Source organism: Gaiella sp., from assembly GCF_035710885.1.
In the GTDB taxonomy this organism is placed as follows: domain Bacteria; phylum Actinomycetota; class Thermoleophilia; order Gaiellales; family Gaiellaceae; genus Gaiella.
This window is the reverse complement of record NZ_DASTCS010000076.1, coordinates 113,440-170,516: the sequence shown is the minus strand read 5'-3', so window position 1 is coordinate 170,516 and position 57,077 is coordinate 113,440. Positions and strand designations below refer to the sequence as shown.

52 protein-coding genes (1 of these 52 running past the window's edge) are annotated in these 57,077 nt (G+C 70.8%); 21 read left to right on the top strand and 31 right to left on the bottom strand.

The window, feature by feature from the left end; translation table 11 throughout:
• Nucleotides 1–126: 126 nt before the first annotated feature.
• The 5 genes from VFO26_RS17705 (at nt 127) to VFO26_RS17685 (ending at nt 5,956) form a co-directional block, all read left to right on the top strand.
• Nucleotides 127–828: a GntR family transcriptional regulator gene (locus tag VFO26_RS17705; protein ID WP_325116413.1), complete on the top strand. Its 702-nt coding sequence runs from the start codon at nt 127–129 to the stop codon at nt 826–828.
• Between the two features lie 205 nt (nt 829–1,033).
• Nucleotides 1,034–2,320 carry an ABC transporter substrate-binding protein gene (locus VFO26_RS17700; protein WP_325116412.1) on the top strand — a complete coding sequence of 429 codons (1,287 nt, stop codon included), beginning with the start codon at nt 1,034–1,036 and terminating at the stop codon, nt 2,318–2,320.
• A 77-nt stretch (nt 2,321–2,397) separates the two neighbouring features.
• Nucleotides 2,398–4,362, top strand: a complete 1,965-nt coding sequence (locus VFO26_RS17695) for an ABC transporter permease (RefSeq protein ID WP_325116411.1) — start codon at nt 2,398–2,400, stop codon at nt 4,360–4,362.
• Nucleotides 4,359–5,156, top strand: coding sequence for an ABC transporter ATP-binding protein (locus VFO26_RS17690; RefSeq protein ID WP_325116410.1), 798 nt, complete (start codon nt 4,359–4,361; stop codon nt 5,154–5,156). The genes VFO26_RS17695 and VFO26_RS17690 overlap by 4 nt, the downstream gene beginning before the upstream one ends.
• Nucleotides 5,157–5,233: 77 nt before the next feature.
• On the top strand, nt 5,234–5,956 hold the full coding sequence (locus VFO26_RS17685) for an ABC transporter ATP-binding protein (RefSeq protein ID WP_325116409.1): 723 nt from the start codon (nt 5,234–5,236) through the stop codon (nt 5,954–5,956).
• A 57-nt stretch (nt 5,957–6,013) separates the two neighbouring features.
• On the opposite strand, the gene VFO26_RS17680 is transcribed toward VFO26_RS17685, so the two are convergent.
• Genes VFO26_RS17680 through VFO26_RS17670 form a run of 3 tightly spaced genes read right to left on the bottom strand, consistent with a single transcriptional unit; the run spans nt 6,014 to nt 9,551 of the window.
• Nucleotides 6,014–6,823: a xanthine dehydrogenase family protein subunit M gene (locus tag VFO26_RS17680; RefSeq protein ID WP_325116408.1), complete on the bottom strand. Its 810-nt coding sequence runs from the start codon at nt 6,821–6,823 to the stop codon at nt 6,014–6,016.
• Entirely contained in the window at nt 6,820–7,287 is a 468-nt protein-coding gene (locus VFO26_RS17675; protein ID WP_325116407.1) for a (2Fe-2S)-binding protein, read from the bottom strand. The genes VFO26_RS17680 and VFO26_RS17675 overlap by 4 nt, the downstream gene beginning before the upstream one ends.
• On the bottom strand, nt 7,284–9,551 hold the full coding sequence (locus VFO26_RS17670; RefSeq protein ID WP_325116405.1) for a xanthine dehydrogenase family protein molybdopterin-binding subunit: 2,268 nt from the start codon (nt 9,549–9,551) through the stop codon (nt 7,284–7,286). Before VFO26_RS17670 ends, VFO26_RS17675 begins: the two co-directional genes overlap by 4 nt.
• 250 nt (nt 9,552–9,801) lie before the next feature.
• Here VFO26_RS17670 and desA point away from each other — a divergent pair, with 250 nt between their 5' ends.
• A complete protein-coding gene (desA, locus tag VFO26_RS17665; protein ID WP_325116404.1) occupies nt 9,802–11,196 on the top strand; it encodes a syringate O-demethylase in 1,395 nt (464 codons plus the stop codon).
• Nucleotides 11,197–11,254: 58 nt separating this feature from the next.
• Here desA and VFO26_RS17660 read toward each other — a convergent pair whose 3' ends face one another.
• Genes VFO26_RS17660 through VFO26_RS17650 form a run of 3 tightly spaced genes read right to left on the bottom strand, consistent with a single transcriptional unit; the run spans nt 11,255 to nt 14,225 of the window.
• A complete protein-coding gene (locus tag VFO26_RS17660; RefSeq protein WP_325116403.1) occupies nt 11,255–12,235 on the bottom strand; it encodes an alpha-ketoacid dehydrogenase subunit beta in 981 nt (326 codons plus the stop codon).
• A gap of 13 nt (nt 12,236–12,248) precedes the next feature.
• Nucleotides 12,249–13,277, bottom strand: coding sequence for a thiamine pyrophosphate-dependent dehydrogenase E1 component subunit alpha (locus VFO26_RS17655; RefSeq protein WP_325116402.1), 1,029 nt, complete (start codon nt 13,275–13,277; stop codon nt 12,249–12,251).
• Nucleotides 13,278–13,295: 18 nt separating this feature from the next.
• Nucleotides 13,296–14,225: a sugar phosphate isomerase/epimerase family protein gene (locus VFO26_RS17650; protein ID WP_325116401.1), complete on the bottom strand. Its 930-nt coding sequence runs from the start codon at nt 14,223–14,225 to the stop codon at nt 13,296–13,298.
• A gap of 106 nt (nt 14,226–14,331) precedes the next feature.
• Between VFO26_RS17650 and VFO26_RS17645 the strand changes: the two genes are divergently transcribed.
• Nucleotides 14,332–15,909: a GMC family oxidoreductase gene (locus VFO26_RS17645; protein ID WP_325116400.1), complete on the top strand. Its 1,578-nt coding sequence runs from the start codon at nt 14,332–14,334 to the stop codon at nt 15,907–15,909.
• 157 nt (nt 15,910–16,066) lie between these two features.
• Here VFO26_RS17645 and VFO26_RS17640 read toward each other — a convergent pair whose 3' ends face one another.
• A complete protein-coding gene (locus VFO26_RS17640) occupies nt 16,067–17,701 on the bottom strand; it encodes an FAD-dependent monooxygenase (protein ID WP_325116399.1) in 1,635 nt (544 codons plus the stop codon).
• A 47-nt stretch (nt 17,702–17,748) separates the two neighbouring features.
• Entirely contained in the window at nt 17,749–18,429 is a 681-nt protein-coding gene (locus VFO26_RS17635; RefSeq protein WP_325116398.1) for a Type 1 glutamine amidotransferase-like domain-containing protein, read from the bottom strand.
• Nucleotides 18,430–18,617: 188 nt separating this feature from the next.
• Here VFO26_RS17635 and VFO26_RS17630 point away from each other — a divergent pair, with 188 nt between their 5' ends.
• Entirely contained in the window at nt 18,618–19,067 is a 450-nt protein-coding gene (locus tag VFO26_RS17630) for a hypothetical protein (RefSeq protein ID WP_325116397.1), read from the top strand.
• A 218-nt stretch (nt 19,068–19,285) separates the two neighbouring features.
• Here the strand turns inward: VFO26_RS17630 and VFO26_RS17625 are convergent, their stop codons facing one another.
• Complete coding sequence (locus VFO26_RS17625; RefSeq protein WP_325116396.1) at nt 19,286–21,271, bottom strand: acetoacetate--CoA ligase; 1,986 nt, start codon at nt 21,269–21,271, stop codon at nt 19,286–19,288.
• A gap of 189 nt (nt 21,272–21,460) precedes the next feature.
• On the opposite strand from VFO26_RS17625, the gene VFO26_RS17620 reads away from it, so the two are divergent.
• Nucleotides 21,461–21,616 (top strand): SDR family oxidoreductase, encoded by a 156-nt coding sequence (locus VFO26_RS17620; protein ID WP_325116395.1) that lies wholly within the window; start codon nt 21,461–21,463, stop codon nt 21,614–21,616.
• A gap of 3 nt (nt 21,617–21,619) precedes the next feature.
• Here VFO26_RS17620 and VFO26_RS17615 read toward each other — a convergent pair whose 3' ends face one another.
• From VFO26_RS17615 to VFO26_RS17600, 4 genes are read right to left on the bottom strand one after another with little or no spacing between them, the layout of a single operon-like run.
• On the bottom strand, nt 21,620–22,441 hold the full coding sequence (locus VFO26_RS17615) for an SDR family NAD(P)-dependent oxidoreductase (RefSeq protein WP_325116394.1): 822 nt from the start codon (nt 22,439–22,441) through the stop codon (nt 21,620–21,622).
• Nucleotides 22,438–23,460: an NAD(P)-dependent alcohol dehydrogenase gene (locus VFO26_RS17610; RefSeq protein ID WP_325116393.1), complete on the bottom strand. Its 1,023-nt coding sequence runs from the start codon at nt 23,458–23,460 to the stop codon at nt 22,438–22,440. The genes VFO26_RS17615 and VFO26_RS17610 overlap by 4 nt, the downstream gene beginning before the upstream one ends.
• Nucleotides 23,457–24,911 carry a GMC family oxidoreductase gene (locus VFO26_RS17605; protein ID WP_325116392.1) on the bottom strand — a complete coding sequence of 485 codons (1,455 nt, stop codon included), beginning with the start codon at nt 24,909–24,911 and terminating at the stop codon, nt 23,457–23,459. The genes VFO26_RS17610 and VFO26_RS17605 overlap by 4 nt, the downstream gene beginning before the upstream one ends.
• Nucleotides 24,908–25,285 (bottom strand): hypothetical protein, encoded by a 378-nt coding sequence (locus VFO26_RS17600; protein WP_325116391.1) that lies wholly within the window; start codon nt 25,283–25,285, stop codon nt 24,908–24,910. The genes VFO26_RS17605 and VFO26_RS17600 overlap by 4 nt, the downstream gene beginning before the upstream one ends.
• A gap of 149 nt (nt 25,286–25,434) precedes the next feature.
• Here VFO26_RS17600 and VFO26_RS17595 point away from each other — a divergent pair, with 149 nt between their 5' ends.
• On the top strand, nt 25,435–26,295 hold the full coding sequence (locus VFO26_RS17595) for an amidohydrolase family protein (protein WP_349259100.1): 861 nt from the start codon (nt 25,435–25,437) through the stop codon (nt 26,293–26,295).
• 53 nt (nt 26,296–26,348) lie between these two features.
• The gene (locus VFO26_RS17590) at nt 26,349–27,938 is read left to right on the top strand and encodes an FAD-binding oxidoreductase (protein ID WP_325116389.1); all 1,590 of its coding nucleotides are present in this window, start codon (nt 26,349–26,351) and stop codon (nt 27,936–27,938) included.
• A gap of 52 nt (nt 27,939–27,990) precedes the next feature.
• On the opposite strand, the gene VFO26_RS17585 is transcribed toward VFO26_RS17590, so the two are convergent.
• From VFO26_RS17585 to VFO26_RS17560, 6 genes are read right to left on the bottom strand one after another with little or no spacing between them, the layout of a single operon-like run.
• Nucleotides 27,991–28,953, bottom strand: coding sequence for an NADP-dependent oxidoreductase (locus tag VFO26_RS17585; protein ID WP_325116388.1), 963 nt, complete (start codon nt 28,951–28,953; stop codon nt 27,991–27,993).
• Nucleotides 28,950–29,759, bottom strand: a complete 810-nt coding sequence (locus VFO26_RS17580; protein WP_325116387.1) for an HAD-IIA family hydrolase — start codon at nt 29,757–29,759, stop codon at nt 28,950–28,952. The genes VFO26_RS17585 and VFO26_RS17580 overlap by 4 nt, the downstream gene beginning before the upstream one ends.
• Nucleotides 29,749–31,230 carry a hypothetical protein gene (locus tag VFO26_RS17575; RefSeq protein WP_325116386.1) on the bottom strand — a complete coding sequence of 494 codons (1,482 nt, stop codon included), beginning with the start codon at nt 31,228–31,230 and terminating at the stop codon, nt 29,749–29,751. The genes VFO26_RS17580 and VFO26_RS17575 overlap by 11 nt, the downstream gene beginning before the upstream one ends.
• Entirely contained in the window at nt 31,230–31,670 is a 441-nt protein-coding gene (locus tag VFO26_RS17570; protein ID WP_325116385.1) for an acetyl-CoA carboxylase biotin carboxyl carrier protein, read from the bottom strand. The genes VFO26_RS17575 and VFO26_RS17570 overlap by 1 nt, the downstream gene beginning before the upstream one ends.
• A gap of 5 nt (nt 31,671–31,675) precedes the next feature.
• Nucleotides 31,676–32,740, bottom strand: coding sequence for a PEP/pyruvate-binding domain-containing protein (locus tag VFO26_RS17565; protein WP_325116384.1), 1,065 nt, complete (start codon nt 32,738–32,740; stop codon nt 31,676–31,678).
• Nucleotides 32,737–34,557, bottom strand: coding sequence for a PEP-utilizing enzyme (locus tag VFO26_RS17560; RefSeq protein WP_325116383.1), 1,821 nt, complete (start codon nt 34,555–34,557; stop codon nt 32,737–32,739). The genes VFO26_RS17565 and VFO26_RS17560 overlap by 4 nt, the downstream gene beginning before the upstream one ends.
• A 161-nt stretch (nt 34,558–34,718) precedes the next feature.
• Here VFO26_RS17560 and VFO26_RS17555 point away from each other — a divergent pair, with 161 nt between their 5' ends.
• A complete protein-coding gene (locus VFO26_RS17555) occupies nt 34,719–35,399 on the top strand; it encodes an XRE family transcriptional regulator (protein ID WP_325116382.1) in 681 nt (226 codons plus the stop codon).
• A 77-nt stretch (nt 35,400–35,476) separates the two neighbouring features.
• Here the strand turns inward: VFO26_RS17555 and VFO26_RS17550 are convergent, their stop codons facing one another.
• Both VFO26_RS17550 and VFO26_RS17545 read right to left on the bottom strand, forming a co-directional pair.
• Nucleotides 35,477–36,178 (bottom strand): SDR family NAD(P)-dependent oxidoreductase, encoded by a 702-nt coding sequence (locus tag VFO26_RS17550; RefSeq protein WP_325116381.1) that lies wholly within the window; start codon nt 36,176–36,178, stop codon nt 35,477–35,479.
• Nucleotides 36,179–36,180: 2 nt separating this feature from the next.
• Nucleotides 36,181–37,551 carry an amidohydrolase family protein gene (locus VFO26_RS17545; protein ID WP_325116380.1) on the bottom strand — a complete coding sequence of 457 codons (1,371 nt, stop codon included), beginning with the start codon at nt 37,549–37,551 and terminating at the stop codon, nt 36,181–36,183.
• A gap of 239 nt (nt 37,552–37,790) precedes the next feature.
• On the opposite strand from VFO26_RS17545, the gene VFO26_RS17540 reads away from it, so the two are divergent.
• The 4 genes from VFO26_RS17540 to VFO26_RS17525 are packed head-to-tail and all read left to right on the top strand — an operon-like array spanning nt 37,791 to nt 42,668.
• A complete protein-coding gene (locus VFO26_RS17540) occupies nt 37,791–38,861 on the top strand; it encodes an ABC transporter permease (protein WP_325116379.1) in 1,071 nt (356 codons plus the stop codon).
• Nucleotides 38,862–38,880: 19 nt separating this feature from the next.
• Nucleotides 38,881–40,113, top strand: coding sequence for a substrate-binding domain-containing protein (locus VFO26_RS17535; RefSeq protein WP_325116378.1), 1,233 nt, complete (start codon nt 38,881–38,883; stop codon nt 40,111–40,113).
• Between the two features lie 24 nt (nt 40,114–40,137).
• The gene (locus tag VFO26_RS17530; RefSeq protein WP_325116377.1) at nt 40,138–41,658 is read left to right on the top strand and encodes a sugar ABC transporter ATP-binding protein; all 1,521 of its coding nucleotides are present in this window, start codon (nt 40,138–40,140) and stop codon (nt 41,656–41,658) included.
• A complete protein-coding gene (locus VFO26_RS17525; protein ID WP_325116376.1) occupies nt 41,655–42,668 on the top strand; it encodes an ABC transporter permease in 1,014 nt (337 codons plus the stop codon). The genes VFO26_RS17530 and VFO26_RS17525 overlap by 4 nt, the downstream gene beginning before the upstream one ends.
• Before the next feature lie 6 nt (nt 42,669–42,674).
• On the opposite strand, the gene VFO26_RS17520 is transcribed toward VFO26_RS17525, so the two are convergent.
• From VFO26_RS17520 to VFO26_RS17485, 8 genes are all read right to left on the bottom strand, one after another.
• Nucleotides 42,675–43,343, bottom strand: coding sequence for a helix-turn-helix domain-containing protein (locus tag VFO26_RS17520; RefSeq protein ID WP_325116375.1), 669 nt, complete (start codon nt 43,341–43,343; stop codon nt 42,675–42,677).
• A complete protein-coding gene (locus tag VFO26_RS17515; RefSeq protein ID WP_325116374.1) occupies nt 43,340–44,674 on the bottom strand; it encodes a transketolase C-terminal domain-containing protein in 1,335 nt (444 codons plus the stop codon). Before VFO26_RS17515 ends, VFO26_RS17520 begins: the two co-directional genes overlap by 4 nt.
• A complete protein-coding gene (locus VFO26_RS17510) occupies nt 44,671–45,660 on the bottom strand; it encodes a thiamine pyrophosphate-dependent dehydrogenase E1 component subunit alpha (protein WP_325116373.1) in 990 nt (329 codons plus the stop codon). Before VFO26_RS17510 ends, VFO26_RS17515 begins: the two co-directional genes overlap by 4 nt.
• Nucleotides 45,657–46,601 (bottom strand): cupin domain-containing protein, encoded by a 945-nt coding sequence (locus VFO26_RS17505; protein ID WP_325116372.1) that lies wholly within the window; start codon nt 46,599–46,601, stop codon nt 45,657–45,659. Before VFO26_RS17505 ends, VFO26_RS17510 begins: the two co-directional genes overlap by 4 nt.
• Nucleotides 46,598–47,965, bottom strand: a complete 1,368-nt coding sequence (locus VFO26_RS17500) for a Xaa-Pro peptidase family protein (RefSeq protein ID WP_325116371.1) — start codon at nt 47,963–47,965, stop codon at nt 46,598–46,600. Before VFO26_RS17500 ends, VFO26_RS17505 begins: the two co-directional genes overlap by 4 nt.
• A complete protein-coding gene (locus VFO26_RS17495; RefSeq protein ID WP_325116370.1) occupies nt 47,962–48,879 on the bottom strand; it encodes an NAD(P)-dependent oxidoreductase in 918 nt (305 codons plus the stop codon). Before VFO26_RS17495 ends, VFO26_RS17500 begins: the two co-directional genes overlap by 4 nt.
• A 179-nt stretch (nt 48,880–49,058) precedes the next feature.
• The gene (locus tag VFO26_RS17490) at nt 49,059–49,889 is read right to left on the bottom strand and encodes a class II fructose-bisphosphate aldolase (RefSeq protein ID WP_325116369.1); all 831 of its coding nucleotides are present in this window, start codon (nt 49,887–49,889) and stop codon (nt 49,059–49,061) included.
• On the bottom strand, nt 49,883–51,190 hold the full coding sequence (locus tag VFO26_RS17485) for a four-carbon acid sugar kinase family protein (protein ID WP_325116368.1): 1,308 nt from the start codon (nt 51,188–51,190) through the stop codon (nt 49,883–49,885). The genes VFO26_RS17490 and VFO26_RS17485 overlap by 7 nt, the downstream gene beginning before the upstream one ends.
• Before the next feature lie 61 nt (nt 51,191–51,251).
• On the opposite strand from VFO26_RS17485, the gene VFO26_RS17480 reads away from it, so the two are divergent.
• The 3 genes from VFO26_RS17480 to VFO26_RS17470 all read left to right on the top strand — a co-directional run bounded on the left by VFO26_RS17480 (nt 51,252) and on the right by VFO26_RS17470 (nt 53,759).
• Complete coding sequence (locus VFO26_RS17480; RefSeq protein ID WP_325116367.1) at nt 51,252–52,160, top strand: fumarylacetoacetate hydrolase family protein; 909 nt, start codon at nt 51,252–51,254, stop codon at nt 52,158–52,160.
• A 10-nt stretch (nt 52,161–52,170) separates the two neighbouring features.
• A complete protein-coding gene (locus VFO26_RS17475) occupies nt 52,171–52,947 on the top strand; it encodes an SDR family oxidoreductase (RefSeq protein WP_325116366.1) in 777 nt (258 codons plus the stop codon).
• Nucleotides 52,948–53,066: 119 nt separating this feature from the next.
• The gene (locus VFO26_RS17470) at nt 53,067–53,759 is read left to right on the top strand and encodes a hypothetical protein (RefSeq protein WP_325116365.1); all 693 of its coding nucleotides are present in this window, start codon (nt 53,067–53,069) and stop codon (nt 53,757–53,759) included.
• A gap of 15 nt (nt 53,760–53,774) precedes the next feature.
• Here VFO26_RS17470 and VFO26_RS17465 read toward each other — a convergent pair whose 3' ends face one another.
• Both VFO26_RS17465 and VFO26_RS17460 read right to left on the bottom strand, forming a co-directional pair.
• Complete coding sequence (locus VFO26_RS17465) at nt 53,775–54,212, bottom strand: VOC family protein (RefSeq protein ID WP_325116364.1); 438 nt, start codon at nt 54,210–54,212, stop codon at nt 53,775–53,777.
• Nucleotides 54,209–54,967 carry a FadR/GntR family transcriptional regulator gene (locus tag VFO26_RS17460; RefSeq protein ID WP_325116363.1) on the bottom strand — a complete coding sequence of 253 codons (759 nt, stop codon included), beginning with the start codon at nt 54,965–54,967 and terminating at the stop codon, nt 54,209–54,211. The genes VFO26_RS17465 and VFO26_RS17460 overlap by 4 nt, the downstream gene beginning before the upstream one ends.
• A 65-nt stretch (nt 54,968–55,032) precedes the next feature.
• On the opposite strand from VFO26_RS17460, the gene VFO26_RS17455 reads away from it, so the two are divergent.
• Nucleotides 55,033–56,244: a sn-glycerol-3-phosphate ABC transporter ATP-binding protein UgpC gene (locus VFO26_RS17455; RefSeq protein ID WP_325116362.1), complete on the top strand. Its 1,212-nt coding sequence runs from the start codon at nt 55,033–55,035 to the stop codon at nt 56,242–56,244.
• Nucleotides 56,245–56,405: 161 nt separating this feature from the next.
• A protein-coding gene (locus tag VFO26_RS17450) for an extracellular solute-binding protein (RefSeq protein ID WP_325116361.1) crosses the window boundary here: on the top strand, nt 56,406–57,077 show its 5' end (the start). It continues 927 nt past the right edge of the window; 672 of the gene's 1,599 nt are visible here — the first part of the coding sequence; it begins with the start codon at nt 56,406–56,408; the stop codon falls past the right edge of the window.

Sequence of the window (57,077 nt, the reverse complement as noted above, 5' to 3'; positions counted from 1 at the left end):
ATCGCGGATTGGGTGGCCATCGGATCTGGACGTCGCCCCCTTGTCGCCGCGAGATCTGCGAGCCGTGCCCGGTCGCTGCGACGCGAGGATCGTGAATCGCAACCTAGCGGAGAGTGAGCAGGATTGTTGACGATCTTCGCAACGTTCCGGCAGGATGCGGGAGACGTGTCGACGAATGCGAGCTACGAGTCCCTTCGGGCGGCGATCGTCAGCGGCGACATCGCCCCCGACGCCCGCCTCGTCGAGGCCGACATCAGCGCGACCTTCGGCATGTCGCGGGGTGCGGTGCGCACGGCGCTGATCCGGCTCGAGCAGGACGGCCTCGTCGTACGAGAGCCGCACCGAGGAGCGCGCGTGCGCAAGGTCTCGGACGAGGAGGCGGTCGAGATCCTCGAAGCCCGGGCGGTCCTCGAAGGGCTGGCCGTCCGCCAGACCGCCGAGCGAATCGACGACGAGGGCGCCGCCCGCGTGAAGGCGTGCCTCGCCCGCCACGGCGAGCTGCTCGAGGCCGGCGACCTGCTCGGCGCCTCGGACGCGAACGCCGACCTGCACGCCACCCTGCTCGAGCTGTCGGGGCACCGAACGGCCCTTCGCCTCATCCACGCCCTCAGCTCGCAGACCGTCCGCTACCAGTACCGCACGATCCTCATCCCCGGGCGCTCGGCGGCCTCCGTGGCGGAGCACCGGGCGATCGTGGACGCGGTCGTCGCCGGTCGACCGGACGAAGCCGAGGCGGCGATGCGGAGCCATCTCTTCAACGTGGCCGAGTCCGTGCGACGCGGGCTGCTCCCGGGGGGGATCGACAGGGCGAGCCGCGGTGTGCTCTGACGAGCCTCGCGGAGCAGTGCGTGCCGCCTCGAGGACGGGAGCGACCGACGAACGGTGTGGAACGTCCGCCGGGAATTGTTGACAACATTGGTGCTGATCTGGTTGATTCGAACCTGCGCGAGCCCGGGTGGCCATCCGAATCCCGATCCCGGTCGCGAGGACCATGTCTTGACGACCAGTTCACGTCTCACGTGGAAGGAGAGTCATGAATCGCTCAGCCCGTAGTGCCGCGCTCGCCGGTGCGGCGCTCGTCGCATTGGTGCTCGCGATCGCCGCCTCCGCGACGACGGCGAGGTCCGATCGCGCGACGGCGCCGACCGCCAGCGCCGCAGTGACGAACTACCTCACGTACGTCAAGGGGAAGCGCGGGAAGGCAAACCCCAGGCTGTCCAAGGTCTACATCGGCTGGGTGAACCAGCAGGGCGGCCAGGTCGTGATCGGCGGGCTCGCGACCGCCGGCGCGCAGCTGGCCGTGAGGTACGTCAACGATCAGCTCGGCGGCGTCGGCGGCCATCCGGTCGCGCTCGTCCAGTGCTTCATCAAGTCGAACGAGGAGGAAGGCACGACCTGCGGGCAGAAGCTCGTCAACGACAAGCGGATTGCCGTGATCGCGACGGGCGCCGTCGCCACGGGAGCCCAGTCGTTCCACGCGACGATCCGCGGCGCGAAGCCGGTCGTCACCGGTGTCGCCGTCACCCCGGTCGATGGAGCGCAGAGGAACGCCATCGTTCTCTTCGGCGACGCGGGGCACATCCTCCTGCCGTTCGGCACGTACGCGAGGAACGTCCTCAAGGCGAAGACAGCTGCGGTCGTCTATCCGCAGGCGACGGGCATCACGGAGGCGGCGCTGGTGATCGCGGCCGGCCTCAGGCAAGCAGGGATCTCGGTCAAGGCCGTCGGCTACACGCAGGGTCAGAGCGACCTGACCGCGCCGTTGACCGCCGCCGGAGCGACGACGGCGGACTTCGTCGCCCCGTACGGCTCGGCGGCGGACTGCGCGAACCAGGCGAACGCCCTCAAGCAGCTCGGCATCACCGACTCGCGCAAGATCATGACCGCGCCGCTCTGCCTCAGCCCACAGGTGAGCGCGGCGCTCGGCGACTGGCCGCTCTGGACGTACGCGATCGCGTCGTCGAACTACGGCGATCCGACCGACAAGGGCATGCCCGCCTATCAGCGGGTGATCAAGAGGTACAAGGCGGAGAAGAACGCGCCGGATCCGTGGCACATCGTCGCGTTCTCCGAGCTCCTGACGACCGTCAGGTTCCTCAACGAGGCAGCCGCGAACAACGTCAGCCGGATCACGCCGGCGCGGGTCCTGGCCCGGGCGAAGGTGTTCCGCGGCCCGCTCGCGCTCGGGTCGCCGAAGCTCCAGTGCGGCAAGTACAAGAACGCGCCGGGCATCTGCAACGACATGTTCCAGGCGTTCACCTACCAGGGCAAGTTCGCGTTCAAGCGGGCGTCCGGCTGGATCGGGCCGCCGGGCAAGTAGCAGTCGACGAGCGACGACCCTTCATCCGACGGGGCCGGTTCAACCCCGGCCCCGTCGGCTGATTCCCACGGGACGACGTGAGCGAGATACTCCTCTTCCTCCTGCTCGGCCTCGGGACCGGGGCCACGATCGCCGCCATCGCGGTCGGGGTCGTGATCACGTACCGGGGCTCCGGCTTCATCAACCTGGCCGCAGGCGCGATTGCCATGCTCGCGGGCTTCTCGTTCTGGGCGCTCCGGACCGGTGAACTCGGCTTCACGGTCGGCACTCCGCTCGCGGTCGCGCTCTCCTACGTCTTCGTCGTGCTCGTCACCGTGGTCATCGAGCTCGCGGTCTACCGGCCGCTCCGCACCGCCGCGCCGCTCGCCAAGCTCGTCGCCTCGCTCGGCGTCCTCCTGACAGCGCAGGCGGCGATGCTCCTCGCGTTCGGCACCTCGCAGCATCCCCAGCCGGCGATCATCCCGATCCGGGTCATCCGCATGCTCGATGCGGCCGTGCCGCTCTCCGCCTTCGTGCTCAGCGGCATGGTGGTGGGGATGACGCTCCTGCTCTGGGCGCTCTACCGCTGGACGCGCTTCGGGCTCGCCACGCGGGCGGCGTCGGAGAACGACGTCGCCGCCCGTCTCGCGGGCCTGTCGCCGAACGAGCTGTCGCTCGCGAACGCGATCCTCGCCGGCCTCGTGCTCGGCACCCTCGGGATCTTCGCCGGCTCGGTGGCGGCGCTCGACACGACCACGTTGCCGTTCCTCGTCGTGCCTGCTCTCGCCGCCGCCCTCTTCGCCCGGCTCACGTCGCTCACCATCGCGTGCGCGTGCGGGCTCGCGATCGGGATGGCCGAGTCGCTGATCGAGTACGCGTCGACGAAGACGTGGTTCCCGACCAGCGCGGGTGCGGCCTGGCCCGGCGTCAAGGAGCTGCTCGTCTTCGCGCTCATCGTGGCGGCGATGTTCCTGCGCGGCGCGTCGCTGCCGACGCGCGGCGAGCTGGTCGAGCAGCGCCTCCCCGACGTCCCCCGCCCGAAGCACGCGGGCAAGCTCGCGATCCCGTCGGCGCTCCTCTGCGCGATCGCGCTCGTCGTGCTGCCGTTCGACTTCCGCCAGGCGCTGACGAACTCGCTGATCGGGATCGTGATGGCACTCTCCCTGGTGGTCATCACCGGTTTCGTCGGTCAGATCTCGGTCGTCCAGCTCGCGCTCGCCGGCGTCGCCGGCTTCACCGTCTCGCATCTCGCCGTCGATGCAGGCATCGGCTTCCCGCTGGCGCCCCTCGCGGGCATCGCCGCTGCCGTGCTGCTCGGCCTCGTCACCGCGGTGTCGGCGCTGCGCGTGCGCGGCGTGGCCCTCGCGGTGGTGACGATCGCTGCCGCGGTGGCCGTCTTCAACTTCGGCTTCGTGAACTCCACCTGGGGCGGAGGGGCGACCGGCTCGCCGGTGCCCGATCCGAAGCTCTTCGGCATCAACCTCGGGCCGACGGCCTCGTTCCGCGGCCTCGACGGGAACCTGCCGAGCCCCGTGTTCGGCTGGGTGGCGCTTGCCGCCGCCGTCCTCCTCTCCCTCCTGGTCATCTCGGTCCGTCGTGGCATCCTGGGCCAGCGGATGCTGGCCGTCCGGTCAAACGAGCGCGCCGCGGCCGGGGCGGCGATCGACGTCCGCAACGTCAAGCTGATCGCCTTCGGCATCAGCGCGCTGATCGCGGGAGTGGCCGGCACGCTCTATGCGTACAACTTCGGCTCCGTGAGCGCCGACCGCTTCAGCGTCCCTCTCGCACTCAGCCTGATCGCCTTCGCCTACGCGGGTGGCATCACGCTGGTCTCCGGCGCGGTCTTCGCCGGGCTCATCGCCGCGCAGGGGATCATGCCGTACGCGCTCGACAAGTGGTTCGGCCTCTCCGGGAACTGGTTCCTGCTCTTCGGCGGCCTCGTGCTCATCTTCACGCTGATCCAGAATCCGGAGGGCGTGGCCGGCTCCTTCTACCGGACGTTGCAGGCGCGGGCGAAACGAAAGGCCGAGCTCGCGACGTCGGAGTCTGCCGAGGCCGCATGACGACCGTCCTCGCCACGACCGGCCTGTCGGTGCACTTCGGCGGCGTGCGCGCCGTCGACCAGGTCGACGTCGTCGTCGAGGAGGGTCAGCTGGTGGGGCTGATCGGACCGAACGGTGCCGGCAAGACGACGTTCGTCGACGCGATCACGGGCTTCGTGCGGTACACGGGGCACGCCGAGCTCGACGGCCGCGACCTCGAGGGGCTGCCGCCGCACGCCCGTGCCCGCCGCGGCCTCGCCCGCACATGGCAGAGCACCGAGCTGTTCGACGATCTCACGGTGCGCGAGAACCTCATGGTCGCCGCCGAGCGCCCTCCGTGGCTGTCACTCGCGGCCGAGCTCGTCGGCCGGCCCGCGGGCGACGACGCCGCGACGGACGAGGTGCTCGAGCTGCTCGAGCTCGGCTCGCTCGCCGACGCGATGCCGAGCGAGCTGACGCAGGGACAGCGCAAGCTCGTGGGCGTAGCCCGTGCGGTCGCCATGCAGCCGCGCCTCCTCTGCCTCGACGAGCCGGCGGCCGGCCTCGACACGCGCGAGAGCGGGGAGCTCGGCCGGCAGCTGCGGCAGATCGCGGATGCCGGCACCGCAACGCTCCTGATCGACCACGACATGGGATTGGTCCTCACGATCTGCGATCGCATCGTCGTGCTCGAGTTCGGGAAGGTGATCGCGTCCGGCCCGCCGGACGAGGTACGCCGCAACCCGCTCGTCGTCAAGGCGTACCTCGGCGGCGCGCAAGCGGTCGACCCGGGGACCGCATTCGAGGAGCGCCAGGCGGGCGAGGTCTCGGCGTGAGCGGCGTAGGCTCGACGGAGCCGCCCAGGAGCGGGGGTGCCGGCTTTGCCGGCGCCGGAGCGGGACGAGGCGCTCCGGTGCTGCAGATCGACGGCCTGACCGCCGGGTACGACAGCGCCCCCGTGATCCGCGGCCTCGACCTCGAGGTCGCTCCGGGCGAGGTCGTCGCGCTGCTCGGTGCCAACGGTGCCGGCAAGACGACCACGCTGCGCGCCGTGTCGGGTCTCGTGCATCCGCTCGAGGGGGCGATCCGTTTCGGCGGGACCGATCTGCGGCGCGTGTCGGCGAGCGGTCGCGCGCGCCTGGGCATCGCCCACGTCCCGGAGTCGCGCGGTCTCTTCTTCGGCCTCACGGTCTCCGAGCACCTGCGTCTGGGCTACCGCCGCGAGCGCCTCGACGCGGCAGTCGCGTACCGGTACTTCCCGGCCCTGGAGCCGCTTCGCGACCGCCGCTGCGGCTTGCTGTCCGGCGGCGAGCAGCAGATGCTCGCGGTGGGACGGGCGCTCGCGCGCCATCCCAAGCTTCTCCTCCTCGACGAGCTCAGCCTCGGCCTTGCGCCCGTGATCGTCGAGGGCCTGCTCCCGGTCGTCCGCGAGTACGCGGAGGAGAGCGGCTGCGGCGTCGTGCTCGTCGAGCAGCACATCGAGCTCGCGCTGACGATCGCCGATCGTGGCTACGTCCTCTCGCACGGCGAGCTGGCGCTCCACGGCGACGCCGAGCAGCTGCGGAGTAACCACGACCTGCTCATCTCGAGCTACTTCGGGGAGCACACCGAGCTGTTCGCGGGGAAGCGTCCCTGAGGCGCCACGCTGCTCGCGGAGGCGGTCATCGCCGCCGCGCCCCGCGAGCGGCTCGATCTAGACCTGCTCGAGCGCCCGCCGGACGAGCACCCGCGCGAGGTGCGCCCGGTACGCGGCGCTGCCGCTCACGTCGCTCGGCGGGTCGGTGCCCTCGGCGGCGCGTGCCGCCGCGTCCTCGGCGGAGGCCCCGCCCGCGAGCGCTTCCTCGACAGCGCGGGCGCGGAGCGGCGTCGGCCCCATGCTCGAGAGCCCCACCTGCACGCGTCCGTCGACGTGGGCTGCCGCCACGGCGACAGTGGCCCAGTCCTGCGCGCGGCGCGAGTGCTTCAGGTACACGCCCTCCCCGGCCTTCGGGACGCGGATCTCGACGAGCACCTCGTCGCGGGCGAGCGCGTTCTCGAACGGCCCCGTGAAGAACTCCGCCGCCGCGATCGTCCTTTCGCCAGCCGGCCCACGCGCGACGAGGTCGGCGTCGAGCGTGAGGAGCACGGTCGCGAGGTCGGATGCGGGGTCTGCGTGCGAGACCGAGCCCCCGATCGTCCCCCGGTGCCGGACCTGCGGATCGCCGACCTCGCCGGCCGCGCGGGCGAGCACGGCGCACGATCCGCCGAGCATCGCGTCGGCCTCGAGCGCCGCATGGCGCGTGAGCGCGCCGATCGCGATCCGGTCGCCGTCCTCGCGCACGTAGCGGAGATCGTCCAGCCGGCCGATGTCGACGAGCGCCGTGGGCCGCGCGATGCGGAGCTTCATGGCCGGGATCAGCGAGTGCCCGCCGGCGAGCAGCTTGGCGTCCTCGTCGGAGCCGAGGAGCTCGATCGCCTCCTCGACCGACCCCGCCCGGCGGTACTCGAGCGCGGCAGGGATCATGCTCCCGCCCTCGCCGCCGCCTCGACCGCGCGAACGATGTTGTGGTACCCGGTGCAGCGGCACAGGTTCCCTTCGAGCGCGTGCCTGATCTCGGCTTCGGACGGCCGCGGGTTGTCCTTCAGGAGGGAGACCGTCGCCATCACGAACCCCGGCGTGCAGTAGCCGCACTGGACACCGTGCTGCTCGTGGAACGCCTGCTGGACCGGATGGAGCTCGCCACCACCCCTTGCGAGGCCCTCGATCGTCGTCACCTCGCTGCCGTCGGCCTGCACCGCGAGCACGGTGCACGACTTCACGGACTCGCCGTCGAGGAGCACGGTGCACGCCCCGCACGAGGATGTGTCACAGCCGACGTTGGTTCCCGTGAGGCCGAGCTGCTCCCGCAGGAAGTACACGAGGAGCTGCCGCGCCTGGACCTCCGCCTCGCGGCCCTCCCCGTTGACCGTCAGCGCGATCCTCGTCATGCCGTCGCCTCCTGGAGGGCCTTCCAGACGTTCTCGCCGTTGCAGGGCAGGTCGACGTGGCGGACGCCGTAGGGCGCCAGCGCGTCGAGCACGGCGTTGTGAACCGCGGGCGTCGAGCCGACCGTCCCCGACTCGCCGATCCCCTTCACGCCGACGACATTGTTGGGCGTCGGGGTGACCATCTCGACGCGTTCCCAGGACGGGAGCTCCGCCGCGGAAGGGAACGCATAGCCGACGAACGTGCCGGTGAGCGGATACCCGTCCTCTCCGAACACGACCTCCTCGTAGAGCGCCTGGCCGACGCCGAACGCGATACCGCCGTGCACCTGGCCGTCGGCCACGAGCGGGTTGACGATCGTGCCGGCGTCGTCGACCGCGACGTGCCGCTTGACCTCCACCCTCCCGGTCTCCGTATCGACCTCGACCACCGAGAGGTGAATCCCGAACGGAAACGACGGCGGCGCCTGGAACTCGTGCGAGACCTTCAGCTCGCCGAGCCGGCCGTCCGCCGCGGCCCGGGACGCCAGGTCTGCCCAGCCGAGCGCCGGCTCCGGGGCTCCCGTGACGTGGAAGCGGCCCGTGTCGAGGTCGAGCACCATGTCCGCGGCGCTCGCCTCGAGGTAGTCGGCCGCCAGGGCCTTCGCCTGCTCGACGACCCCGTCCGCAGCGAGCCGTCCGGCGACCCCTCCGATCTGCGTCGACTTGGAGCCGAAGGTCCCGGCTCCGGTGGGCACCTCGTCGGTGTCGCCCTTGATCACCGTGACCAGCTCCACGGGAAGCCCCAGCCGCTCGGCGGCGAGCATCGCGAACGTCGTCTCGTGCCCCTGGCCGTGGGAGTGCGAGCCGGTGCGGAGGATGGCTTCGCCGTTGTCCGTGATCTCGACCTCTCCGAACTCGGCCTCCCCCACGGGGTTCGAGATCTCGACGTATGCGCCGAGGCCGATCCCGAGCTCGACGGGGCCGCCCTGCGCGCGACGCCGGCGCTGCTCCTCGCGCAACTCGTCGTATCCGGCCGAGCGGAGCAGGAGGTCGAGCGCGCCCTCGTAGTCGCCGGAGTCGTACGTGGCCCCGGTCGCGGTCGTGTACGGGAACGCGTCCTTGGGGACGAAGTTCCTGCGTCGGACCTCCGCCGGGTCGAGGCCGACCTCGGCCGCGAAGAGGTCGAGCGCCCGCTCCATCGCCTGCGCCGCCTCCGGCCGGCCGGCGCCGCGAATCGAGGTGGTCGGGGTCGTGTTCGTGACGACCGACCGGCCCTCCACCTCGACCCTCGGGATCTCGTACACCGCGCTCGCCATGAGGCAGGTCAGGTTCGGCAGGTACGCGCCGAGGATCGGATACGCGCCTGCGTCCGCGAGGACGTCGAGCCGGTAGGCGCGCACGTCGCCGTCGCGCGTTCCGCCGAGCGTGAACTCGAGCCGCTGCGCGCGACCGTGCAGCAGTCCGAGCATGTTCTCGGTCCGCGTCTCCGTCCAGCGGGCGGGCCGGCCGAGCTTGCGCGCGAGCCAGGCGACCAGGACGCCCTCGACCTCCAGCATCTTCGCCCCGAAGCCGCCGCCGAGGTCGGGGCTCACGACCCGGACCTGTCCGGGATCGAGCCCGAGCATCCCTGCGACGACCATCTTGCTCGTGTGCGGCGTCTGCGATGTCAGCCAGACCGTCAGTCGGCCGTCCTCGCCCAGCTCGGCGGCGGCGGAGCGCGGCTCGAGCGGGGCCGCCGCCATCCGCTGGCTCCAGACCGTGTCGGAGACGACCACCTCACAGCCGGAGAAGAGCTCCTCGTCGTGCTCCTCTGAGCCGGCACGTGCGGCGACGTTGGTTCCCTCGTCCGGGAAGAGCAGGGTCTCGTCCTCCGCCGCCTCCTCAACGGTCAGGACCACGGGCAGCGGGTCGTAGTCGATCGCGACGAGCTCGGCGGCGTCGATGCCCGCCGCTCGGTCGTCGCTGACCACGATCGCCACGATCTCTCCTGCGAAGCGGACGACGTCCTGGGCGACGAGCGGCCGCACCATCCCGGGATTGATGTTCCAGTACGGCGGCGGGCCGAACGGAGGCGCGTCGACGTCGGCGCCCGTGAGCACCTGGACGTCCGGGAGCGCCTCCGCTGCGGAGGTGTCGATCCCGTTCACGCGGGCGTGCGCGAGCGGCGAGCGGACGAACGTGACCCAGGCCGCGCGATGGAGCGGCATGTTCTCGATGTAGCGCCCCTCGCCCCGGAGGAACCGAGGGTCCTCCACTCTCAGGACACGATTGCCGAGGATGCTCATTCGGCGCGAGCCTAAACGACGTCCGGTCGACGAGACAACACGAGGAAGGACGCGGCTTCGAGCGACGCGCCACCCTCTTGATCGCCGCCGGAACCGCGCCCTTCGGCCTCAGCCTCTGTCGAGTTCTGCTTCACAGCGTGATTATCCCCCTTTACATCGGGCGTCGAGCGCGTAGTAGCCTCGGCTTGCCGGTCGAGAAGCGGGTCGGGCTCGCCCGGCGACCACTCGAGCTGGACAAGGGAGGACGAACGTGAGTCATCGGAGTCTCGAGGCAGTGCTCGCGGCGGCAGGGAGCCCCGTGGAGCTCCTGCGGAACTCGCAGGCCGGGCCCAACGTCTATCCGGGCGTCCCGGCCGAGTTCACGAACTGGCGCGACGAGCAGCGAGCCTGGCAGACGACCTGCGTCCTCTTCGATCAGTCGTTCCACATGAACGACCTGGGAATCTCGGGGCCCGACGCGTTGAGGCTCCTTTCCGAGCTCGCGGTCAACAGCTTCGAGGGCTTCGCCGTCGACCGGGCGAAGCACTTCGTGCCGTGCACTCCGGACGGGTTCGTGATCGGTGACGTGATCCTGTTTGCGCTGGCCGAGGATCGGTTCAACCTCGTCGGCCGCGCGCCCGCGCTGAACTGGGTGATGTACCACGCAGAGACCGGCGGCTACGACGTCGAGGTCGATCTGGACCTGAGGACGGCGCTCCGAACGGACGGGCGGCGGAGGTCCTACCGCTTCCAGGTGCAGGGACCGAACGCGATGGACCTGATCGAGAAGGTCCTCGGCCAGGCCGCCCCCGAGCTCAAGTTCTTCCACAAGACGAGGGTGACGATCGCAGGCCGGACCGTCAGCGCCCTGCGTCACGGGATGGTCGGCCAGCCCGGCTGGGAGCTGTTCGGACCATGGGACGAGCGGGAGCCGGTGCTCGAGACGCTCCTCGAGGCAGGTGAGGAGTTCGGCCTCCGGAGAGTCGGGGGCAGGGCGTACTCCTCCAACACGCTCGAGTCCGGCTGGATCCCCTCTCCGCTCCCCGCCGTGTACTCGGGCGAGCGGCTCGAGGCGTACCGCGAGTGGCTCCCGGCAACCGGGTACGAGGCCTCCGCGTCGATCGGCGGCAGCTTTCCCTCCGACGACATCGAGGACTACTACTTCACGCCGTGGGACCTCGGCTACGGCAACTACGTCAAGTTCGACCACGACTTCGTGGGGCGCGAGGCGCTCGAGCGGATCGCGGAGGACGAGCACCGTGTCAAGGTCACGCTCGCGCTCGACGACGAGGACGTGACCCGCACGATCGGGACGATGTTCCGGAAGACGGACCGGGCGAAGTTCATGGACTGGCCCTCCGCCGTGTACTGCATGCACCCCTTCGACCTGGTCACCGTGGACGCCGAACCCGTCGGCGTCTCGACCTGGATCGGCTACAGCGCCAACGAGGGCAAGATGCTGACCCTGGCCGTCCTGGACGCGGCGCAGGCAGAGCCCGGCACCGAGGTCGTCTTCCACTGGGGGGAGGAAGGCGGCGGCTCGACCAAGCCGACCGTCGAGGCCCACGTGCAGACCGAGATCCGGGCCATCGTCAGCCCCGCTCCGTACGTCGAGACCGTCCGCCGGGACTACGCACCCGGAGGCTGGCGAACCGCCCACGCCTGAAGGCTCCCTCCGGCGCGGACGCCGGCAGCGGCGCGGTCGGCTTCCGGTCGGCCGTGACTCAGGCGGGGACGGGCGAGAAGCCGACCGCCTGCTGCACGGCGGCTGCGATCTTCGTCTCGTCCGGGAGCAGGTACGCCTCCATCGGCTGGCTGTAGGGGATCGTCGCGTCGAGCGCGGTCACGAGGCCGATCGGGGCCTTCAGCGCGGAGAACCCCTCCGCTGCGACCTCCGCCGCGATCACCGCCGCAGCCGACGCGTGCCGGGTCGCCTGGTCGACGACGACGAGCCGCCCGGTCTTCTCCACCGACTGGACGATCGTCGCGGTGTCGAGCGGCGCCAGGGTGCGCGGATCGATGACCTCCGCCTCGATTCCCTCGCCCGCAAGCTGCTCGGCCGCCGCGAGCGCCTTCCCGACGGTCCAGCCGATGCCCACGATCGTGACGTCGCCGCCCTCGCGGACGACCGCCGCCTCTCCGAGCGGCACGACATGCTCGCCCTCGGGCACGTCGCCGTGCTCGAGCGTCAGCAGGTAGTTGTGGAAGAACACGACCGGGTTGTCGTCACGGATCGAGGCGGTCATCAGCCCCTTGGCGTCGGCGGGCGTCGACGGCACCACGACCTTCAGCCCGGGGACGCCGAGGAACATGCCGTAGATCGTCCCCGTGTGTTGTCCCGCCCAGCCCGCGGTGAACCCGTACCCCGCCTGGAGCACGATCGGCACCTTGACCTGGCCGCCGGTCATGCCGTGGAAGCGTGGCGCCTCGTTCACCACCTGGTTCATCGCGACGAGCATGAACTCCGCCATGTACAGCTGGACGACCGGCCGGTAGCCCGCGAAGGCCGCGCCGACCGCCATGCCGATCTCGGCCGTCTCGGAGATCGGCGTCACGCGGACACGGTCGCCGCCGAACGCCTTCACGAACGGGTCGTCCTCGCTGAGCGCCAGGTTCTGGCCGAAGTAGAGGATCGTCTCGTCGCGCTCCATCTCCTGGTGGACCGCCTCGCCGATCGCCTGGATGTAGGGAAGCTCGCGTGCCATGTCTTCGGTCCTCCTAGGCGTAGACGTAGTCGACGGCCTTCTCGGGCGCCGGGAACGAGCTGGAGAGCCCGAAGTCGACGGCCTCCTGCATCTCCTTCCGGGCCGCCTCGGCGATGGCGTCCGCGTCCTCGGCGGAGAGCACGCCGTCGGTCACGAGGCGCGCACGGAAGCGCGGAACCGGGTCGCCCCGCTTGGCGGCCTCGTACTCCTCGACGTTGCCGAAGATCGCGACCGCCTCGTGCTCGGGGTAGTGGAGCGGCACGCCGGGCGGCGCGATGATGTTGCCGTGGGCGCTCAGCCGGTAGACGCGCGACTCGACCAGCGTCGGCCCGTCGCCCGAGCGCGCGCGCTCCACGGCCGCGTGCATCGTCTGGTGGACGGCCACCGGGTCGCCGCCGTCCACGGTCACGCCCGGCATGCTGTGGGCCTTCGCCTTCACCGCGAGCGGCTCTCCCGCCGCCGCGTTCGCGTCCTCCTGCTCGACGGGCGTGTAGGCCTGGTAGTTGTTGTTCTCCATCACGAAGACGACCGGGAGCTTCCAGAGCGAGGCGATGTTGAGGGTCTCGTGGAACGCACCCTGCTTCGTCGCGCCGTCGCCGAAGAACGAGAGCACCACCTGGTTCTTCCCCCGGATCTGAGCCGCCCACGCGACACCCGCGGCGTGCGGGATGCCCTGTCCGACGATCCCGGAGGTGCCCAGGAACCCGCGGCCCACGTCGGTCAGGTGCATCGAGCCGCCGTAGCCCTTGCAGATCCCGGTCTCCTTGCCGTAGATCTCGGCCATCAGCGCCTTCGGGTCGGTGCCGAGCGCGAGCGGGTAGCCGTGGCAGCGATACGTCGCCGTGAGCTGGTCGTCCGGCCCGAGCGCGGCCAGCGAGCCGACGATCGAGGCCTCCGCGCCGTCGGCGAGGTGCGTGTGGCCGCGGATCACGCCCGGGTGCTCCTCGAACGTCCGCTTCACCCGTTCCTCGAACTCACGGATCCGCGCCATCTGCGTGTACATCCAGGTCAGCCGTTCCTTCGAGAGGCCGTTATCGGGCACCGAGGCTCTCCTTTCTCGCTATGGCGCCGGCGAAGCCGGCACCTCCGCTCCTTCGACGCCTCCGGCGAGCCGACGGGTGTCTCGTGAGAGCTCGAGCTGCGCCCTCGTCGTCTCGTAGGCCCGGTCGAAGATCTGCTCGATCGGGAGGTTGCGGAGCTCCTCGGAGAGGACCTCGACGCCCCACGGCCCCTGGTACCCGATCTCCCGGCACACGGCGACGTACTCGACGATCGGGAACTCGCCCTCGCCGGGAAGCCTGCGCCTGTTGATCACCTCGTCGAGCCGATCCTCCGCGTACTCGAACGGCCCGTCCGAGAGCTCGACCCAGGACAGGAACCGGGCCGGGAGGCGCCGAAGCTCCTCCGGCTCGAGCCGCAGCTTGCCCAGGTGCCAGGTGTCGAGCGCGAGGCCGCCGTTGGGCGCGTCAGCGCCCTCCACGACAGCGAGCGCCTTGTCGACGTCGTTCACGGTGACGTCGTAGGGCATGAACTCGTAGGCGACCGTCGCATCGGTGTGCCGGGCTGCGTCGGCACACAGCTCGCCGAACGCCTCGACGATCCGCGGCAGCTCGCACTCCGTGCCGACGATGTTCCCCACCTTGACGTGGTGGACCGGCAGGGCGCCGGCTGCCTCGAACAGCAGCGCGCGTCGCACGTCGGAGTCGCGCCGGCGCTCGTCGTGCGGGTCGAGGAACCAGTCCCCCAGGAACTCGAGCTCGAGCTGCTCCATGCCGTGGTCGTCCAGGACCTGACGCACCTCCCGGAGCGTCCGCTTCTCGAGCACGTGCTCGAGGTCGGCGTGCCAGAGCCCGATCCCCTTGAATCCGACCCGTGCGGCCTGCTCGCAACGCTCGCGCAGGTCGAAGAGGCTCCACTCCCGCCCGAAATGCACCTCGACCGGTCCGGAAGTCGTCCAGTAGAGGGCGATGAGGTCGTCGCTCGCGCCCATTCGAGGCGAGCCTAACCGGCGAGCGGACGTCTCGCCAACAATCTTGGTAACGGGATCGCGAGCCAATAAGCTCCGAGCCGTACCCCGAGTCAAGGAGTGCCCGATCGTGGCTGACTACGTGATCGTCGGAGCCGGCTCTGCCGGATGCGTGCTCGCCGCTCGCCTCAGCGAGGATCCGGACGTCTCGGTCCTCCTGCTGGAGGCAGGCGCGCCCGACACGGCGGCCGAGCTGCACGTCCCGGCGATGTTCCCCCTCGCGTTCAAGTCGAGCCTCGACTGGGACCTCTACGGCGAGCCGGAGCCCGGCCTCGGCGGGCGGCGGCTGTACTACCCGCGCGGCCGCGTGATCGGCGGCTCGAGCTCGATCAACGCGATGATCTACCTCCGCGGGAACCGCGCCGACTTCGACGAGTGGGCGGAGATGGGCTGCACCGGATGGTCGTACGACGAGGTGCTGCCCTACTTCAAGCGCTCGGAGGACAACGAGCGCGGCGAGAACGAGTTCCACGGTGTCGGCGGGCCGCTCGCGGTCTCGGACAGCCGGTCCATGAGCCCGCTCATCGACGCCCAGCTCGAGGCTGCGACGCAGGCCGGCTACGAGCTGATCGACGACCTGAACGTCGACCGGCCGGAGGGCGTCTCGCGCTTCCAGCTCACCCAGCGGAACGGCATGCGCTGCAGCGCTGCGGACGCGTTCCTGCACCCGGCGGAGGGACGCCCGAACCTCGAGGTGAGGTCAGGCGTCTTCGTGGAGCGGATCGTCTTCGAGGGCGAGTGCGCCGTGGGCGTCGAGCTCGCCCGTGACGGCGTGCGGGAGACCGTACGGGCGGAGCGCGAGGTGATCGTCTCCGCCGGCACGTACCAGTCCCCGGTGCTGCTGATGCTCTCGGGGATCGGCCCTGCCGATGACCTCGACGTGTTCGGGATCGCCGTGCGGGAGAACCTGCCGGTCGGGCACAACCTGCAGGACCACTGCATGGTCAACGTCAACTACCTCACGGACGAGCCGGGTCTCTTCGGAATCTTCACGCCCGAGAACTTCGGGCTCCTCGAGACAGAGGGCCGCGGCCCCCTCACCTCGAACTACCCGGAGGCCGGCGGCTTCTTCCGGACACGCTCGGACCTGCCGGCGCCGGACGTCGAGTTCCACTTCGCGGCCGCGCCCTTCTTCGACGAGGGCCTGACACCGCCGCCCGGCAACGGCTTCGCGTTCGGACCGGTGATCGTCAAGCCGACCTCGCGCGGCCGGGTCGGCCTGCGAACGCCGATGGCCGACTCCAAGCCGACGATCCTCTCCAACTTCCTCACGACCGACGAGGATCGGGCGAGCGTGCTCGAGGGCGTGCGGATCGCGCTCGAGATCGCCTCGCGGCCCGCGCTTCGCGCGATCCAGCGAGAGCCGCTGAGCGTCCCGGCCTCGGACTCCGAGGACGACATCTTCGACTGGGTCCGCCGCGCGAGCCAGACCGTGTACCACCCCACGTCGACCTGCGCGATGGGCGCCGTCGTCGACGCCGAGCTCCGCGTTCACGGCGTCGAGGGGCTTCGCGTGGTGGACGCCTCCGTGATGCCGAAGATCACCCGGGCGAACACGCACGCGGCGACGGTGATGATCGCGGAGAAGGCGGCGGACATGATCCTCGGGAAGGCGCCGCTCGCCCCGGCCACCGCTGCCGCGACCTGACCCGGCCCGACGATGGAGCGCAGGCCGCGAACAGGGTCGAGCGGGCGCAGGCCCCAGAACCCGGAGCTGAAGCCACGCCCCGGAAAACCGGGGCTGAAGCCACGCCCCGGAAACCGGGGCTGGAGCCACGCCCCTGAAACCAGAAGGGGCGGCGACGCTAGAGCTGGGCGCCGGAGACCACACCGCGGCCCAGCGCCGCGCCGAGCGCGTGGGCGAGCTCGCTCTCGGGGTGGGCGTGTGACGCTCTCGCTCGCCAGGCGATGAACCCGTCCGGCCGGACGAGCACGGCGCCTGCCGCGCCGGTCCCGTAGGACGTCTCGAGCCCGCCCGTCGTGTCGATCACGTCGTCCCCGACGCGATAGGCGTCGAGCGGCACTCCTGCCGACACCGCCGCCGCGCGTGAGGCGGCGCACCAGCTCTCGCCACCCGGCCCGGCGACAAGAGCGAAGTGGCGCCCGAAGAGGTCCAACGTCGACCGTTCGACGCCGTCGACGGTGATCGGGACGTGGGGCGCGCGGAACCCGGGACGGCCGGACGGCTTGCCGGGGTCCTCCCACATCGCGTCGTCGCCGTCCGCTCCGAGCACCACGGCGGCCGAGCGGTGACGGTAACCGAGCTCGATCGGGGCCTCCCCGACGATCGGCATCAGGTCGTCCTTGCCGAGCGAGGGATCGAGCCGTAGCACGTAGCGCGTGTAGGCCTGCTCTGTCGTGAATGCCCCGACCGGCTGGCGCTCGGCGTCGTAGGTGGCCAGCAGTGCTTCGTCCGCGCGGCCGTCCAGGACGTGCGCGAGCTTCCACGCCAGGTCGTACCCGTCCTGCACGCCGCAGTTGCCGCCGAACCCGCCGGTGGGGGGCATGACGTGCGCGGCGTCGCCGGCTATGAACACGCGGCCTTCCTGTAGCCGTGCGGCGTACTCGGCCGACGCCGACCAGCGCTGGACGTTCTCGATCTCGACCGGGATCTCCGGGTCGCCGAGCGCCTCGCGGACGTAGCGGATGCAACTCGGCGTGCTCATGTCCTCGCCGATCCGGACCGACCGCGTCCCGTCGTCGTCGACGGTCGAGTTCACGACGAGGAAGCCCGCCTGGAGATCGATCGAGAAACGGAAGAATCCCTGGAGGCGAGGGCCGAAGACGTAGACGACGCTCAGGTTGCGCTCGCCCATCAGCGCGCGCACGTCGGCCCTGAAGTAGATCGTGATGCTGTCCGAGAAGCTCCCGTGGCCGAGCTTCTGGATGCCGAGCCGCTCCCGGATCGGGCTGTGGGCGCCGTCCGCTGCGACGAGATAGGAGGCCCGCACGCTGCGTTCGGGCCCGGCGTCGCGCGGTCGGACGACGACGGTCACGCCCGAGTCGTCCTGCTCGACGGAGGCGGCTTCCGACGCGTACCGGATCTCCGCACCCAGACGTTCCGCGGCGCGGAGCAGGACGGGCTCGAGCCCGATCTGCGTGACGAAGACCCGCTTCGACGGGCTGAGGTCCTCCACCCCTTCGTTGATGAAGCGGAAGTACCAGTCGAGCTCCTTCCCGCCGAGGCTGTCGACGGACACGATCGCGCCGTTCTGGACGAACTCCCGCGCGGCCGCCTCCTCGATCTCCTCCTCCAGGCCGACAGCGCGATACGTCTCCATGGTGCGCTGGTTGACGAGCGCGGCCCGCGGGTGGATCGCGGTTCCGCGATGGCGCTCGAGGACGAGCGACGGGACGCCGTGATGTCCGAGGAAAACCGCTGTCGACAGCCCTACGAGGCTGCCGCCGACGATCAGGACGGGAACGTCTTCGTGGGCCATCTCCGCCTCCACCTGCTCGCTTGAGGCGTCAATCGTGGCACAAGGTCTCAGTGCCGGGGCGTGAGCAGCTTCCAGTGTCCCTCGGATACGACGTCGACGGTCCCGTCGACCACTTTGATGGCGGTCTCGTCGTTGATCGCGTACGCCGGACCCGACAAGCCGGCCGCCCAGCGTTCCGCGTTGGCCATCGTGTTGGACGGCAGGTCCTCGTTGTCCACGTGCGGAAAGATCGAGAAGTCGACGATTCCGAGTGTTTCGTCGCCGCCGGTGGGCGGCTTCCAGCCGACGAAGTCGGCCCCGATCCTGGGGGTCATCACCATGCTCCCGGCGCTCAGCCCCACCCAGACGGTCTCGTCCAGCGACGGCAGCAGGTCTGCCAGCCCGGACTGCCGCATCCAGTGGCACAGGTACAAGGCATCGCCGCCCGAGGCCAGCAGGACGTCGGTCTCCTGGACGAGGGGAACCCAGCGTTCTTCGTCGATGGTGGGGAGCGCGGTCAGCTCCAGCACTCCCAAGGACCTCCAGCCCAGCTCGCACATCGGGCAGCGGGGTTCTTGTCCACTGATGAACTGCCACACCTTCTCGCCGGGACCGACCCAGGGGTGCCCGTACATCGCAGTGGGGATGCAGAGGGCGCTGGACTCGCTGATCGGCTTGCCCAGCAGGTCGACCAGCGCGTCGTGGATGCTCGCGTTCTTGATGCCGGCGGACGTGAGAAGAAGCTTCAAGGTGCCTCCCGGATTCGTTGATGTAGGCGAGAGCGTTCTCGGGGCTTTGCGGGTCCGTACGCGAGACTGGCACGGCGGCGCAAACTCATCGGTTGCGGCCAGCTCCAGCGTCCTCTTCAGGGGACATTCCAGCCGGCGCAGGTGACTTCCCCGGCGCCCCCTCGAGCCAAGGTTCTACGATCGCTCGCGTGGCCGAGTTCGTCCCGCGCGACTTCGACGTCCCTCGGCTGCTCGAGACGCCGCAGTTCGTACTCGAGCCGCTCGACCCCGCGCACAACGACCAGGACTACGACGCGTGGACCTCGTCGCGGGAGCACATCCGTGCGACGCCCGGATGGGAGGACAGCAGCTGGCCGCGGGAGATGACGCCGGACGAGAACCGGGCAGACCTGCAGCGCCACGCCGACGACTTCCGCAACCGGACCGGGTTCACGTACACGGTGCTCGATCCGGTGAGCCGGGACGTGATCGGGTGCGTCTACATCTACCCGCAGCCCGACAGCGACCACGACGCCCGTGTGCTCTCCTGGGTGCGGGCGAGCCACGCGCAGCTGGACACGCCGCTCTGGCGCGTCGTGAGTAAGTGGCTCGGGTCCGACTGGCCGTTCCGGGGTGTCGAGTACGCGCCGCGCACCTAGATGATCGATGCCACGATCTCGCGCGCTCGGCTGCGCGGTCTGGCGCGTCTGGGCCGCTTCCGGGCGGGAAGGCCCGCGTGACGGGCCTTCCCGCCCCGTGCGCTTCGTGTGCCGAGCACCTCACCGATGCCACCAGCATCGCCGAGGCACGCGGCCCACGCGGCTGAAGCCACGCGAGGCCGGGAGCCACGCCTCAGGGGGTGGCCTCACCCCGGGCGTTACCCGACCGGCGCGCGGGTGCGGGCGAAGGCGGCGAACGGCTCGATCGAGGCCGGGTCGACGAGCGCGTCGCGCGCGGCGACTTCGGACACCTTCGCCCCGGTCAGGATGCGCTTGACCGGGACCTCGAGCTTCTTCCCCGTCAGCGTGCGCGGGATCGCGGGCACTGCCACGATCGTGTCCGGCGCGTGGCGTGGCGAGAGCGAGTTGCGCAGGGCGTCGTCGATGCGCGTCCGGAGCCCGTCGTCGAGCTCGACCCCGGGGCGGAGCACCACGAACAGGAGCAGCTCGTCCTCTTCCTCGAGGTGGACGACGAGGCTGTCCAGCACCTCGTCGTGCTCCTCGACGACCGAGTAGATCTCGCTCGAGCCGAGCCGGACTCCCCCGCGGTTGAGCGTCGCGTCGGAGCGGCCGGTGATCATCGAGCTTCCCCGCTCCGTGAACACGATCCAGTCGCCGAAGCGCCAGATACCCGGGTAGTGGTCGAAGTACGCGGCGCGATAGCGGGAGCCGTCGTCGTCGTTCCAGAACCCGACGGGCATCGACGGCATGGGCTGCCTGATCACGAGCTCGCCGAGCTCGCCGACGACCGGCTTGCCGTCGGGCCCGAACGCCTCGGCGTCGACGCCGAGCATGCGAGTCGACATCTCGCCCGCGTAGACGGGGAGCAGCGGGACACCCTGCACGATCCCCGTGCAGACGTCGGTGCCGCCGCTTCCGACGTTGACCATGACGTCCGGCCCGAACTGCTCGTAGAGCCATGCGTACCCCTCGAGCGGGAGCGGCGAGCCGGCCTCGCAGACCATCCGGACCGACGAGAGGTCGAAGAGGCGCCCCGGCTCCAGGCCCTCCTTGCGACAGGCCATCGTGAACGCCGGGCTGAGCCCGAAGAACGTCGGGCGCACCTTCTCCGCGAGCGCCCACTGGAAGGAGACGTCCGGGTAGACCGGATTGCCGTCGATCATCACGATCGACGCGCGGAGCAGGAGCACCGAGACCAGCGCGTTCCACATCATCCAGGCGGTCGTCGTGAACCACTGGAGCCGGTCACCGGGCTGCAGGTCCCAGCTGAAGCCGTGGTTCTTCAGGTGCTCGATCAGGATGCCGCCGTGACAGTGCACGATCGCCTTCGGCAACCCGGTCGTGCCGGAGGAGAAGAGGACGTAGAGCGGGTGCGCGAACGGCAGGGGGTCGAAGGCGAGCTCGCCCTGCTCGCGCAGGAGCTCGTCCCAGGAGACCGCGTCCGGGAGCGCGTCGTCGGGTCCGCCTGCGTAGGGGACGTGCACGAGGGCCTCGAGGCTCGGCAAGCCGGCTCGCACCGGCGCGACCTGCTCCCGACGATCGATGTGCTTGTCGCCCCAGCGGTAGCCGGCGACCGCGAGCAGCACCTTCGGCTCGAGCTGGCCGAGGCGGTCGAGCACGCTGCGCACGCCGAACTCCGGCGGGCAGGTCGCCCAGATCGCGCCCAGGCTCGCCGTCGCGAGGAACGCGACGAGCGTCTCGGGGATGTTGGGGAGGTAGGCGACGACGCGGTCGCCGGGCCCGACCCCGAGCCGCTGCAGGCCCGCACGCGCCCGCGCGACCTGCTCGCGCAGGTCGCCGAACGTGAGCTCGATCGGGTCGCGCGACTGCGAGTGCGCGACGACCGCGACGGAGTCGACGTCCTCGTCCCGCCCGACCATGTGCTCGGCGTAGTTCAACCGGGCGCCGGGAAACCACTCGGCGCCCGGCATCTCGCGCGACCCGAGAACCCGCTGGTACGGCTCGTGGGCGCGGATCTCGAAGAAGTCCCAGACCGCGGACCAGAACCCTTCGAGATCGGCGATCGACCAGCGCCGCAGCTCCTCGTAGTCGGAGAGGTCGAGACCGCGCTCGCTGCGCAGCCAGCCCATGAAGCGTCCCAGCAGGAAGCGCTCTCGCGCGTCCGCGGGCGGCGTCCACAGCACCTGGCCCTGCGTCAGCACCCGGCCATCGCCAACGGTCACGTGGCGATCCTAGACCCCGCGGGCGGCGGGGTTCGAGCCAACGACGGAGGAGGACGGGCATGGGAGTGCTGGAGGGGAGGGCCGCGATCGTCACCGGGTCGGCGCGGGGGATCGGGAGAGCGACGGCCGAGCTCCTCTGCTCCCACGGAGCCTGCGTCCTCGTGATTCCCGCTCGGCATCCCGGGGCAGATGCGCGAGGGCGCCGCGCGCGTCATCCCGCTGGGGCGCGGCGCGACCCCCGAGGAGGCGGCGGGGCCGATCCTCTTCCTCTGCTCGCCGTGGTCGAACTTCGTCCAGGGCCAGGTGCTCACCGTCAACGGCGGCCAGAGCACGGGGATGACGTAGCCCTCAGGCGGAGCCCGCGAGGACGAGCGTGCCGCCGTCGATCAGGTACGCGGCGCCCGTCATGAAGCTCGACGCGGGCGACGCGAGCAGCAGCACGAGCCCCTTCAGCTCCTCGGGCTCCGCCATGCGCCCGAGCGGGACGGTGGTCGCCCACATGCGCTCCTGCTCCGGATCGGGGTCGAGGGTCACGCCTCCTCCGATGCGCGTCCCCTTGAACGGCCCCGGGCAGATCGCGTTCACGAGCACGCCGTCCGGCGCGAGCTCGAGCGCGGCCTGCCGAACGACGTTGAGGACAGCTGCCTTGCTGGCGGTGTACCCGTAGCAGACGACCGGCTCGGGGCGCAGCCCCGCGTTCGACGACGTCACCACGATCCGGCCCGACCTCTGGCGCCTCATCACCGCCGCCGCGTGCTTGAGCGTGAAGAGGACGCCGTTCAGGTTCACGCCGAGCACCTTGTCCCAGTCCGAGCGCTCCACGGTGTCGAGGCGCTGCCCTCCCTCCACGGCGGGCCCCGGGACCGCCGCGATGCCCGCGTTCGCGAACACGACGTCGATCCCGCCCTCGGACGCGACGACGTCCTCGACGAGCCCCGCGACCTGCGCCTCGTCCGAGACGTCGACGACGAAGGAGCGCACGGTCCCTCCGCGCTCGGCAAGCTCGGTCGCGACGTCCGCGAGCCGCGCGTCGTCGACGTCGGCGAGGGTGACGTGAGCCCCGCAGTCGGCGAGCACCTCTGCCATCGCCAGGCCGAGCCCGCTCGCGGCGCCGGTGACGACCGCCCGCGTCCCCCGGACGTCGAAGATCCGCTCCTGGACACTGGTCAAGGCACCAGGACGGCGCGGCCCGTCACCTCTCCCTGGCGCAGCTTCTCGAGCACGTCGTTCACCTCCTCGAGTGGATGGCGCTCGCTCCGCAGCGTCACCGAGCCGCTCGCATGCAGCCGGAGAACCTCCCAGAGGTCGATCCAGTTGCCGACGAGGTTTCCGGTGACGACCGTCTCCCCGGTCACGAAGCCAACGGAGGGGTGCGACACGGTCCCGCCGTAGCCGACGATCGAGTAGATGCCCTGCCGCGCGAGCATTCCGAGCGCCGAGGAGTGCGTCTCGTCGGTGCCCACGAAGTCGACGACGACGTCGACGCCGGCTCCGTCGGTCAGCTCGCGTGCGGCACTCGCGACGTCCGCGTCCTCCCCGAGCACCTCGTCTGCGCCGAGCTCACGTGCCAGTGCGCGGCGGCGCTCGTCCGTGTCGATCGCGACCACCCTCGCGGCGCCGAGCACGCGGACGAGCTGCAGCCCGATGTGTCCGACCCCGCCGACGCCGATTACCGCGGCCGTGCTGCCCGGCTGGAGACGCGGTACGAGCTTCTTGACGGCGTGGTACGCGGTGATGCCGGCATCGGAGTGCGGCGCCACGTCCGCGGGCTCGACGCCCTCCGGCAGCGGGATGATCGAGCGCTCGTCGACGAGGACGTACTCCGCAAAGCCGCCGTCCCGCGTCAGCCCCGTGAACTCGTGGCGCTCGCAGAACACGTCCTGGCCGCGTCGGCAGGGAACGCAGAGCCCGCAGCTCCAGGCGGGATAGAGGAGGACCGGGTCGCCGACGGCGGCAGCCGTGACGCCGTCGCCGACCGAGTGCACCCAGCCCGCATTCTCGTGCCCGAGCACGACAGGCAGACGGACGCCCGCGGGCTCCATCAGGCCGTCGATCGCGTGGAGGTCGGTCGCGCAGACGCCCGCGCCGCCGATCCGGACGACGACGCTCCGTGGGCCGCTCGGCTCGGGCTCGGGGCGATCGACGAGCTCGAGCGGGCGGTGGTACTCGGCGAGGAGCGCCGCCCTCACGCGGGAACCGCCGTGGCCGCCCTCGGGCCGAGGTAGCCCCCCGGGTCGGCGTCGAGGTGCTCTGCGAGCCGTGTCGCCAGTGCCATGATCGTCAAGGACGGGTTCACCGACAGCGTGCGCGGGACGAGGGACGCGTCACCCACGAAGAGGCGCTTGACGTCGTGCGACTCGCCGTTCCGGTCGACCACCGACCGGGCTGGGTCGTCGCCCATCCGGCAGGTGCCCTGGACGTGGGTCGACGCGAGGCCGGTCCAGTAGACCTGCTTCGCTCCTGCGGCCTCGAGCACCTCCCTGCTGAACCGCAGCCCCGCGTCGACGCGCTCGAGCTCGTTCGGCCGGAGGTCGACGTCGAACCGCTCGGCGCCCGACTCGTCGACGACGACGGCGGAGTTGTTGTCGTCGTTCGCCAGCGAGAGCAGCCCGATCCAGCGCCGGAACCCGCGCACCGCCTCGACCAGGCGCGGGCCCCAGAGCGGCCCGCCGTCGTCGCAGAGCGTCGTCGCGAAGGAGATCGGGTCCTGGATCGTCGTCGCCTCGATCACGAAGCCGCCGTCCTCGTCGTGCTGGTGCTGCATGCAGTGCGCTGTGATCGGGTAGACCATGTGCGCGTCCTGCGGCTCGTCGAAGAGGCCGTACACGAGCCGGATGGGGTGGATCCCGAGATACCGCCCGATCGAGGCGTTCGGGACACCGGACCGGATCAGGAGCTGCGGGGTGTTGAGCGCGCCGGCGGCCACCACGACCGCGCCTGCGCGTGCCGTGTGCCGCTCGCCTGCACCGTCGACGTACTCGACCCCCGTCGCCACGGAGCCGTCGACCAGCACCCGCTCGACCTGGGCGTGCGCTCGCAGCTCGAGGATGCCGCGCGCGAGGGCGTCGGCGATGTACGTGTTCATGGTCGACTTGCCGGCGTTGGTCGGGCAGCCCTGGATGCAGGAGCCGCAGCTGGTGCAGTTCGCGTCCGTGTACGAGCTGACGGGCTCGAGCTCGGCGCCGAGGGCCCGGAAGCCGGCGTCCACGGTGAACACGCTCTTCTGCCAGTCGGCCCGCTCCCGCACGCCGAGCACACGCTCGACCCGGTCGTAGTACGGGCCGAGATCGGATGCGGCGAACGGCTCCTTCCCGTCGTTCGTCAGCCCCGTCGCCGGGTGCCACTTGGCGACGTCGCGCTCGTGCGCCCGCAGTGCGACCTTCGTGTTGATCGTCGTCGTCCCGCCGACGCAGCGCCCGGCGAGGAAGGCGACCATCTCACCGCGCGGCGCCGGGGCCAGTCGCAGCGGCCAGAAGAGATCGTGCGCCGCCTTCGCCTCCCAGCGCGTGAAGTCGGGAGCCCGCAGGTGCGGGCCGCACTCGAGCAGCAGGACGTCGCGCCCGCGGCCGGCGAGCTCCGCCGCGACGACGCCGCCGCCCGCTCCGGAGCCCACCACGACGACGTCGAACTCGGTCCTCACGCGATCCCCAGGTAGGACCAGTCCTTGTCGAGGCGCGTCGCGAGCGGCGAGTTGAAGTCGATCGCGGTCCACGCGCCGGGGCCTTCCTTTCCCGCGGCCACGAAGTCGCTGTAGTACGCCTCGATCGCGAGCGCGCGCACGAGGCCGAACTCCGGCGTGCGCTCGTGCCGGGCCAGCGCGTCGGCCCCCTGCGCCGCGGCGGGCGCGAGCGCGTCGATCGAGGCCAGCGCGCCGTCGCGGGCCTCGGGCGGCATGCCCGAGATCACGGCGTCGATGTAGACGGCGGGCCCGACGCGTCCCGAGCCGGGGACGATCAGCTCGCAGAGCATCTCGACCGCCTCGACGCGGCCCGCATCGAGAGTCCGGGGGGCCACCCGGCGACTCTAAGCGAGCCGCCCGGGACGCGTCAATCGCGGCCGGCGATCCGTGTGCTCCCGCGGCGTGAGATGATCGGCTGCGTGACCGATCCGGCCGACGGGGCGAGGACGCGGCGCGGTGACGGCGTCGAGGAGCGTGACCCGTGATCGACGTCGGGGCGGTCGTCGCGATCGACGTGCACGTCCACACCGAGCTCACGCGCGACGGGCACGATCCGATGCCGTCCGAGCTCCGGACGGCCGCGAGGGCGTACTTCCGAAGCGACCAACCGCTTCCGACCGTCGACGACGTCGCGACGCACTACCGGGAGCGGAGCATGGCCGCGGTCGTGTTCACCGTGGACTGGGAGTCCCGCAGCGGCATCGCGCCGATCCCGAACGAGGAGATCGCGGAGGCGGCCGCGGCCAACGCGGACGTGCTCGTGCCGTTCGCGAGCGTCGACCCGGCCCGACCCGACGCCGTCGAGCGGGCCCGGCGGCTGATCGCCGAGCACGGCGTCAAGGGGTTCAAGTTCCATCCCAACCTCCAGGCGTTCTTCCCGAACGACCGCAGCGCCTATCCGCTCTACGAGGCGATCGCGGAGGCCGGCCTGCCCGCGCTCTTCCACACGGGCCACAGCGGCATCGGCACCGGCGTCCCCGGGGGAGGCGGCTTCCGTCTCAAGTACTCGAACCCGATCTGCCTCGACGACGTCGCCGCCGACTTCCCCGAGCTGCAGATCGTGCTCGCGCACCCGTCGTTCCCCTGGCAGGACGAGGCGATCTCCGTCTGCCTGCACAAGCAGAACGTCTGGATCGACCTCTCCGGGTGGTCGCCGAGGTACTTCCCGCCGCAGCTCGTGCAGTACGCGAACTCGCAGCTCCGCACGAAAGTGCTCTTCGGCTCGGACTTTCCGTTGATCACGCCGGACCGGTGGCTTGCCGATTTCGCCGAGGCGCCGTTCAAGGACGAGGTCCGGCCCCTGATCCTCAAGGAGAACGCCGCGCGCCTTCTCGGCTTGAGCTGAACGCCGCGCTCCTCGTATGCTCGAGGCCGCCCGCTATCGACAGGAGGTGCCCGATGGCAACTGCGCTCACGTCCCACCTGTCGGAGGAGAGTCTCGCGCTCGCGCTCGATTCCTTCCGCTCGGCTCTCGGCTCCGAGGCGGTGATCGCGGGTGAGGACGAGCTTCGCGAGTTCCGCGACCCGTTCGCGTTCGCGGCATCGGACGACTACACGGCGTCGGCGGTGCTCATGCCGGAGACGGTCGACGAGATCCAGCAGATCGTGCGGATCGCGAACGAGCACAAGGTTCCGCTCTGGACACACGCGACGGGCATGAACAACGGCTATGGAGGCCCGGCGCCCCGCCTGAAGGGGTCCGTGATCGTGAGCCTTCGGAGGATGAACCGCGTGCTCGAGATCGACGAGGACAGCGCGTTTGCCGTGGTCGAGCCGGGCGTCCGCTGGTTCGACCTCTACGACGCGCTGCGCGCGGGCGGGCACAGGCTGATGGTCTCGGTCCCCGACCTCGGCTGGGGAAGCGTCGTGGGCAATGCCCTCGAGAACGGCGCGACGTATCTCCCGACGGGCTCCGACATGGCGGCCGCGTGCGGGATGGAGGTCGTGCTGCCGAGCGGAGAGGTGCTCAGGACCGGCATGGGAGCGATGCCGGGCAACCGGGCCTGGCACGTCTACAAGCGCAGCCTCGGGCCGTCCCTCGACACGCTCTTCATGCAGTCGAACTTCGGGATCGTCACCAAGATGGGTGTCTGGCTGATGCCCTACCCGGAGTGCTACATGCCGCTCTGGCTCAGGGTCTGGAACGACGACGACCTCCCGGCGCTGGTCGAGACGCTGCGTGCGCTCATGATCGAGCGCACGATCGAGAATGTGCCCCAGGTCTGGAACACGATCGCCTCCGCCTCGGTGCTGTCCTCGCGATCGGCCTGGTACGAGGGCGAGGAGCCGATCCCGGATGGACGGATCGACGAGATGGCGCGCGAGCTCGAGGTCGGCCGGTGGATGATGCGCTTCGCCCTCTACGGCGACGAGGCGGTCGTCGACCACCGGTTCCGCAAGGTGAAGGAGGCCTTCGGGCGGATCCCGGGAGCCGAGGTCTGGGGCGAGAAGCACTCGCCGGACGCGTTCGCGGAGCTCGAGAACCCGCACGAGCGCGTCCAGGCCGGCGTCCCGAACCTCGACATCAACCAGATGACCGGCTGGTACGGAGGCGAGGAGGGAGGGCACATCGGCTTCTCCCCGGTCGCGCGGCTGACGGGCCCGGATGCCGTCGCCCTGCGCGACCTCATCCGGGGGCTCGTCGAGCAGCGCGCGCGTCTCGACTATGCAGCCGTCCTCATCCCCACGAACGCGCGCAGCTTCATCCACGTCACGATGGTCATCTTCGACACGAAGAACGAGGCCGAGGTCCGGCGTGCGTACGACACGAGCCGGCTGCTCGTCAGCGAGTGCGCGAAGCACGGGTACGGCGAGTACCGGGCCCATCTCGACTTCATGGACCTCGCGGCAGAGCAGTACAGCTTCGGCGACCGCGCCTACATGCGGTTCGTGGAGACGATCAAGGACGCCGTCGACCCGAACGGAATCCTCTCGCCGGGCAAGCAGGGCATCTGGCCACGGTCGTTACGCGAGCCTGCGGAGGCGTAGGTCGCGCGCGATCCTGCGCTTCAGACCTCCAGGTCTCGGCCGTGGTGCACGGTCACATGCGCGTCCGCTCGGGGAAGACGATGACCGCCCGGCCGCGGAGGCCGCCCGCTTCCATCCGCCGCTGCGCGTCGGCCGCCCGCTCGGGTGGGTACGTGTCGGCCACCCGCGGCACGAGCACCCCGCGCACGGCCAGGTCGCGTACGTCCCGCAGCCAGTCCGTCCGGTCGAGCACCGTCCCCACCAGCACGCGCTCGATGCGGATGCCGTCCTCCACATCGTCGCCCTCGAAGCCTCTGACGACGGCGATCGCTCCGCCCTCGCGGATCGCGGGGAACATCCGGCGCGTCAGGAGCGCAGTGTCGAAGACTGCGTCGACGCCGTCGGGTACCGCGTCGCGCAGCGCGGCAACGAGCGCGTCGCCGCGCGGCAGGACGACGTCTGCGCCGAAGCCTCGGACGAGCTCCTCGTCGTCGGGGAACGCGTCGGCGAGGACCAGCAGCCCACGCTCCTTCGCGATCGGGATCACGTAGGACGCGAGCAGGCCGGCGCCTCCGGTGACCGCGAGCGTCTGCCCCTCGTCGAGGCCGAGCAGCTCGAGGCCGTGCAGCGCGGTCAGCCCGTTCATCGGCAACGTCGCCGCCTCCTCGAGGGTGGCGTCGTCCGGGACGGCGACCACCGACGCTGCCGGCACGACGACGAGCTCCGCCTGCCCGCCGCCTTCGGGACGTCGCGGCGAGAGCGCCGCCATCACCCCGTCCCCGACGGCGACGCGCTCCACCTCCGGTCCGACCGACTCGACGATGCCCGCCGCGTCCATCCCGGGCACCCACGGTGGCGGCAGCCCGTCGATGCCGCGCTCCCGTACCCCGATGTCCGTCGGGTTCACGGCCGCCGCCCTGACGGCGATCCGAGCCTCGCCCGGACCCGCCTCCCGGACGTCGCGCTCGATCACGTCGAGAACGTCCGGCCCGCCGGGTCGCGTGATCCCCACCGCCCGTGCCGTCGCGCTCCTCACAGCCACTCCAGCAGGTCGGCGACGCTGTCGACCGCGTGGTGCGGCCGGCGTTTCTGGGGCACGCGGCTCAGGTCGAGGGCGCGGCTGATCCCGCTTCGGACGAGGACCGTCGTTGAACGGCCCAGGTGGCCGAGGGCCACGTCGAGGAACAGGTCGTCGCCCACGACCGCCAGCTCCTCCGAGGGAACGCCGAGACGGTCTCGCATCGCGCGCACCGCTGCGTGCGAGGGCTTGCCGACGACGACGGGCCGGGCGCCGCTCGCCTTCGCGATCGCTGCCGTGGCCATGGCGCCGCGGCTGAGGATCGGGCCGTCGGCTCCCGCGTACGCCGCCACGTAGCTGCCGGTGAGAAGCCGGGCGCCCGCGATCACCGTGCGGGCGGCGAGCTCGAGCAGGTCGAAGTCCGCCCGGCCCGGTTGTGCGACGAAGACGGCGTCGACGGAGGCCCCGTTGCTCCCGTCGACGAGCCGAACGCCCGCTGCCTCGAGGTAGCGGTGGGCGGAGTCGGTGAGGAGCGGCAGCACGCGGGCGTTCCCGCGGAAGCGCTCGAGGTACGTCTGCACGGAGCAGAGCGGGGTCAACAGCTCCTCGTCGGCGATCGGGAGACCCGTCTCGCGGAGCTCGCCGGCGAGGGCGGCGGGCGGCACATGGCTTCCGTTCGTGAAGAGGGCGTACGGCCGCCCCGACGCGCGAACCCGCTCGAGAACCTCGCGCGCTCCGGGGATGACCCGCACCTCGGCGCCCGCACGGTGCACGAGCGTTCCGTCGACGTCGAAGACGAACCCGCGGACCTCGTCAAGACGCACGGCGCCACACCACCAGGTCGTCGCCCTTCTGCACCCGCAGGTAGGAGATCTGCCTGCGTCGCTCGATCTCGCGCAGGAGACGGACGAGCGGAGCGCGGTCTCCTGCGTCGACCGGCACAGAGCGCTCGGCGATCGCGGGCTCCGCCCGCATGGCATCGACCTGCTCCTCCGGCATCGTCAGCCGCAGCAGGAGCTCCTCGTCCGAGATCCGCCGACCGAAGCGCGCGCGGACGCCCTCGAGGCCGATCGGCTCCGCCTCGCGCAGCTTGCCGACCTTCGGCAGCGAGAGCACCCGGTCGGCCACGTCGGGATCCGGTGGTGCGGCGAAGTCCCCGTAGTGCCCCAGGAAGTAGCGAACGGTCTCGTCCGACACGTTCAGCCAGCGCTCGGAGTCGATCACGTTGCGCGTCGCCTGGTACGCGACGAGCTGCGACACCGGGGTGACGAGGATCGGATACCCCATCTCCGCCCGCACGCGGACGACCTCCGCGAGAACCGCGTCGAACAGCTCGGGGCGCCGGATCTCCTCCAGCATGCGCTGCGTCGTGGTCACCATCCCGCCCGGGAGCTGGTGGTGGTAGTAGGCGGCGTCGTACTCGCGCGGCTCGCCCGGCGGCAGGCGTTTCTCGCGCACCAGCTCGCGGAAGTACGTCGACACGCGCCCGAGGGCCTCGGGATCGAGGTCGTGCTCGTACCCCTCGGCCGCGAGGTTCCGGAGCGTCGACTCGGCGGTCGGCTGGGAGGTCCCGTTGCCGGCAGGCCCGACCGCGGTGTGGAGCACGTCGAAGCCCACCTTCAGGCCCTCCATGTACGCGAGGGGCGCGAGGCCGATGGTGCAGTGGCTGTGGAGCTCGACCGTTCGTCCGGTGGCGGCGAAGTGCGGGCCGAGCTCGCGCACGGCGTCCGTCGTCAGTAGGCCGCCCGGATCCTTCAGGTAGAAGCGGTCGATGTCCGGGCAGTCCGCGAGCGCCGCGACGCGCTCGGCGTAGTAGGCGTGCGTGTGCACGGGGCTGATCGAGTACGTCAGCCCGACGACGATCTCCTCGACGCCCTCCTCGCGGGCCATCCGCGCGACGCGTCGCAGCGCGCTCGGGTCGTTGGCCGGCTCCGCGAACTGAAAGCGGCGGATGCCGTTGCGGACGACGCATCGGAAGGCGAGGCGCATGACCTCCTCGTCGCAGGGCTGCCAGGCGATGAAGCGCATGCCGGTCGTGATGAAGTTGAGGAGCGTGCGCGGCATGGCAGCTCGCATCAGGCGGATGAGCTCCCACGGATCCTCCCGGTGGAAGCGAACCGAGACGGACATGTGCGTGCTCGAGGTGAAGTCGAGCGCGTGGAACCCCACCTGCTCCATCGTGGGGGCGATCGCGAGGATCTCGTTCGCCGTGAGCCCTGTGGCGCCCCAGAGGCTCTGGTTGCCGTCGCGCGTCGTGGTGTCGACCACGTCGACGAGCCTGCCCGATCCCGGCATCACACAGGCTCCACGCTGAACAGGGGCTGACCGTACTCGACGAGCGCCGCGTTCTCGGCGTGGATGTCGGCGATCGTGCCCGAGACCCCGGCGGGGACCGAGTTCATCATCTTCATCACCTCGATGATGCAGACGATCGTGTCCGACTCGACGCGCGTCCCGACGTCGACGAACGGCGGCGAGCCTGGGCTCGGCGACCGGTAGAAGACCCCCAGCATCGGCGCCTCGATCGTGAGCCCGTCGGCGCCCTCGGGGGCATGGGCGCGGTCCGCCGCGCCGGGACCGGGCTGTGCGCCTTCCGTGACGGGCTCGACGGCGGGAGCCCGGCCGCCCCTCACGAGGTGGAGCGAGAGGCCTTCCGTCTCGATGTGCAGCTCGTCGAGCTCCGCACCGTCGACGATGCGAAGGATCTCGCGAACGTCCTCGTCGCTCAGCGCCATGGAACCTACGCCTCGCGATCTCCGGCGCCGAACCTGCTCATCACGAGCGACATCGCCGACGTGCCCTGCGGAGCCTGCCGGCGCCTGGCCAACGCGGTCACCGGCCGCGACTGGACGACGAAGAGGCTCTCCGGGAGCCCGCGTCCCCTGGCGATCGCCCATTCGACGTCCTGGTGGGCACCGAAGCGCCGCTCGACACGGCGGCCGACGTCGACGAGCGCCTCGAGCGCAGGCCGGTCCAGGCAGGCGAGCGCTCTGCGCTCCTCCGGCACGTCGATCCTGACCGCGCCGCGTCCGCCGCCATCGGGGACGTACTCGACGTCCTTGGTGTGGACGTGCTCGCGGACGACCTCTCCCGTGACCTTGCTCACGAGGTAGTCGTCGGGTGTCACCTCGCCTCCCACCACCGCGAGCCCGAGCCCCCAGCTCGCGTTCACGGCGATCATGCTCGGGTCGCCGCTCACCGGGTTGCACGTGAACATGACGCCCGAGACCTCGGCGTCGACCATCAGCTGCACCGTGACGCCCATGGCGCGCTCCGCCTGACCGAGGCGCGCCCGATACGCGATCGCGGGCGGGCTGTAGAGGCTGACCCAGCAGTCGCGCACCGCGTCGCAGACGTGATCGGCGCCCCGCACCCAGAGGTACGTCTCCTGCTGCCCGGCGAACGTCGCGTCCTGGCTGTCCTCGCCCAGCGCACTGGAGCGCACCGCCACCGGCGGTTCCGCGACCCCCACTTCCTCCGACAGCTCGTCGTAGCGTCGGCCCAGCTCTGCACGCACGACGTCCGGCACGGGTGCGGAGCGCATCGCCTCGCTGATCGCGTGCGAGGCTGCGCCGAGGGAGTCGACGTCGTCAGGCGAGGTCCGAGACAGCTCGACCGCGATCTTCCCGGCGAGCCCGGCCTCCTCGACGAAAGCGCGAAAGGCGCCAATCGACAACGCGAAGCCCGGCGGGACCGGGATCGCCGCCGCGATGAGCTCGCCGAGCGACGAGCTCTTTCCTCCGAACTGCGCCCTGTCCTCGCCGCGCAACGCGGAGAGCGGGAGCGTGTGACCGTGTGCGCTCACTCGAGCATCGTGACGGTGCCGGCCGACCCGTCGACGCGGATGCGCTGCCCGGTGCGGATCTGCGAGGTGGCTCGGCCGGTGCCGACGACGGCGGGCAGCGCGTACTCACGGCACACGATCGCCGCATGCGACATCACACCGCCGATGTCGGTCACCGCGGCCTGGATCTTCGAGAAGATCGGCGCCCAGGCGGGTGACGTGATGCTGCACACGAGGATCTCGCCCTCGCGCACGTCGCCGATCTCCCGCGCCGTCTTGACGACGCGCGCGACGCCCTCGACGAGCCCCGGCGAGGCGGGCGTGCCGCTGAGCGTCGGGCCGCCCTCGGCTTCACGCGCCCAGGCATGCACGCGCTCCGTCGTGACGCCCCACAGCATGATCAGCGCGGGATCCAGGACCGCCTCGGGCACCGCGCCCACGGCGGGCGGCGGTGTCCACTCGGCGAGCCGCTCGAGCAGGTCCTTCCGCCTCGTCACGATCGGTGGCCAGTACGTCGGGCCGCGCGGTTTCCCGCCCGTCGCCCAGGTCAAGAGGAGCTCGTCGAGCGCGGCGTGGACCTCCAGGCGCGAGAGCTGGAAGACGTCCTCACGGTCCTCCAGGAACCCGTGCGCGGCGAGCAGGTCGCCGAACCCGCGGATCTTGTTCCACCAGCTGGTGAGGAACCAGTAGTCGCAGAAGAACTTGTGCTCCTCGACGTAGGGGAACACCGTCCGCGCGAGAGCGAGCAGCTCGTCGAAGGCCTTGCGCGTCTCGTCGTCGAGCAGCGCGCCGTACTCGTTCGCCAGCCGCTCGCGCTCCGTGGCGATGTGTTCGGCGGGCCGTTCGATGTCCTCCCCGGCCCTGAGCGCTCCGATGTGACCGATCAGCGACGCGTACGGGATCGTGGGGTCGTCGAGCCAGCTGCCGTAGTAGTGGTAGAGGCCGTCGCCCGTGGCCATGTGGAACCACGGGTGCTTGACCTCCTCCAGCTCCGCGAGCCACGCGCGTCCGGCGTCGCTCTCGCCCAGCTCCGCGTCGATCTCCCCGGGCGAGCGCCCCTCGACGAACGCCGGGTCCACGCCTGTCTCGATCGCGAGCCGGGCGAGCCGGCGAAGCTCCGCGTCGGGCCGGAACAGCAGCACGTCCAGCCCGGCGACCATCTGTGCGATGTGCTGATCGGGCATGTCCGGCAGGTTCGCCTTGCACAGCTCGGCGAAGGTGACGTAGGCGCCGTAGCCGAGGAGCAGGAACTCGAAGTGGTTCTGCCACATGAGGTCGGCCAGCCGGAGGACGCGGCGGTACGCGTCGAGCACGGCGCAGTAGCTCGTCTCCTGGTCGCCGAAGGCGACGTCCTCGGGCTCGTACTCGTGGAGCCGGGGCACCTCCAGCTGGTCGAGCTCCTCGATGAGCGCCTCCATCTTCGTGCGCCACGCCGCGTACAGCTCGTCCCAGTTCGCGAAGTAGTGGCCGGCTCGTTTCTGGAAGTGCTCGGCACGCTCCGCGATCTTCGCGGGATCGGTCACGGGGTTGCCCGAGATGTAGATGTAACCGTTGATGCAGCGGTAGTCGATCCCCATCGCGGGCGGGACGGCGAAGACGCGGTTCTGCCACGAGCCGAGGGCCTGGTAGGCGGTGTCGATGCAGATCGCGTCGAACGCCGGCATCGGCAGCGGGAAGTGCATCGAGTTCCAGAACCAGAAGCGCTGCTCGTCCGCCTCACGTCGTTCCTCGTCGAAGAGCGCGTAGTACGGGTACATCTCCTCCCAGCCCTCGCATCCAGGCGGTGTCTCCACCTCGTACGGGCTCGGGAAGGACCCAACAGGTGACGCCGTTGCCATCTGGTCTCCCTCCTCGCAGCCGGCTCCTCTCCGGAGCCCGGACGCCGTGTCCCGGCGCGGCTCGGCGCATTCATACCGAACGGCACGACCGTTTCCTAGCGCGAGCCGTGCGAGCCTCGCGGAACGCAGGGGCGGATCCGGGGCGGACGTATAGTGGCGCCATGGCCCGTCAGGCGAGCCGGCCCGTGGCGGCCTCGGTCGCGCGCGACGGGGACTCGTCTGCCGCGGACGTCACCGTGCCCGCCACGCTCGGCGTTCGCATCCGTCACGAGCGCCAGGCCGCGGGGCTCACGGTGCGGAAGCTCGCGGCGCGGATTCGCGTGTCGCCGAGCCTCATCTCGCAGATCGAGCGCGGGCGGGCCACACCGTCGGTCGCGACTCTGTGGGCGATCGCGACGGAGCTCGGCCTACCGATCGGCGACCTCTTCAGCGATGCGGAGGCGGCTCTCGGGACGGCCTCCTCCATGCCCGTCCAGTCACGGCAGACGCGAACCGCCATCACCCTGGCGGGAGGCGTTCGCTGGGAGCGCCTGACGCCCGGGCCCGACCACGACGTCGACTTCATCTACGTCGTCTACCCGGTCGGATCCGAGTCCTGCCCGTCGGACGCGCTCTCGCAGCACGGCGGCAAGGAGTACGGCTACGTCGTCGACGGCAGGCTCGGCGTCCAGATCGGCTTCGACGAGTACACGCTGCGGGCAGGTGACTCGATCAGCTTCGACTCGCAGCGACCGCATCGTCTGTGGGCGATCGGCAAGGAGCCCGCGGTCGCGGTCTGGACGGTCGTCAACCGCAGGGGCGACGACCGCTCGGTGTTGCTGCACGGCGAGCCGGCCGAGTAGCAGCCGCGACCCGCGGCACGAGGGACGCCGCGCCGCTCCTCCCGACCTGACTCACGTGGGCACGCGATGCGGCCGTGTCACATGCACATCCAGCCGCCGTCGACGGAGAGGTTGATGCCGTTGATCGCCTGGTTCTCGAGGAGGAAGCGCGATGCCTCGACGACCTCCGCCATGGTCACCAGGCGGCCGATCGGCGTCCGTTGCACGAGGGCCTCCCGTCGCTCCGGGGCCATGTCCACCCATTGCGGGCTGTCGCCGACGATCGCCGGGTGCAGCGCGTTCACCCGTGTCGGCGCGAGCTCGATCACGAGCGTGCGCACGAGGCTGGTGACGCCACCGTTGACGGTCGTGACGGTCGTCGACCCGGGATAGGGCCGGTCGCGCGCAAGACCGCCGAAGATCAGGATCGAGGACTCGCCGCCGAGCCGAGGCGTGAGGGCGTGGATCACCTCGGTGTAGCCGACGAGCTTGAGCGTCACGAGCCGAACGGCGCCGTCGACGTCGTACTCGCGGACCCTGTTCACGTCACGTTCGATCGCCGCGAGCACCAGGTGGTCGACGTCGCCCACGTCCTCGAGGTGCTTCCCGATCGTGTGCGGCTCCGCGAGGTCGAACCCGAGGCCACTGGTGCGACCGCCGATCTCTTTCGCGGCCGCGTCCGCGCGGGCCTGGTTCCGCCCGGTGACGATGACGTCGCGGCCGTCGTCGGCGTACGCCTTCGCGAGCTCGCGGCCCAGCCCCTGCGTGCCGCCGACGACGACGACGCTGCCTGCGGCCATGCTCAGACCGCCGCCGTCTGCTCCGCCCACTCCGGCAGGAGCCCCCCACCGGAGAGGATGTGGTCCCGCGACGCGTCGAGCCTTCGGAAGATGCTTGCGAGGTCGACGTCGAGAAGCTTGCCGTTGCGCTTCAGGGCACGCCCGGCGACGAACACCGAGTCGACGTTCGACGTGTCGGCGAAGACGACGATCGTCGCCGCGGGATCGACCATCGGGGCCGTGTTGATCGCGTTGGCGTTCAGCAGGACGATGTCCGCCTGCTTCCCCGGCTTGAGCGATCCGACCCGGTCGCCGAGCCCGCAGGTGCGGGCGCCGTCGATCGTCGCGAACTCGAGCACGTCCCGATGCGTCAGCGTCGGCGCGAACGGCTCGTCCGGCGTGTCGGTGAAGGCGCCAATCCGAGTGTGCACGAGAGCCGTACGCATCTGCGTGAACATCTCGCCCGGCACGCTGGAGACGACGTCGACGCTGAGCGACGGCCGAACGCCGCGCTCGACCAGCTTTCCCGTCGGCGGCGGCCCGTGCCCCATGAGCATCTCGACGTACGGCGCGACCGAGGCGGTCCCGCCGGTCTCGGCGATCAGGTCGAGCTCCTCGTCCGTCGAGTCCGTGCAGTGGATGTAGGTGGTGTCCGGGCCCATGATGCCCAGGTCGTGCATGTTCTTCACGTGGTTCACGTGCACCGACGCGAGCCGCATGCCGACGTGCACGGTGATCCGGATGTCGAGCTCGCGGGCGAGCCCCCAGTCGTGCTTGGCTACCTCGAAGTTCGAGTTGCCCGGCGCCCTGGCCGCGAGCGCGAGCGTCAGCAGCCCATCGTCGGAGGAGAAGTACGTCTCCTTGATCCGGCGGATGTCCGCCGGGTGCTCGAGCTCGCTGAAGCCCCACCAGTTCTCGCCCGTTCCCGTCGGGATGCCGTGCGCGTAGACCGCCCGAATCCCGGCGTCCTGGAGGCCCTGGATCGCGGCGTCCGAGTGCTCGGGCGTGTTCGAGATGTGCGACCAGTCGAGCAGCGTCGTCACGCCGCCATTCAGCGCCTCGAGGGCGCCGGCGTGGTTGGCGATGAGCACGTCCTCGGGCCGGTAGTGGCCGCCGACGTTGCCGAGCATCGCCGCGAAGTACTCGTCGAGCGTGCAACACGGCAGCACGCCGCGGACGGGCGTCTGCCAGGTGTGCCGGTGCGTGTCGACGAACCCGGGCATGACGATCATGCCCGCGGCGTCGATCTCCTCTGCTTCGGATGCCGCGAGGCCGCGTCCGATCTCGACGATCGTGCCGTCCTCGACGAGCAGATCCCCGTTCGGGATGTCGCCGACGTCGGGATCCATCGAGACGACGAAGCCGTTGCGGATCAAAAGGCGTTGCGCGCCCATGCCTCTCTTCTCCTTGGCTCGGCGTGAAATGGTGTGCGCGGTCGGCGCCGCAGCATGTGCAGCGAGCATAAACGGGCCTCGCGCGCAGAGTCAATTACGGGCCGAGGGCATCCTGCCGAGCGTTCAGCAGCGATGAACGGAAGGGCAACTTCGACCCGGTTCGTTCGGTGCTGGTTGACACTCCCGGCGGCACGTGCTCACAATGGGCCTCTGGTCGGGGCTAGGGCTGCAACGGGGCAGTGAGCGCAGACGGTCGCACCGAGGGCGGCGAACTCGGTCATGGACGTCGGCTCGCGCCGCTCGTCGCCGACGCGCTCCTCGCCGCGCGCTTCCTACCCGTCTGGATCGCAACCGCAGCGCTGATCGCCATCGCGGCGATCTTCTCGCCCGAGACGCTGCAGAACGCCTCGTGGGCGTTCGTCCTCCCCTACATGACGATCCTCGCCGTGGCGGCGCTGGGGCAGATGCTCGTGATCATGCACGCGGGAATCGACCTCTCGACCCCGGGGGTGATGTTCCTCGGAGGCAACCTGATCGTGGGGATCGGCGCCGAGTCGAACGACCGGCTGGCGCTCGCGATCGTCGCCTGTCTCGGCATGGGCGCGCTCGTCGGCCTGGCGAACGGGTTGCTCGTCGGAGTCCTGCGGCTGAACCCGCTCATCGTGACGCTCGCGGTCGGGCAGATCGTCCTCGCCTGGGGCCTTCAGTACTCGCGCGACGTCACCGCGGGCGCCAACGTGCCGGGAGCGCTCTCGTCCTGGGCCGCCGAGAAGCCCCTCGGCGTCAGCGCGGTCTTCTGGACGGGCGCCGCGATCACGATCGCCGTCACGCTCGTCCTGCGCTACACGGCTGCTGGTCGCCGTTTCCAGGCCGTGGGCGCGAACCCGCGAGCCGCCTGGATGGCCGGCGTCCACGTCCGGACGCATGTCGTGCTCGCGTACACCGCGGCGGGCCTCTTCTACGCGTTCGCGGCGGTCCTGCTGGCCGGTGTCCGGATCAGCGTCGACCCGGCCTTCGGCGCCGCCTACCTTCTCGCACCCATCGCGGCAGTCGTCATCGCCGGGGCGTCGCTCTCGGGCGGCCTCGCGAGCACGACCTCGACGTGGATCGCCGCGCTCGCGCTGACGCTGTTGACGCAGATGCTGCGGATCCTCGGACTGTCGACGGCGATGCAGTTCGTCGTGTTCGGTGCGGCGATCATCGTCGGGATGCTGGTGTCGGGGGACCGAGTGGCGGCGGTGATCAGCCGTCTCCTCCGACCACGTGCACGGAGCGGAGACCGCCACGTGGCGGTCGAAACCACGAGTTGAAACACGAAAGGAGGCAGTAATGCGGATACCGACCAAGTCGGGGTCGAGCGGCGTGCGGCTCCTCGTCGCCCCGGCGCTGGCCGCCGCGATGCTGGTTCTCGTCGCAAGCAGCCAAGGGGGCACCACCGCAGGCGGCTTCGGGGAGGTGTACGCGGCGAAGCAGGCGACCCTCAAGAAGACCCTCTTCGACGCCAAGCTCCTACCGACCAACAAGATGGCCCGCAACATCTCGCTCGCGGCCTTCGGCCGCGCCGAGAAGAGGGTGAACCAGAACCTGGCGCTCAAGTGCTGGAAGTCGAACGGCTGCAAGACCGGCACGAACGGCAAGCTCACGGTCGCCTACGTGGAAGGGTTCGGGGAGAACGTCTATCGCAACATCTCGAAGATGGAGTTCATCCTCCAGGCGCTGACCTACCCCGAGATCGGGGAGATCATCTACACGAGCGCCAAGTCGAACCCGCAGCAGGCGCTGACGGACTTCCGCGCTGCGATCGCGAAGGGCGTCGACGTCATCGTCACGTATCCGGACTTCGGAGACGCGATGTTGCCGGTCTTCAAGGAGGCGACCAGGAGAGGGATCCCGGTCGCGACGTACGCCTGGGGCTACGTGAGCAATCCCGGCAAGGACTACCTGACGGTCGTCGGCGAGGACACCTGTGCACTCGGCAAGGCCTATGCGAGGGTCATGAACACGCAGGTCAAGTCCGGGAAGATCGCCTTCCTCGGCGGCTTCCCGGGAAACCCGCTCTCGCTCGGCTGGCAGAACTGCGAGAAGCCGGCGCTCAACAAGAACATCGAGGTCGTCGCCACGGAGGCGACGAACTGGGATCCGTCCAAGGTCCAGGAGGTCGTCGCGGGCATCCTCGCGAGGCATCCCGACATCAAGGGGTGGAGCTACGAGTACGGCCTCGGCATGGCACAGGGCGCGTTCGCGGCGTACAAGGCCGCCGGTATCCCGTTCAACGCCGTCCTGACCCTGCGGACCGACGACGTGGGCATGGGCTGCGCGGCGAAGCAGCTCAAGAACCCGAACCTGAAGGTCTACTACTACACGGGAGGGAACTCGCAGATCCGGGTCGCCTTGACGGCGGCGATGATGAAGCTGAAGGGGGCGAAGATCCCGCCGAAGATCGTGTTCCCGATCCAGCTGCAGAACGAGACCAGGCGCTCCCAGTGCGTCACGGGCTATCCGCAGGAGGCCTCGGCGACGTCACTGGTGCCTCTCCCCCTGATCAAGCGGATGTACCCCTAGGAGGTAGCGCAGGTAGCAAGACCCATGTCGACTCCCGGGCCCGACGGCCCCATCGTGCTCTCCCTTCGCGGCGTGTCGAAGGCGTTCGGAGCCGTCCAGGCCCTCCGTGACGTCAGCTTCGACTGCCGCGCCGGCGAGATCCACGCGCTCGTCGGGGAGAACGGGTCCGGGAAGTCGACGCTGCTCGGGATCGCGAGCGGCTTCCTCGCTCCGGACGAGGGAATCCTCGAGATCGGCGGCCGCCGACGGCGTCGGGGCTCCCCGGCCGAGGCGCGCCGCTCCGGTCTCGGGATCGCCTACCAGACGTACTCCCACGTGCTCGACCTGTCGGTCGCAGAGAACCTCTATCTCGCACTGCCGAGAAACCTGCGGCCCGCCTTCGGCCGCATGCAGTCGTGGGCAGCGACCAAGCTCGACGCGTTCGGGCTCGATGTCTCGCCTGCGGTGGTCGTAGGGACGCTGTCGCTCGCGCAGCGCCAGCTCCTGGAGGTGGTCAAGGCCTTGCTCATCGAGCCCAGGGTGCTGCTCCTGGACGAGCCCACGACGGCGCTCGGCCCGGACGAGGTCGCCCAGCTGCACGCGCTCGTGCTCGAGCGTAGCCGGGCGGGGGTCGGCGTCGTCTACGTCAGCCACCGCCTGCCGGAGGTGCTCGGGATCGCCGACCGGATCACCGTGCTGCGCGACGGCGTCGGCCAGGGAACCTACGGCGCGGCAGGCATGTCGGAGGACTCCCTCGTCGCTCTCATGATCGGGCGGCCGCTCACGCTCGCGTTCCCCGAGCGCGACGCGGACGACCGCCCCGCCGAGATCCTCCTGCACGTCGCGGGGCTCAGCGGAGACCGCTTCGGCCCCATCGACCTCGCCGTCGCGAAGGGCGAGATCCTGGGGATCGCCGGCGCGGAGGGCAACGGCCAGACGCAGCTTCTCCGCGCGCTCGCCGGCGTCGAGCCCAAGACAGGGACGGCGTCCTGCAACGGCCACCGGCTCGACACCAGGTCCCCGCTCGCCGCGCTCCGCGCCGGCGTCGTGCTGCTCAGCGGGGACCGTGCCCGGGAGTCGCTCTTCCCCGTGCTGAGCGTCCGTGCCAACACGACCATCCAGGTCCTGGGTCGGTTCGGGCGGCTCGGGCTCCTGAGCAGGCGACACGAGCGGCGCACCGTCGACGACCTCGCGCGCCGCCTGCGTATCCGGATGGCCTCGAGGGAGCAGCCGGTGCAGTCGCTCTCGGGGGGCAACCAGCAGAAGGTGTCCCTGACCCGGCCCTTCCTGCGCGGCGACGTCAGGGTGATCCTCGCCGAGGAGCCCACACAGGGGGTCGACGTCGGCGCACGCTTCGACATCTACGAGGCGCTGCGTGCGAAGGCGAGCGAGGGCGTCGCCGTCGTCGTCAAGTCGAGCGACCCCATCGAGCTCGCCGGGCTGTGCGACCGCGTCGTCGTGATGTCGCGCGGGAGGATCGTCGACGAGATCCAGGGGGGCGACCTCGGCGAGCGGCGCATCGTCGAGGCGATCGTCGGCTCGGGCGTCGCACGGGCGCGCGCGTGAACGGCGTGCTCCGGTTTCGCGGGTGGATGCCCTTGGCGCTGCTGACGGCGCTGATCCTCGGGCTCGGCGCGTTCGCGACCGTGAGGCAGGACGCGTTCCTCACCGAGTACAACATCCAGAACCTCCTCCTCACGACGTTGCCGCTGGCGCTCGTCGCGATCGGTCAGACGAATGCGCTGCTCGTCGGCGGCTTCGACGTGTCGGTCGCGGCGCTGATGACGCTCTGCGTCGTCACCGCGTCGTACACCATGCAGGAGGGGGACACGTGGCCGATGCTGCTCGTCGGCGCGCTCGCGCTCCTCGGGCTGGGCCTCGCCACCGGTGTCTTCAACGCCACGCTGATCCACGTTCTCCGCCTGCCGTCGATCATCGCCACCCTCGGCACGCTCAGCATCCTCGCCGGCGCGTCGCTCCTCTTGCGCGATCACCCGGAGGGCTTCATCTCGAGCGACCTGATCGAGGTGCTGACGACCAGTGTCGGCTTCCTCCCGGTCGCGTTCGTCGGCGTCGTCGTGCTCGCAGTGCTCGCGGACGTGTGGCTGTACCGCACGCGCACGGGGCTCGCGTTGCGGTCGGTCGGCCTCGACGAGACGTCGTCGCGCCGGCTCGGGATGGGGACGGGACGCACGATCTTCCTGGCGTTCGTGGTCTGCTCGGTGATGGCCTCGATCGCGGGCTTCTACTCGGCAGCCCAGGTTCAGATCGGCTCGCCCATCATCGGCAACTACGCGCTCGAGAGCATCGCCGCGGCCGTCCTCGGCGGGGCGAGCCTCGCGGGCGGGCGGGGATCGTTCGTGGGGGCGTTGCTCGCCGCGCTGTTCCTCGCGCTGATCGGGAACGTCCTGCCGCTGTTCCAGCAGCCGACGGAGTACGCGCAGATGACGATCGGCGGTCTGATCCTGCTGGCGCTCGTCCTCTACCAGAGCCCGGAGCTCCTGTCCCGCCTCCGCTCGAGCTGGGGCGGGGTCGGGCGGCTCGGGACGCGTCGAGGAGACGCTCCCGCAGGCTGACGCCGCCTATTCCGGCTCGTCCTCCGAGGGCTCAGTCGTTCGCGCCCGTGGATCCGCGGCGCGGCCGATGACCACCCAGATCGCGCGGGCCGGCTCGTCGCCGATCGTCCACAGGCGATGCGGGGACGACGAGTCGAAGGCGATCGAGCCGCCGGGGCCCAGCTCGTACTCGTCGAAGCCGACCCGTACGCCGAGCGTCCCGCTGATCACGTAGCCGTACTCCTTGCCGCCGTGGGTCATCAGCGCGTCCTCGGGGCACGACTCGGCGTCGATCGGATAGGCGACGTGGAGGAACTCGACCTCGCGGTCCGAGTGCGCCGTCAGCCGCTCCCAGCGCACCCCGGACGCCAGGTTGATCACGCTGCGGGTCTCGGCTCGCTCTGCCAGTCCGTCGCCTCCGCCCAGAGGACGCACGACGCGCTCGCCCGCAGGCGAGTCCCCGAAGACGTCGCTCATCGTCATCCCGAGCTCGGTGACGAGGGAGTAGAGGGTGCTGACCGAGGGGTTGACGCGGTCGAGCTCGATCTGCGAGACGAGGCTCGGCGAGACGCCGACGCGCCGCGCCAGCTCGCGAAGGCTGATGCCGACGCGCTCCCGCTGCGCGCGCAGGCGGCTCCCGACCTTCGAGCCCTCGAAGCTGCGATCGGCGGGCGCGGACTGCGCAGTGTCGCTCATGGAGAGGTCTTCGACCGCACGCGTTGCAGGACCTCCGCCGCGATCCGCTTCGGCCCCGGCAGGTGGGCGTCCTCGAGCGGCGGGCTGTAGGGAATCGGCGTGTTCGGAGTCGCGATGCGCCAGGCGTCGTCGAGGTCGCTCAGGCCGTGCTCGGCGACCAACGCCAGCATCTCCCCGGCCCAGCCGCCGGTGAGCGGGCCCTCCTCGACGATCGCGACCCGGTTCGTCTTCGCGACCGAGCCCAGGACGGTCTCGAGGTCGATCGGGCGCAGCGTGCGCAGATCGACCACCTCCGCGTCGATGCCGTGGTCGGCGGCGAGCGTCTCGGCGGCGGCCTGGCAGTCGTGCACGCCCTTCATCGCCGTCACCAACGTGAGGTCCCGGCCCTCGCGCGCCACCCGGGCGCGACCGATGGGGACGACCTCGTCGCCCCCGACCTCGCCCTTGAGCGTGTACAGCCGCTTGTGCTCGAGAAACACGACGGGGTTCTCGTCCCGGATCGCCGCCTTCAGAAGCCCCTTCGCGTCCGCGGGGGTCGCGGGCGCGACGATCTTCAGGCCGGTGATGCCCGTCAGCCAGGAGACCGGCATCTGCGAGTGGATCGCGCCGAAGCGCCCTCCTGCGCCCACGACGGAGCGGATCACGAGCGGGACGCTCTGCCTGCCGCCGGTCAGGAACCAGTACTTCGTCGCCTGGTTGATGAGCGTGTCCATCGACAGCGCGAGAAAGTCCCCGAACATGATCTCGAGCACCGGTCGCTTGCCCGTGATCGCGGCCCCGTAGGCGGCGCCGGTCATCGCGAGCTCGGAGATCGGCGTGTCGAACACCCGGTCGGGCCCGTGCGTCTCCTGCAGGCCGGGCGTGACGGCGAACACGCCCCCGGCGACCGCGACGTCCTCTCCGAACAGGAACACGCGCTCGTCGGCAGCGAGCTCCTCGTCGAGGGCCTGGAGCACCGCCTCGCGGAACTCGAGCTCGACCGTCCCTTTGCCCTTCGCTCCCGACGAGGGGGTCTGGGCGGCACCGGCCGGGGCGGCAGGAGGGGGCGTCGGGGTCGCCCCGTGTGCCCCGTCGACACGGATCCGGGCGATCACTGCGCCGAGCGCGGCCGTGGCCCCCTCGTCGACGACGATCTCCTCGAGCACGCCCTCGATCTCGGACTCGTAGACCATCGTCGCCTTGTCGGTCTCGACCTCGACGAGCCCCTCACCGCGCGCGACGTCGTCCCCCGGCCGCTTGAGCCAGGAGAGGATCGTGGCCTCTTCCATCGAGTCGGACAGCCGGGGCATGCCGATCTCGACGACGCGCTCGGCGCTCGTGGACGTGCTCACGTCCGGCCGTCGTTGAACTCGGGGATCGACACGGCGGCCGGGAACGGCGCCGCGAGAGCTGCTGCCTCGATCCGGTCGAGCTCCGTCTCCACGCTCTCCGTGACCTCCTTCAGCTCGTCGGCGCCCATGCCGAGCTCGTCACGCAGGAACGACTCGGTGACGACGAGCGGGTCGCGCTCGCGCCAGCGGTCGAGCTCGCCCTCCGGCCGGTACTTGCCGGGGTCGCTGCGCGAGTGACCCACGAAGCGGTAGGTGCGGGCTTCGACGAACTCGGGCCCACCGCCGGCGCGGACGCGCTCGAGGATCTGGGCCCCAGCGGCCCGGACGGCCAGGACGTCCATGCCGTCGAGCTCCGTCGTCGGCAGCTGCAACGCCGCCGCCCGGGGAACGATGCCGCCGGGCGTGACGGCCTCGAACGGCGTGTACTCGCCGTAGCCGTTGTTCTCGCACACGAAGACGACCGGAAGCTCGAAGACCTTGGCGAAGTTGAGGCACTCGAAGAAGTAGGCCTGGTTCGTGGTCCCGTCGCCGAAGTACGCGACCGCGACCGCACCCGTCCCGCGGAGCGAGAGCCCGGCGCCGGTGGCTGCGGCGATGCTGCCGCCGACGATGCCGTAGCAGCCGAGGACGCCGTGCTCCGGGTCGACGACGTTCATGGAGCCGGCGAGACCGCCGTTGACGCCCGTCTCGCGGCCGAGCAGCTCTGCGAGCAGGGCCTCGGGGTCGGTACCCATCGCGAGCAGGTGGCCGTGGCCGCGATACGTGCACGCGACCCGGTCGTCCGGCCCGAGCAGGCTGGCGATGCCGACCGCGATCGCCTCCTGCCCCGAGTAGAGGTGCGTCGTCCCGTAGACCTCGCCGCGCAGGAACAGGCTCTGCACCCGGTCCTCGAAGCCGCGGATGAGGAGCATCCGACGGTAGAGCTGCGCGTACAGGCCGACGTCCTCGATGGCGCCGGCCACCCGTTCGTCGCTGACGCGGCTCACGTCGCGCCCACGCTCGTGTCGGAGGCCAGTCGTTCGGCGAGGTAGTCCCAGTCACGCTCGTGCCGGTAGGAGTGGCGCGCCGGCGGCCCGGGGGCCGACGTCTCCAGCCATCGCACCCGGCCGCCCCTCGTCTCGTAGAACGCATGCACGCAGCCGGTCCCCGTCCAGAAGGCATCGCCCGGACGAAGCGTGTACCGATCGCCGTTCGCGACGACGTCGACCTCACCGTCGAGCATGTAGTACGACTCCTCGAACGGGTGATCGTGGGGGTTTGCGCACGCTCCCGGCTGGTAGTCCACCATGAACATCGTGTGGAGCTGGGCGTCGAGGCGCTGGTCGACGAGCATCTTCACGGCGATCCCGCTGTAGGCGAGGACGGCGGTCGCCATGCTCCCCGACACGGTCGGCGCCCCCATCGCCTGGCCGGACTTGAGGCGGTCGAGGTCCATCTCTCCGTCCGTGAGCAGGAACAGGTTGTGGTTCCGGGGGTCGCGGGCGTCGAGAGGGATCGCCTCGGATTCGGGCGCGCGGCCGAGGAAGAAGGTGTCGCTCCGGTCGACGCGCGGCCGGGGCGCAGCCATCTCGATCCACAGTGCGCGCTCCTCGCAACGAAAGGCGTGGGGCGCCCCGACGGGTATCGAGCCGCATGCGGCCGGCCGGAGCCTCACGCCCCGCCCTTCCAGGTACAGCACCGGCTCCCCCTCGAGCACGTAGAAGCTCGTCTCGAATGAGTGCACGTGCTCGTCCACGTGGCCCGCGACGAGGGAGACGAGCGTCAGCGCCATATGGGTCGAGCCGAGCGTGCCGTCGACGAGTCGGCACGCGGTCAACCCCTCCGAGCGGCCCGGAAGCGCTTCGGCGAGCTCGACGTCCTCCCGGCGAACGAGCCGGTAGCCGGGCCGACCGTCCGCGAGCTCCCGCGTGCCGGTCTCGCCCGTCACCGGGAGACGCCGGCCGGCTCGACGACGGCGGAGGATGCGACAGCGGCGGCGATGCCCGGGGCGCCGTCCGTCCGGACGTCGCCGGCGCTCCCGACGAGATCCGCGCCGCGCACGTACGTCCGCCCTGCGACCAGCAGCTCCTCGGCGGGGAAGCGCGTGATCACGTCGCAGCCGGTCGCGGTCACGACCACCTCCTCCTCGATCCGCGCCGCGGACCGGCCGTCGGTCGCGGCGCAGTACGTCTCGAGCGCGAACACCATCCCCTCTTCGAGCTCCACCGGAGCGTCGAGGGAGTGGACGCGAGAGATCATCGGGGACTCGTAGAGGCCGACGCCGATTCCATGGCCGAATTGAAGGCCGAAGCAGGTCTCCTCGTCGGGGAAGCCGAGCTCCTCGGCGGTGGGCCAGACCGCCGCGATCCGGTCCGTGGTCATACCCGGCCGAACGAGCTCGATCGCCGCATCGAGCCACTCGCGGCACTGCTTGTACGCGTCGAGCTGCGCGTGATTGACACCGCCGACGTTGAACGTGCGGTAGTAGCACGTCCGGTAGCCCATGAACGAGTGGATGATGTCGAAGAAGGCCTGATCGCCCGGTCGCAGGAGCCGGTCGGAGAAGACGTGGGGGTGCGGGTTGCAGCGGTCGCCGGAGACGGCGTTCACCGCCTCGACCTGCTCCGATCCCATCTCGAACAGCAGCTGGTGCGCGCGAGCGACGATCTCGTGCTCGTAGACGCCGGGGCGCAGCATCCGGTAGATCTCCTCGTAGACGGCGTCGACGAGCCCGGCCGACTGGTCGAGGAGCGCGATCTCCTCCGCCGTCTTGATCCTGCGCGCGTCGAGGAGCACCTGCGAGCCGTCGGTGACGCGGAGACCGGCGCGCTGCAGCGCCTCGATCGTGACGAGGTCCGCCATGTCCACCCCGAGCGGCTCGTCGTGGAGGCCGAGCTCGCGCAGCTCGGCGGCGATCTTCGCTGCGAGCCGGTCCGGGATGCCCGTCTCGACGGGCATCGCCCCGCGCATCGGCGCAACACCGGCGCGGAAGCTCTCCTCCGGCAGCCACGGCGCGAAGAGCCGGTGATGGCGGGCCGCCGATCCGAAGTCCCACAGGATCGGGTCGGCGCCGCGCGAGAGCAGCGTGAATCGTGCGTTCTTGTCGCGCGCCCATTCGCCGATGTGCGTGCTCGTCACGTACCGGATGTTGTTCGGGTCGAACAGGAGCACCGCCCCGAGCTCGGAGCTCCCGAGCGACGCCTTCGCACGGTCGAGGCGCTCCTTGCGCAGCCGCGGAAAATCGATGCGCTGCTCCCAGTCCACCGCGCGTGTCGCATCGGGGGAGCCGACGGTCCTCGCTTGCGTGCTCACCGCACCACCTCCTGTTCGGGCTGCTCGCTCACGCTCGCGGGCGGCGCCGCCACCTCGTCCAGGCCGGAGGCCTTTCGCAGGTGGAGGAAGAGCGCGATGAAATCGTCGTCTGCGTAACCGGCCTCGATCGCCGCTCGAAGGTGTCGCTTCATCTCCCTGGCGATCGGAAGAGCCACACCTGCCTCGTCGGCCGCGTCGAGCACGAGGTCGATGTCCTTCTCCATCAGCGCCGTGGTGAACGTCGCGGAGAAGTCGTCGCGCAGGAGCGGCTCCGTCTTGTACTTGACGAACGGCGCGCCTGCCGCCGAGCTCCCCATCACGTCGAGGAGCGCCGCGCGTGAGACGCCGGCGCTCTCTCCGAGCACGAGGGCCTCCGCCATCAGCTGAGCCAGCCCGGCGATCATCGAGTTGATCGCGAGCTTCACGATCCGGGCCTGCTCTCCGTCCCCGACGTGGTGGACGGTCGGTCCGATCGCCCGTAGGACGGGCTCGACTCGCTCGAGCGTCTCCTGTGCGCCCGAGACGATGAAGGTCAGGTTCCCCGCTCGCACGACTGCCGGATTGCCGCTCACGGGTGCGCGCAGGTACTCGACGGCCGCCGCTCCCGCGAGCGATCCGACCCGGGCCGACACGCCCGGCGAGACGGTGCTCACGTCGACCAGGACGCTGCGCGGCCGCGCCGAGGCGACCACGTCCGCCGCAACGGCTTCCAACGCGTCGTCGTCGGCGAGTGAGGTGAGGATCACGTCGACCTGCCCGGCGAGGTCGCGGGGTGTCGACGCTACGACAGCACCCCGCACCTCGAGAGCCGCCGACTTCCCTCGCGTCCGATTGGTCACGAGGAGGGGATACCCGGCCTCGAGGAGGCGCTCCGCGATCGCGGTGCCCATGTTGCCGAGACCGATCAACCCCACGGTGAGGCGAGGGTCGTGAGAGGCGCGCACTGTCCAGTAGGAATAAACGAAGCGCCGCGGCGGGTCAAGCGATCTCGGAGCAGTGACCGGCTCGGCCGCGGACATACAGCCTCTCTGTACAGCCGTACGACACGCATCGGGCGGTGGCGGCCCCTCGCAGTCCCGCCGGGTTCCACCCGTCAGCCCGCGAGCACGGACAGCTTGGCCGTCACCGCCTGGGCGACGCCGTCGACCAGCCCGGCCCCGAGCTCGAGGAGGCGGAGGCCGTCGCGCGCGCCAGGCAGCCCTGCTTCCAGCTGCGCCAGGTAGCGCTCGCGTAGCTCGGTGTTCACGTTGACCTTGCAGACGCCGAGCGAGATGGCACGGCGGACGTCGACGTCCGGGATCCCGGAGGCGCCGTGGAGAGAGAGCGGGACGTCGACGCGGTCGTCGACGGCGCGCAGTCGGTCCCAGTCGAGCTCCGGTGGGCGCGCGTACTTCCCGTGGACGTTCCCGATGGAGACCGCCAGGCAGTCGCAACCCGTCTCGGCGACGAAGCGGGCCGCTTCGTCGGGGTCCGTCAGCGCGCCCGCCTCGGCCGCCGCCGCGACGTCCTCGCCTCCCTCGATGTGGCCGAGCTCGGCCTCGACGCCTGCCTCCGGGGCACGCGCGCGAACCCCGGCGACGAACGCGGCGTTGTCGCTCGTCGGGAGCTTCGATCCGTCCGCCATCACGGCGCCGGCCCCCGCCGCGAGTGCCGCGTCGATCAGCTCGACATCGTCGACGTGGTCGAGCTGGACCAGTGCGGGGACGCGCGCCTCGTCGGCGACGGCCACGAGGGCCGGGAGGAGCAGCCGGCCCCAGGAGGACCGGAACGAGCCCTCGGAGGCGAGCAGCAGCACCGGGTCTCCGCGCGCCTCGGCCGCACGGACGACGGCGATCGCCGTCGTCACGTCGTAACACGTGAACGCCCCTACCGCCGCCCCGGCGGCGCGACGCTCCTCGAGGATCTCGCGAAAGGGCGTCAGCACGCGGCGGATCCTGACACGGCGTCGACGAGCCGCGCGAGCTGGTCGTCGCCGCCGACGTTCCCCGGCACGACCAGGTAGTCGAGCTCGCCGCCGTCGGGCCGACGGGCGCTCCAGAGCGAGACGCCCGGCGCGACCGGGCCGACGACGTCGGCCTCCGCGGCCCCGACGCCGTCGCGCAGCGTCACCGCCGCGGTGATCCCGCCCTTCGCCACGACCGTCGACGGGATGGGGCTGACTGCGGCTACGACCCGGGCGAGGCCGGCGGCGATCCGCTCCCCCGCGTCGAGGCCCGTCGTCCCTGCCGGTCGCTCGCGGGGGGTCGCAAGCACTGCGAGCCGATCCGCAGCCAGGCGACGCGAGACCTCCTTCGCCAGCACGGCGACCTCGGAGGACGGCTCGTCACCCGCGAGCGCGACGACGTCCGCCTCGACGAGCGATCCCGGCCGGGCGGCGAGCAGCTGCGAGAGCTGCCGGGTCGACTGCGGCACGTACGAGCCACAGACGACGAGGACGCCGTCCCGGGCCGAAGGCGGCGGGACGAGCCCCGGCGCGGTGGATCCGGCGAGCACCCCGACGAAGGTCGGGGCGCAGCGCACGATCACCAGGGCTCGGTCGGCGGTCGCGGCTCGGTACCCCTCGGCGACGATCTCGAGGTCGTCCGGCGTCTCGGCGTCGGGCGCGAGCACCGCCGGGGCGCCAGAGGCGGAGAGAGCGAGCAGCGCGTCCGTCACCGCGGCAGGGCCACGCGAGCGCAGCACGTCGAGGTGCAGCTCCCGCCCGGCGACTGCCCGGAAGAGCCCATCCGACCGCTCCTCCGCCCACTCGAGCAGCCGCGCGCTCGAGTACGCGAACACGCCGTCGCGCGCGTACTCGGTCTGGTGCAGCGGCGTGCGCCGCCCGTCCCGGTCGAAGAGGTGGACGCCGCCGATCGTCACCCGCCCGGCCGAGGGGAGCGCGGGCACGAGCAGGAGCACGGGCCGACCGGAGGGCGCTACGACGTCGCGGACGCCGAGGTACTCCTCCAGCAGGTGACCGCGCAGGGTGCTGTCGCCCCGCAGCACGACTGTGGCGTCGGGTGCTCCCTCCAGCGCGGCACGGGCGGCGTCGGCGACGAACGGGCGGACGCGCTCCGCGGGCAGGGCGCGCGTGTTCGTGATCAGGTGGACGGACGGTCGGCCCGCGAGCGCCGCCCGGACACGTTCCGGATCCCACGCGAGCAGCACGCGGATCCCGGCCAGCGTCTGCACGCCGGTGGGGTCGTCGTCGAGGACGACGAGCGGCTCGCGCGCGGCGCTCGGCACCGCGCCATCCTACTGTCATACAGGTTAGGCTCCCTCCCCACGCACGGACGGAAGGAGAGGCATGCGCATCGTGCAGTACGAGAGCCGGGGCGTCCTCGGCTGCGGCGTCGAGGCCGGCGGGCAGGTTCACCCGACCGGCTACCCCGACACGCTGGCGCTGATCCGCGACGGCGAGCGCGGCCTCGAGGCCGCAGCCACGGCCGTCCAGAGCGCCGAGCCCGTGGCGGTCGACCGCCTCCTCGCCCCGCTCACGAGCCCGGGGAAGATCTTCGGCTCCGGCGTCAACTACGCGAGCCATGGTGACGAGGAGCCGGGCTTCGTGTTCCCCGACGAGAAGGTGATCGTCGGCTTCATCAAGCTCGCGAGCTCGATCGTCGGGCCGGGCGCGGAGATCGTGATTCCCCCCAACGACGACGTGATCCGCCGCGTCCCGGGCGATACGGCGGGGCCGCTGCGCGAGCACGGCTTTGCGGTCGACTACGAGGTCGAGCTCGGCGTGATCCTCGGTACGCGGGCGAAGAACGTCACCGCCGAGGACGCGCTCGACCACGTGTTCGGCTACACCGTCATCAACGACGTGGGCTCCCGCTCCGTGCAGTTCCACAACGGACAGGTCGACCTCGGCAAGAACTTCGACACCTTCTGCCCGATGGGCCCGTGCATCGTCACCCGCGACGAGCTGCCGCACTGGGAGGCGATCCGGATCCAGTCCCATGTCAACGGAGAGCTGCGCCAGGACACGCTGGCCGGCGAGCAGCTGGGCCCGCCGCCCGCCGCGATCGAGTGGCTCTCCTCCGTGATCACGCTCGAGCCCGGCGACATTCTCTCCACCGGCACGCCCGCCGGCTGCGGGACGTTCATGGACCCGCCGCGGTTCCTCCAGCCCGGCGACACGGTCACCGTGTCGGCGAGCGGGATCGGCGAGCTCACGAACCCCGTCGTGCTGGGCACCGCGCGGACCCGCGCGTGACCGACGTGGGATGAGCGGCCGGGAAGGGCACGTCGCGCTCGTCACCGGGGCCGGGACGGGCATCGGGGCCGCGACCGCGCGCCTGCTCGCCGAGCGCGGGATGCACGTCGCGCTCGCCGGACGAAGGCGTGAGCTCCTGGACGAGACGGCGCGCGCGGTGGAGGCGGCCGGCACGAGGGCGCTCGTCCTCGCCGGTGACCTCGGCGACTCTGCCGTTCCGAAGCGGCTCGTCGAGGAGACCGTGCAGGCGCTCGGCCGCCTCGACGTGTTGGTCAACAACGCCGCGACGATCGCCGTCGGGCCGCTGGACGCGTTCACTCTGGAGCAGATCGACCGCCACCTGGCGGTCAACACGCGCGCCCCTCTGTTGCTCACGCAGGAGGCGGTGCCGCCGCTCGCAGCCTCTCCCGACGGGGCGATCGTCAACGTCTCGTCGTCCGTCGGCAGCATCGTCAAGCCGGGCAACGGCCTCTACGGGATGACGAAGGCGGCGGTGGAGTACCTCACGCGCGCCTCGGCCTACGAGCTCGCCGACCGGCGGATCCGGGTCAACGCCATCGCACCCGGGCCGGTGGAGACGCCCATCCACGAGGTGTGGGCCGACGACCTCGCAGCGGCCTACGCCGACCTCTCGCGGCGCATCCCACTCGGCCGGATGGCGGTCTCGGAGGAGATCGCCGTCTGGGTCTGGACGCTCGTCGACCCCGACACCGCGTGGACCACCGGCAACGTGATCCACGTCGACGGCGGCCAGGTGCTCGGGCTGCCGCCCGACGCGGGAGGCTGATCGCGGCCGGCCCTCTCCTCGTCGGCCTCGCCGTCGGTGCCATCGCCGTCGCGCTCCTCGGGACGGGATGTGATCACGGCGAGGACGACGTACCGGCGCCACCGCCGGCGAGCGGCCCGGTGATCGAGACGGAGCGCGGCACAGCCACGCCGTACGGGACGGGCGCCGAGCAGGTATGGGTGCTCCGTCCGACGGCCGGGGAGGCGAAGAGCGTCGTCGTCTACTTGCACGGCTATGGGGCCTACCTGCCCTTCGCATGGCACCTGCGCTGGATGGACCACCTGCTCGAGAAGGGGAGCATCGTGCTCTTCCCCCGCTACCAGCCCGGGCTCGACGACCCGTTCGTCCTGACCCCCTTCGATCTCGCGGAGGGCCTCCGCACCGGATTCGACGCGATCGAATACGAGGGTGAGCCCGTCGTCGCAGCGGGATTCTCGCTCGGCGCGGCGCTGGCCGTGATCTACGCCGCCCGCGCGGAGGAGTGGGGCGTCCCGCCGCCACGAAGCGTCTACTCGATCTTCCCGGTCGACCCGGTGCTCGTCGACATCGAGCTCGACCTGTCGACGATCGAGGAGACGAGCGTGCTGCTGCTGGTCGGCGACCACGACGAGGTCGTCGGCCAGGACGGGGCGCGCGAGATCCTGAGGGGGCTGGTACGCCTTCCACCGTCGTCGAAGCGCATCCGCGTCATCCGCACGACCGGCGACCTCTTCGCCGACCACGAGGCGCCGACGGCAATCCACGACCCCATCGTGCGCGAGACGTTCTGGACGCCGCTCGACCGGCTCGTCGAGGCGTCACGCGAGGACTGACCCGGCAGCGGCCGCTCAGCGGGCGAGCCAGCCGGGTGCGCCCTCGACGTCGAGCGCCCGGTCGAACTCCGTGCACTCGATGCGGACGCCGTTCCCGCCGCTCGTCGCCACGAACCCCGACACGCGGCCGCGTCCGGTCCCGAGCATCCCCGCGCTCCCGTCGTCGCTCAGCGCCGCGACGGCGTCGGCGACGTCGTCGACGCCGAAGCAGATGTGGTGCAGGCCCTCGCCGTGCTCCTGGAGCCACTTCGCGAGGTCGGAGCCTTCCTCGAGCGGCTCGACGAGCTGGACGAACGCGTTGCCCGCGTCGAGGTACGTCAGCCGGACGTGCGGAGACGGGATCTCCTCGCTCGAGTGGACGGCGAGACCGAGGTGGTCACGGTAGAAGCGCAGAGCGTCGTCCGTGCTGTGCACCAGCACCGCCACGTGGTCCAGGCGGCGAAGCACGCTCACTCGGCGCCGGCGCCTTCTTCCGGAGCCAGGTTCTCGCGCCACCAGGCGGCGACCCCCTCCAGGTGGGCGGCCATCGCCACACGCGCGGTCGCCGGGTCGCCCGCGCCGACGGCGTCCAGGATCGCCTGGTGCTGGGAGAGCGTCATCGGCGTCGAGCCGGAGCCCAGGTTGAGCCGGCGGATGTCGATCAGGGCCGAGCCGATCGAGTCCATCAGCACCAGGAAGAGCACGTTGTGGGTCGCGAGCGCGATCCTGCGGTGGAACTCGAGGTCGTCGCGCGCCGCCGACTCGACGTCGCCGGACTCCTCGACCATCTGCGCGTGGATCTCGGCCAGGCGCGCCACGTCCTCGGGCGTGGCACGCTCGGCCGCCAGGCCGGCGAGGTGCACCTCGAGCAGCGAGCGCACCTCGTGCACCTTCTCGAAGTCGATGTCGCCCCCACGCAGGAACAGGGACATGGACTCGCGCACCGAATCGGCGTCCACCGCAGCGACACGGAGCCCGCTGCCGGAGCGCACCTCGATCACGCCCTTCGCGACGAGTGCCCGCACCGCCTCGCGCACGACGGTCCGCGAGACGCCGAACTGCTCGCCGAGCTCGCGCTCGGAGGGGAGGCGGTCGCCGACGTTGAGCCTGTTCGAGAGGATCGTCTCGAGCATCATCTCGGCGACCTTGTCGGAGAGCCGAGGCTCCCGCGCGACCGCCGCGAACAGCGCTGGATCGTCCGCAGACGGTGCAGTGCCGGCCCCGCTCATGTTCCGATCATACGGCATGCCGCTCGACCTGGACGACTGGTACGCCGTCGTATAGGTTCGGGTCCGTGGCCCGGGTCAGCTTCGATCAGGTCCGCAAGGTCTACGGCGACGACACGGTCGCGGTGCAGGACCTCTCCCTCGAGATCCCCGACGGGGAGCTGATCGTGCTCGTGGGCCCCTCCGGGTGCGGCAAGACGACCGCGCTTCGCATGGTGGCGGGGCTCGAGGTGATCACGGAGGGCGAGATCCGGATCGGCGACAGGGTCGTCAACGGCCTCCCGCCGCGGGACCGCGACGTGGCCATGGTCTTCCAGAACTACGCGCTCTACCCCCACAAGACGGTGTACGAGAACCTCTCGTTCCCGCTCAAGCTGCGCAAGCTGAGCCGGAGGGACATCGACGACCGCGTGCGGCGGATCGCCAGGGTGCTCGAGCTCGAAGAGCAGCTCCCGCGCAAGCCCGGCCAGCTCTCGGGCGGGCAGCGCCAGCGGGTGGCGATGGGCCGGGCGATGATCCGCGAGCCGTACGCGTACCTGATGGACGAGCCCCTCTCGAACCTCGATGCGAAGCTGCGGACGCAGATGCGCGCCGAGATCGGGCTGCTCCACAAGGAGCTCGGCGTGACGACGATCTACGTCACCCACGACCAGGTCGAGGCGATGACGCTCGGCGAGCGCGTCGCGGTGATGCGCAGGGGCGAGCTGCAGCAGGTCGCGGCGCCCCAGGAGCTCTACAACCGCCCGGCGAACCTCTTCGTGGCCGGGTTCATCGGCAGCCCGGCGATGAACTTCTTCCTCGGCCGGGTGTCGGAGGAGGCCGACGGGATCTGGGTGTCGTTCGGCGACGGGCAGCGGCTCGAGGTCGACGAGCACGAGCGCTCGCTCGCCCCCGCGCTCTCCGGGATGGACGGCAAGGGGCTGATCGTCGGCGTTCGTCCGGAGCACCTCCAGGACGCGGCGCTCGTCTCCGGCGCTCCGGCGAACCGGCGCCTCAAGGGACTCGTCAAGCTGCGCGAGCTGCTCGGCTCCGAGGTGGTCGTGCACTTCGAGGTGCAGGCGGCCCCCGTCGTCACCGACGCGGTGCTCGAGATCGCCGAGGACGTCGACGAGAGCGCGTTGAGCGAGCTCGACCACCGCCGGCAGGAGCGGCGCACGCATTTCGTCGGCCGTTTCGGTGTCGACTCGCCCTCGAAGGACGGAGAGACCGCGGAGATCGCCGTCGCGGCCGGCGCGCTCCGGTTCTTCGACCTCGAATCGGGGGCCCGGCTCGCCGCCTGACCCCCAACCGAACGGGCCCGGGTCACGTCCCAATCGACGAGGTCGGGCTTCCCGACGGCGCCGTTCGGGAGCGCCGGCGGGCGACTTGACGAGGCAGCAGCGAGGCGCCATGATCGACAAATTGGTCATACAGCAGGCCATCGGAAGGATCGGAGGGCACAGTGACTGAGCACATCGACGGGCTCGACGACGAGGGTGCATCCGTCTTCGACCACCGCGTGGGCCGCAAGGACTTCCTCTTCGACAGCGCGAAGCTCCTCGCCGCAGCCGCTGCCGCCGGGCCGTTCTTCATGGCGGAGGAGCAGGCCGAAGCCGCGATCCAGGCGTCGACGAGCAGCGACGCCGCGATCGCAGACCCGATCGCCAAGCGCGCGGTGGACGCGGCCAAGCAGTTCTCCGGGGCCACGCTCACCAAGACGAACGAGTCCGGCCTGCAGGCACTCGACGACAAGAACTTCACCGGCCCGCTGTGGGAGAGGCTGACCGGCGTCAAGCTGAGGGTGATCGAGAAGCCGTTCGCCGAGATCTACTCGACGGTGATCGCCGAGCACATCGCCAGGTCAGGCGCGATCGACTCGGTCGACGGCTCGCCGGTGTGGGTCCCGGACTTCGCGGAGCGCCAGGTGCTCGCGCCGATCGACAGCTTCATCAGGAAGCACAGGGCGCAGGCGACGATGAACGACTACCACCCGCTCTTCCGCCCGATGATGAAGTACAAGGGCAAGCAGTACGGGTTCTTCGACGACGGCGACGTCTGGATCCTCTACTACCGCAAGGACGTCTTCAACAATGCGAAGCTGAAGAACGCGTACCGCGCGAAGTACGGCAGGGCG

What these genes read in the sequence shown, in the direction of transcription:
- VFO26_RS17700 (WP_325116412.1), top strand. Translation starts at nt 1,034, where the DNA reads ATGAATCGCTCAGCCCGTAGTGCCGCGCTCGCCGGTGCGGCGCTCGTC.
- VFO26_RS17690 (WP_325116410.1), top strand. Translation starts at nt 4,359, where the DNA reads ATGACGACCGTCCTCGCCACGACCGGCCTGTCGGTGCACTTCGGCGGC.
- VFO26_RS17680 (WP_325116408.1), bottom strand. Translation starts at nt 6,823, where the DNA reads ATGATCCCTGCCGCGCTCGAGTACCGCCGGGCGGGGTCGGTCGAGGAG.
- VFO26_RS17675 (WP_325116407.1), bottom strand. Translation starts at nt 7,287, where the DNA reads ATGACGAGGATCGCGCTGACGGTCAACGGGGAGGGCCGCGAGGCGGAG.
- VFO26_RS17670 (WP_325116405.1), bottom strand. Translation starts at nt 9,551, where the DNA reads ATGAGCATCCTCGGCAATCGTGTCCTGAGAGTGGAGGACCCTCGGTTC.
- VFO26_RS17660 (WP_325116403.1), bottom strand. Translation starts at nt 12,235, where the DNA reads ATGGCACGCGAGCTTCCCTACATCCAGGCGATCGGCGAGGCGGTCCAC.
- VFO26_RS17650 (WP_325116401.1), bottom strand. Translation starts at nt 14,225, where the DNA reads ATGGGCGCGAGCGACGACCTCATCGCCCTCTACTGGACGACTTCCGGA.
- VFO26_RS17640 (WP_325116399.1), bottom strand. Translation starts at nt 17,701, where the DNA reads ATGGCCCACGAAGACGTTCCCGTCCTGATCGTCGGCGGCAGCCTCGTA.
- VFO26_RS17620 (WP_325116395.1), top strand. Translation starts at nt 21,461, where the DNA reads ATGCGCGAGGGCGCCGCGCGCGTCATCCCGCTGGGGCGCGGCGCGACC.
- VFO26_RS17590 (WP_325116389.1), top strand. Translation starts at nt 26,349, where the DNA reads ATGGCAACTGCGCTCACGTCCCACCTGTCGGAGGAGAGTCTCGCGCTC.
- VFO26_RS17575 (WP_325116386.1), bottom strand. Translation starts at nt 31,230, where the DNA reads ATGCCGGGATCGGGCAGGCTCGTCGACGTGGTCGACACCACGACGCGC.
- VFO26_RS17570 (WP_325116385.1), bottom strand. Translation starts at nt 31,670, where the DNA reads ATGGCGCTGAGCGACGAGGACGTTCGCGAGATCCTTCGCATCGTCGAC.
- VFO26_RS17560 (WP_325116383.1), bottom strand. Translation starts at nt 34,557, where the DNA reads ATGGCAACGGCGTCACCTGTTGGGTCCTTCCCGAGCCCGTACGAGGTG.
- VFO26_RS17555 (WP_325116382.1), top strand. Translation starts at nt 34,719, where the DNA reads ATGGCCCGTCAGGCGAGCCGGCCCGTGGCGGCCTCGGTCGCGCGCGAC.
- VFO26_RS17550 (WP_325116381.1), bottom strand. Translation starts at nt 36,178, where the DNA reads ATGGCCGCAGGCAGCGTCGTCGTCGTCGGCGGCACGCAGGGGCTGGGC.
- VFO26_RS17545 (WP_325116380.1), bottom strand. Translation starts at nt 37,551, where the DNA reads ATGGGCGCGCAACGCCTTTTGATCCGCAACGGCTTCGTCGTCTCGATG.
- VFO26_RS17535 (WP_325116378.1), top strand. Translation starts at nt 38,881, where the DNA reads ATGCGGATACCGACCAAGTCGGGGTCGAGCGGCGTGCGGCTCCTCGTC.
- VFO26_RS17530 (WP_325116377.1), top strand. Translation starts at nt 40,138, where the DNA reads ATGTCGACTCCCGGGCCCGACGGCCCCATCGTGCTCTCCCTTCGCGGC.
- VFO26_RS17520 (WP_325116375.1), bottom strand. Translation starts at nt 43,343, where the DNA reads ATGAGCGACACTGCGCAGTCCGCGCCCGCCGATCGCAGCTTCGAGGGC.
- VFO26_RS17480 (WP_325116367.1), top strand. Translation starts at nt 51,252, where the DNA reads ATGCGCATCGTGCAGTACGAGAGCCGGGGCGTCCTCGGCTGCGGCGTC.
- VFO26_RS17475 (WP_325116366.1), top strand. Translation starts at nt 52,171, where the DNA reads ATGAGCGGCCGGGAAGGGCACGTCGCGCTCGTCACCGGGGCCGGGACG.
- VFO26_RS17460 (WP_325116363.1), bottom strand. Translation starts at nt 54,967, where the DNA reads ATGAGCGGGGCCGGCACTGCACCGTCTGCGGACGATCCAGCGCTGTTC.